Below are 57,671 nucleotides of genomic sequence, written 5' to 3'. Positions count from 1 at the left end.
TTATCTTTTAGAAAAAATGTGAAAGTTGGTCGGGCGTGACTGTGGGAAGGCTATTTTGATGAATTTTTAACTGGCGAGACTGTGGCTTTGCTATTTTCAGGGGTTGTGACTGTGGAAAGGCTATTTTTCAGAGGTCGAGACTGTGAAAAGGCTATTTTAGCAGGAATAGAAAAGAAGGCGATGCAGAATCATCATCTGCACCGCCTCCTATCGTGTTAATCCTCTTTGAAGAATTCGCCTTCCAGCTTCTTTATCCGCTTCCGATCGGAATAGATTGTGTTGCTGGGAAGATCCAGTATTTTATGAATTTCATTCACACTATAACCTTCATCCTCGAGAAGCTTGATTTGAGCCAGTTTTTTCTGATGCTTTGCAAGAAAGTCGATAAGCTCATCGTATAAAATACGCCCCATAGCTTCAGTACTCGTGATGTCCTCTGTGGCAGGTTCCCAGTTGCTGTTCTTCTTCAGGTCTTCGATATAGGATGTCTGATTTGTCTCCATATCCTTCCCAGCATTTGGACAGCCGGTGCAGGATGCCCTGCGGCATATGATTGGTGTTCCATGAGCACCTTCAACACGGCACTTATGGGAACGAAGATTACGCTTATCCTCCGACCAGTCAGGCCGCATCATCGCATTGAACAGTTCCTCAAGGACGGGTACCATGTAGCATTTGTACCGACGACTGCCTTTCCACCACATGCGGATAAGTTCTGGTACAAAGCTGTGTGCCGAGGTGTCAGCAGTCTCAATATCCATCGGATACATCCGGTATCCGTCAGGAGGTACGATTTCAACGCGTCCATCCTCATAGGTCTTAACTTCTACTGTTGCATAAATTCTGCTGTTGTCATAAAAATTTACTCGTTTGACTTTGATTGCCATCTTGGCTTCCTCGTTTCTTTCCGAAACGGGGAGCCGGTGATGACAGATTCAATTTTTCCTTCATTCAGGCCACCTAAGCGGGTTACCCCGTTTCTAATTGGCGGCCAGCTGTGCATGAAGCTGAACCAAATTTGTCTTGCTGCCTGCTCCATCCGGAGATGCACTCGTCTATCCGCGGTAGGGCGCACCGAGTGGAGCAGGGAATTCCCTTGCCTTGGCCTGATCGTTAGCTGGACGATAGGACCGAAGGACTTTCGTATTCAGTTGTCAGTCGTAGTTCTCGATGTAGGCATAAAGCTCAGAGAATACTTCTGCGTAGTCGCCCGGATTCAGGTCGTAGATGCTTCTTGCACCGTGTTCCCTGAGAATGAAGCGAACAACTTCGCTTCCGCAGATACCGGCAACCTCGTCTGCTGTGTTTTCTAGATTGATAATCCATTCTTCGTTTGACATGCTCTTGTCTCCTTTTGTCATGGAGGCTTGCTTACCCTATGAGCAATGTCCTCGTTTGCAGGTGCATCACCAAACGTTCGGGTCAGCCTTGATCGGAGGCTGTTGTGTGGTGATGCTTTACGTACAAAGACGGGATAATGATGAATAAGGTAATCATCCGCGTACGTTGGATTCGCATTAAATTGCGACCGCCATAATCGATTGAACCGCTCTGCGCGCCAAGCGATCGACTATGTGGTGTCTTTCTGAAGACAACCTTATAGTGCCAGAAAAGAGGTGTTAAACCCCGGACACGGCTATGTCCGTTATTGGAGGAAAAATGCCTTGACTGCAATGGCAGAAATCTAATAGGGACTGAAAAATAAACAAAAAAAAACACGGACATATCCATGTCCGGTTCATTTACAGAAATCGCGGAAATATGAATAAATATCATCAAATAGCAAGAAACGATTGAACACTGAAATGATGATAGAGTATAATAAATTTGAATTTTTTGCATATTTGAATGAAGCCGAATTAACACGAGGTGAAGAAATGGAAGAGATAAGCAACGATAAGTGGATCAGCCTTGACGAAGCCGCGGACTATCTGGATATCAAGCCAGTAACACTTCGTGGATGGATTAGAAATGAAAAGAAAGGTCTGCCTGCCCAGAAGATTGGCAAGCAATGGAAATTCAAGAAAACTGAACTAGATGAATGGGTTAAAAGTGGAAAAAGCGCAGATTGATTTAGACAAAAATCAGGGATAGAGGAGCAGACAACTATGGCTGTCAAGAAAACACAACTATATGCATCGCTGTGGGCGAGCTGTGACAAACTTCGCGGAGGCATGGATTCCTCAGAGTATAAGGACTATATCCTGACACTTTTGTTCATGAAGTATGTCACTGATAAATTTAAGAATAAAGGAGCCTATGAAGACATTAAGGTCTTTGATAAGGCACATGATAAAGATCCCGATCCGGAGAAACGGACGGGCTGCTCCTTTGATGACTTTATTGCTCTGAAGGGAAAGAAAAACATCGGCGAAGGTATGGATAAAATCATAGCACGCCTTGCTGACGAGAATACTGACCTGAAGGGTGTTATTGATATTGCTCATTTTAATGATGAGAAGAAGCTGGGAAGCGGTAAGGAAATGGTCGATAAGTTGACCGATCTCATATCCATCTTCCAGCGCCCGGAACTCGACTTCTCCCGGAATAAGGCTGAAGGTGATGATATCATCGGAGACGCCTACGAATATTTGATGCGAAAATTCGCTACAGAAAGCGGAAAGAGCAAGGGACAATTCTATACACCTGCAGAGGTTTCCAGAATCCTTGCCAATGTCGTGGGAATCAGCCGTTGCACGGACACCAGCGCCACGGTATGCGATCCGGCATGTGGAAGTGGCAGCCTATTAATTCGAGCCATTGATGCAGCTCCTATCCCGATCATGGGATATGGCCAAGAAAAGGAAAGCACGACAGCTGGTCTGGCGAAGATGAATGCCGTCTTGCATCGTAAGGCCGAGATTACCATCAAGAGCGGTAACACATTCTCAAATCCGCAGTATCTTGATAAATCCGATAATTCCATACTTGAACGTTTCGATTACATAGTGGCAAATCCGCCCTTCTCTATGAAGAATTGGCGCGATGGTATTGCCGGTAAAGAATATGGTCGCTTCGAGGGCTATGGGGACACGCCACCGGAAAAGAACGGCGACTATGCTTGGCTCATGCATATCCTTAAGACATTGAAGTCAAATGGCAAGGCTGCGGTTATTCTCCCTCATGGTGTTCTGTTCCGTGGAAATGCCGAAGCGACTATTAGAGAAGCAATTATAAAGAAACACTGGATCAAGGGCATTATCAGCCTTCCGGCAAACTTGTTTTACGGCACCGGCATAGCTGCCTGCGTACTCGTGATTGATAAAGAAGGCGCAGCGAACCGTCAGGGCATCTTTATGATTGATGCGAGCCGTGGTTATGTAAAAGATGGAAATAAGAACCGGCTGCGTGAGCAGGACATCTATAAGATCGTCACGACATTCAACAACCAGATTACAACTGATCCGAAGTATGCGCGTTTCGTACCAAACGATGAAATCGAAAAGAAAAACGGGTATAACCTGAACATTACTCGCTATATTGATTCCACAGATCCAGAGGATGTTCAGGATATCTATGCGCATATTCATGGCGGTATTCCGGCGGTTGATATTGACAGTCTGTCTAAATATTGGGATGTGTTCCCTTCGCTAAAGGCTGAGTTGCTGACGGCGATTAGCGAAAAGTATTACAGCTTGAATGTGGAGCATGAGAATATCCGTCAGACGATATATAAAAACGCCGAGTTCTCAGAATACGGTGAGAAACTCGATGAGGCTTTCGCAGCATGGAAGGCCAAGGAATATCCCACTTTATCTTCCCTTGATGAAGATGTATCTGCGAGAGAGTTAATCGTTAGCCTTGCTGAAGATATCCTTGCTGAATTTGAACACCTGACGCTGATTGATAAATACGACGTGTATCAAGTGCTGCTGGCTTATTGGAATGAGGTCATGAACGATGATGTGTCACTTATAATAAGCGAACCGGATGGCTATGCCAATGCCAGAGCGACGGACAATATCGAAGAGGAAATCACGCAGGGCAAGAATAAAGGTGAGATGAAAGTCACTGGATGGGAAGGAAGATTGATTCCAAAGGCCATCGTGATAGATGCCTTCTTCCGTGAGGAAAAGAATGCTATAGAGGAAGCCGAGAACGTTGTCGCAGAAACGGAATCCCTGCTTTCTGATCTGGTTGAGAGCGCCGATGAAGAATCTGCTCTTGCCGATGTGGCTGAGGACGGAAAAGTCAAGGCTAAGGACTTAGAAGCCAAGATTGAGGAACTTACTCAGCATGTAGAGACAGAGGAAACCATAGAGTTGGAACATTTGATGGATCAACTTCCGATGCAGAAGAAGCGCCTTCAGGCATATCTGGTGGGACACCCGCTTTGCGAAAGTGCTGTAACAGAAAAAGGAACTGTTACAAAGTCTTCTATCATGCTGCGCTTATTTAATATTCGTACAGTAGAGAGCGTACCGGAAAGCTTGCAGGATGATGTTAATCAGCTGAAAGCTGCGTTGGAGCTGTGTGGCAAGATTTCAGATTACAACAAGGTTGTCAAAGACCTGAACAAGGCACTGGATGAAAAATGCAGAGCAAGATATGACAGCCTGACACACGAAGAAATTCTGGAGCTGCTGGTAAACAAGAAGTGGTTTGATAGTATCTTCTTTGGTATTGCTGATTTGTACGCCGCGATTTCTCATCACCTGACAAATAGGATAATTGAACTTGCGGATCGTTATGAAGATACACTTCCGGAGCTTGATAAAGAAACAACTGAGTATGAGGCAAAGGTAAAGTCTCATCTGGAAAGGATGGGATTCGAATGGTAAGCAAATATAAAGAAACAGAAATAGGATCTATGCCAGAGGAATGGGAGGTGACCTCACTATCAGACGCTTTTCAAAACCTTGAAGCTGGAGTAAGTGTAAATTCTGATGAAAGGCAAAATGGGGATTTCTTTGTTTTGAAGACATCTGCAATTTCTGATGGTCTTATCAACATAGATGAGGCTAAGCCCGTAGTCAAAAAGGAGTATGCGCGTCTTAAATGTCCGGTAAAAAAAGGAAGCATTATCATAAGCAGGATGAACACTCCACAATTAGTAGGTGCGTGCGGGTATGTAGCTGAAGACGCCAAGGGTTATTTTTTGCCAGACAGGTTATGGCAAGTGGTAAATAGCAAGCCGGAGAAGTATGACTTTCGCTGGCTAAATTACTTATTGAATCAGTATAGGTATAAAAATGCTATACATGCTCTTGCTACAGGTACAAGTAACAGTATGAAAAATATATCAAAGGAGCGTTTGCTGGAAATCCGTATTCCAAGACCGTCCATCGAAGAACAGAAATTAATTGTCGAAGCAATAAGTGATATCGAGACACTCATTTCTGACCTTGAAAAACTCATCTGGAAAAAGAAGGATATCCGTCAGGGCACGATGCAGATGTTGTTGACTGGTAAAACAAGAATGCCGGGATACAATGGAAATTTTGTAAAAGTTTCATTAGGCGAACTTGGAAGCCTTTCTAAGACTTCGATCAATCCAAGTCAAGAGCCAAAAACAATATTTGAGGAATATAGTATGCCAGCATTTGATGCTGGAGAAAAGCCAAATCAAATGTTGGGTGAATTCATGCTAAGTAGTCGAATCAGAATCTCGCCAGACACACTTTTATTCAATAAACTAAATGTGAGGCAAAGAAGAGTGTGGTACATCAGGGATTGCGACGAAAAGGCGGTTTGTTCGTCGGAATTTCTGCCCTATAAATCCGACAAGATTAATTTGTCTTTTTTAAAGCAATTATTACTGACAGATAAAGTGACACAAGATTTTGAAGATATGTCTTCCGGTACTTCAAATAGCCAACAAAGAATTACACCGGCTGACTTTCTGAAGTATGAAATCTCAATTCCCTCTTTGAGAGAACAAGAAGAAATTGCTGTGGTAATTGAAGACATGGATTTAGAAATAAAAAAACTTGAAGCGAAACTCTCCAAGTATCAGAAGGTAAAGCAAGGCATGATGGAAGAACTGCTGACTGGCAAGGTTAGATTGATATAAGGAGGTGCCTGTCGAATGAGTATTGGGGATGCCGAAATTAAAACACAGGAAAGAGTGATCCGCTTCTTTAAAGATCCGGAAATCTTGGGCTACCAATATATCGGTAACCTGTCGGATTATCAGAATAAGAACATCAAGGAAGATCGCCTGCGCCAGTATCTTCGACTGAAGGGATATTCGGAAAAGCTGATTGATGCCGCTGTTATGCAGCTTCAGCAGGAAGCTGGAAATCTTTCTCGTGGGGTCTATGATGCCAATAAGACTGTGTACTCACGGTTGAAGTATGGCATCCCGGTCAGTGAGAGTCCGGAGAAGCCTCCGGTGACGGTTGAACTTATCGACGAGGCCAATCCGCTGAATAATGACTTTGCAATCGCTGAGGAAGTAACTGTTGTTGAGCGGCAGGAGAAGAGGCCGGATCTTGTCATCTATTTGAACGGTATTGCTGTAGCCGTTATCGAATTAAAACGAAGCAGCATCTCTGTGTCCGAAGGCATCCGCCAGAATCTCACAAATCAGAAGGACTCCTTTATTCGGGGCTTCTTTACTACCATGCAGTTCTGTATGGCAGGAAACGAGTCGGAGGGTCTGCGCTATGGCACGCTTCTGACCGGAGAGAAGTTCTATATGGAGTGGAAGGATGACGGCTTCAAAGAACATGAGGAGGAGCGTGATCCAGTAGATGTTCGTATCAGTAAAACCTGTGAAGGCATAGAGAATAAACTCCTGAAGCAGATATATGCCATGTTCGATAAGGAACGTTTTATCGACCTTATCATGAATTTCGTTGTTTTTGATAAAGGCATCAAAAAAGTGTGCAGGTACAATCAGTATTTTGGCATTAAGCGCACGCAGCAGCGGCTTAATAATCTGATACCGGAGCTTCACAATCCGAATAGAGATCCGGATAAAACGCTAGGTGGTATTCTTTGGCATACACAGGGTTCAGGCAAAACGCTGACAATGGTATGGCTTGCAAAGTGGATTCTAACACATTGGGCGGAGCTTAATGCCCGTGTCCTTATCGTGACAGACCGAGATGAGCTTGATGAGCAGATAGAAAAAACATTCACTGGTGTGGATGAGAATATTGTTCGTACCAAGAGCGGTAAAGATTTGCTGAATCGTTTAAATGTATATGATGATTCGCTGATCTGCTCCCTCGTGCATAAGTTTGGCCGTCGTGGCGGTGAAGCGACAGAGAATGACTACGATAAGTATATTGAAGAACTGAAAGCCTCCCTCCCTGCTGATTTCGAGGCAAAGGGAAATCTTGTGGTATTTGTAGACGAATGCCACAGGACGCAGTCCGGTAAGCTCCATACGGCGATGAAGACTATCATGCCGAATGCCATATTTATCGGTTTTACGGGTACTCCGTTGCTAAAAAAGGACAAAAAGAGCAGTATCGAAGTTTTCGGTACATATATCCATACTTATAAATATAACGAAGGTGTGGCCGACGGTGTCGTGCTGGATTTGCGTTATGAATACCGTGATGTTCCGCAGGATTTGTCGTCACAGGATCGTGTTGATCAGTGGTTTGATGTAAAGACCAGAGGCCTCTCTTCTCGCGCTAAGGCAAAGCTCAAAGAGAAGTGGGGCACGATGCAGAAGGTATATAGCTCTCGCTCTCGTCTTGAAAAGGTGGCGTGGGACATCATTCAGGACTTTAATATGAAGCCACGCCTGATGGATGGAAACGGTAATGCGATTCTTGTAGCTGATGGTATTCCTACGGCTTGTAAGTATTACGAAATTTTCCAACAGATGGGCTTTAAGAAATGCGCCATCATATCTTCCTATACACCGAACAAGGGCGAACTGCGCACTGATACCGTCAGCGATGAGGATGATACTGAAACATTCCTCAAATACGAGACGTATTTGAAGATGCTGGGACTCGATCCTTCTGACCTTTCGAATGCGGGATCGGTTCAGGCCAAGGTAGAGGAATTTGAAAAGGAAGCAAAACGGAAGTTTGTAGAGGAGCCTGCAAATATGAAGCTCCTTATTGTCGTGGACAAGCTGCTCACCGGATTTGATGCGCCTCCTTGTACCTACCTCTACATCGACAAGAAGATGCAGGATCATGGCCTGTTTCAGGCGATTTGCCGCGTCAACCGTCTTGATGATGATAGTAAGGATTTCGGCTATATCGTAGATTACAAGCAGTTGTTTGGACAGCTCCAGACTGCAATGAAGGACTATACTTCCGGCGCTTTTGAAGGATATGATCCGGAGGATGTAAAAGGACTTGTTAAGGATCGCCATGATGCTACGGTATCCTATTTTGAGGAAGTGTATGATGCCGTCGAAGAACTTTGCGAAGGCGTCGAGGAACCTCGTGGTGAGATCCAGTACATCCACTATTTCTGTGGTGTTTCTGGTCAGTCGGAGGAGAGCGACGAGATTTACGCACGCCTAAGAGAAAAACTCTATCGTCTGGTGAGCAGTCTTGTCAGAGCTTTCGCGGAAGCAAAGCCATATCTGGTTGATGATATTTCATCTGGCAAACTGAATGAATATGACAAGAAGGTCACTTTCTACATTGAGCTGAAGAAAACCATCGCTACGGCCAGTGGTGATTTCCTCGATTTGAAGGCCTATGAGCCTGATATGAGAAAGATGATCGATAACTATATCACGGCAGCGGATGCTGAGAAGATTGGCGATTTTGATGATCTTACCCTATTGGATTTCGTAGTAAAACAGGGCGAAACGCTTACCGGAGAAGGTGATAGCGGCCACAAGGAAGGTGCAGCAGAGGCCATCGAGAATAACATCCGTAAGAAGGTTATCGAAAAGGTTACCGTCAATCCACGCTATTACGCAAAGATGTCAGAAATCCTTGATAAGCTCATCGAAGAGCGTAAGCAGGGAGTTCTTGACTACGCTGAGATGCTTGAGAAATATATAAAGCTGGCCAAGGATGTCGATTGCCCGGAGGATAACGATAAATATCCGGAAAGCATCCGTAAGAGCAAGGCGCTCATGGCCATTTATGACAACACCGGCGAGGACGAAAAACTTGCTCTTCGAATTCACAATGCCGTGAAAAAGCAAGCACTGTTTGGTTTCAGGGATAATCAGGTGGTTGTCAGGAGAATAAAAAAGGCTCTCTTTGAGATTCTGGGTGATGACTCCGAGGTGGAACGCATCTATAAGATCATTGAGAAGCAGGAGGAGTATTAATGCGCATTGTCATTTCCGGGATTCCGATTGATGTGCAAAAAAAGAATATAAAGAATATGCACCTTCAGGTGAAACCGCCGGATGGACATGTGGTAATTTCTACGCCTTTATCCGTGGACGATAAAGCTATAGAGGCTTATGCCAGAACACAGCTGGGCTTTATCAAGAGGGCTATTGCGCAGTTTCGGGATCAGCCAAGGGCATCGAAGCGGCAGTATGTTTCCGGTGAGACGATGTATATCTGGGGAAAGCAGTACTTCCTTGTCTTTAAGCCGGACAATCAGAAAAATAGCTTCGAGATTCAGAACCAGGATATTATTCTTTCCATGAGTGCCAAAAGCACAGTAAAGCAGCGGGATGCTTATGTCAAAGAGGAATATCGAAAGATTCTGAAAGAAGAGATTGAAAAACGCCTGCCCAAGTGGGAAGCACAGACAGGCCTTAAGTGCGATTCTTGGCAAACAAAATATATGGTCACAAAATGGGGTGCCTGCAGCACGGATAAAAAAAAGCTATGGTTTAATCTGCAGCTCGCTCAGAAGCCCTATGTGTGTCTCGATTATATTATTTTGCATGAACTTACCCACTTGATTACCCGGAAACATGATGCCGTGTTCATCGCAAACATGGACAGGTATATGCCAAATTGGCGAGAGATCAGGAAAGAACTCAATGACAGTAGGTTGGACTACTATGAAGCACAGGATGAAAGCCCGCTTCAAAAACTGATCAATCAGTCCCGCTATGATGATATACGGGATTCTGTTCTCAGCTATTTCAGAAACACAACCGGGAAGGACACTGTTTCTGATGTGGAAATAGAGAATGTCATTCATATCGAACAGGCGGATGCCGGAATTATCTGCTTTGATGTGATTGTCTCCTGTGATATGGAGATGCCTTCTTCCTCAAAGAAAGGATATTTCCTCGAAAAATGGGTGAAGGTGCATTGTCAGGTAACGCTGGGTATTGAGCTGTCCGGGTTCCGTATCTTAAGTATTGGGGACTGTGAGCCGCAAGAGGAATCTGATAATGACCGTCTGTCCGGAGAGCTGGTACCTATTATCTCTCGTGACCAGTTTGAAGACGAGGCTGAGAAGTTCCTAACAAGGTATTGTCCGGAAGCATTGGATAAACCGATGAGGGTTCCAATCGAGACAATAGCCAGCGACATGAAACTACAGGTTATCGAAGATATTCCTCTGTCTGATGATCTTACTTACTTTGGGACTATCATATTTGATAACGGGAATGTTCTCGATAAGCACCGGAAGATTACAATTCGCAATGCCAAACGCGGAACCGTATATCTTGATCCGCGTGTTTCCTATGAGAGATCTGTAGGAACAAAGCGCACTACGCTGGCACATGAATGCTTCCACTGGTACCGTCATCAGCCTTATCATGTGTTGATGAAAATGATAGGTGCCGATGATAATCTGGGAAGAGCAATTCAATGTCAGATAGCCGCTAATTCCATAGATTCAGATAAATGGAAGGCTGTAGACTGGATGGAGTGGCAAGCCAAAGGCGTCGCTCCGAGAATCTTGATGCCTGCTAGACCGACGCGTTTGAAGGCGGATCAGCTCCTTGCAGTTTATGGCGGGGCTGATGATGCGAGCATTGCAGCCTATGAGAATGTCATTGATGAACTTGCGGAGCTGTTCGATGTGTCGAGACAAGCCGCCAAGGTTCGCCTGATGGATCTGGGATATTCCAAAGCCGAGGGCGCATATCCATTTGTGGATGGTCAGTATGTTCGCGGATATTCATTTGAAGCAGGTACCTTGGATAAGAATCAGACGTTCACTATTCCCTATGCCGATTTGTTTAAGGCGTACTGCTTTGATCGTGAGTTTAAGAAGCTAATTGACAGCGGACAGTTTATTTTTGCAGATCGTCATCTCGTTCTCAATAACGAGAAATACATAGCGAGAGATCAGTCTGGGAATGCTACGTTGTCAGAATATGCTCTCTCGCACATGGATGAGTGCTGCGTCGTCTTCTCGAAGGGATATAGCTATCAATCGAAATATCAAGGGGCAAGGTATTACACGCAGTTTATGCGGAATGCCGCACCGGTTGAAAATCAGGTTGAATATTCCTTTGAACTTAATGCGCACAACAAGACACTTCTTGAGCAAATCAAGAACGCAAAGCGCCGGTCAGAGGCCATGCGTAGATATCCCGGTTCCTTTGCTGAGACGCTGGTAGCACTGCAGAAGGAAAGAAAGCTCTCAAATAAGCAGCTGGCTGACCGCTCACTTGTGGGAGAAAAAACCATTCAGCGTTTGAGAAACGATGAAGAGTACCCGACTTCAGTTCAGACAGTTCTTGCCTTATGCGTAGGTCTGAAGCTACCTTTGCCAGAGGCTGAGATGTTTCTCGGTAAAACAGACTTTAAATTAAATTCAATGAAGGGCGAGGGATACGTTTATCAATGCGTATTAGGAGCCTGTGCTGAGAATTCGATTTATGAAATAAATGAAATGCTCAAAGAAAACGGAATTACTCCTCTGGGGAGCGATCCCGATCTTCAGTGAGTCAAGGAGGAGGACTAACCATGGCAGTGCCAAAATACGATGAATTAATGAAGCCTTTACTGGCAGCAGTAAAAGACGGTGAGATCTATAAAATTAAGGACGTTACTGCTATGTTAGCTCAACAGCTAAATTTATCAGCAGAAGACCTCGCAGAAATGCTTCCGAGCGGTAGACAAACCGTGTTTAAAAACAGGGTCGGATGGGCAAAGACCTATCTGAAAAAGGCAGGACTTCTGGACAGTCCCGCTCGTGCGACGATTGTAATCACTGAAGCGGGGAAGAAAGTAGTCGCTGAAAACCCGGAGAAGATAGATGCAAAGTATCTGGAGCGCTTTCCTTCATTCGCTGAGTTCCAATCCACTCCTGTATCAACAGAGGACGGTGGAGGGAATCCGACATCAGAGTCTTCTAAAGACCTGACACCGGATGATCAGTTGGAAGATGCCTACAAGGAGATCAATGAAAGTCTTGCATCTGATCTGCTTACTGAAGTGTTAAAAATACCGCCATATACGTTTGAGAAGTTCGTTGTCGACCTGCTACTTAAGATGGGATATGGGAAGGCAGATTTTGGAAGCCATGCAACAGTGGCATCAGGCGATGATGGAATTGATGGAATCATCATGGAGGATAAGCTTGGCTTTTCTCTCATCTACATGCAGGCAAAGGAGTGGGCGGTTGATAAAGTTGTAGGTCAGCCAGACATTCAGAGTTTTGTAGGAGCGATAGCAGGCAAGAAAGGTGACGGACTTTTTGTTACGACCGCGAGGTTTTCACAGAAAGCAAAGGACTATGCTCATACGCACCATATCATCTTAATTGATGGAGAGCGTCTTGCCAATCTGATGATTGAGTATAACTTCTGCGTATCGACTCGAAAGACTTTTGAAATAAAGGCTGTTGACACAGATGCACTGGCAGAATATCAGGATGATTAAATCTAATGATGCATACGAAAAGGCGACCATCAATTGGCCGCCTTCTTTTAATCCTTCTGATAAAACATGCATTCATATCCGTCGGCGCGAAGCAGCAGCCCCGGCATCCAATCCGGTGTCTTGCCCATGAGATCGCAGATCTCCTGCATGTTGGTATCCTTTGAAACTTCGATGATGAGCTCATCATGGACATGACCGACGATGAAGCGATCTCGGAGGTTCTTCATGGCAAAGCACAGAATGTCCCGGGCTACACCCTGAACGATGTTCTCGACGAACTTCGGACCGTAGCTTTCAATTCTGGACCAATGCTGCTGATAGATTCCCATGTAGGTGACACAGTCATTTCCGAACTGATTCTGGCCGATCCGGGGCTGCACGTAAGAGAGCCGCCTTCCGGACGGTAACTTGATAAACAGCATCCCGGATTGGTAGTAGATATAAATGGAGCCGACCTGGGATGGAAGATGAAGTCTCACTGCCTTCATGACTGCGGCATCAACATTCCACCAGTATTTCACGATGTGTGGATTTGCTTCCCGCCATGCTGTGACGATCGGCTGCAGCTCTTCTTCTTTCAGGCCCATGTCAAGAGCGCCCATTGCTTTAAGAGCACCGACGCTGCCGCCATATCCACAGGCCAGCGTCGCGATCTTACCCTTTTGTCGGAGCTCGCCATTGATGCCATGCTTTACGACCGGCTTATGAAACATGGCGGATGCCGTTGCACAGTACAGGTCTTCGCCCCTGGCAAAGGACTCGATCGTATGTGTCTCCCCGGCAAGGTAGGCAAGGACCCGGGCTTCGATGGAAGAGTAGTCGGAAACGACAAACTTCATACCGGGCTTTGGAATGAAGGCGGTTCGGATCAGCTCGGAGAGAACCTGCGGCACATTGTCATAGAGCATTTCAAGTGCTACATAGTTATTCTGCCGGACAAGATCTCTTGCCTGTTCAAGATCCGGCAGATGGTTCTGGGGGAGGTTTTGCAATTGAACGATCCGCCCGGCAAATCGGCCAGAGCGATTCGCACCATAAAACTGAAACATCCCACGGCAGCGGTGATCAAGGCACATGGCAGTTTGCATCGCCTGATACTTCTTCACGGAGCTTTTTGCCAGCATCTGACGAAGTCCCAGAACGCTTCTGACGTTCTCCGGGAGATCCTTCTGCAATAAAGCCGCCACTTCCTTCTTCCCAAGAGACTCGATTGCCACGTCCTGACGAGCGAGCCAATCTTTCATCTGGGCTACAGAGTTCGGGTTCTCAAGACCGGTCAGCCGCTGGAGCTTTTGCATCAGATCGGCTTTTGTCAGCGCATCGATCTTGATGGCATTTTCCACGACAGCAGTATCACAGAGTATGCCGCGATCATTGATCGTCTGATCAATGTGGTATTCATCCCATACAGAGTCCGGAACCGGATAGTTCCGGAGGCGGTGCTGGATCTGCATTTCTACTTCAACATCACGCTGGTTGTATTTCTTGAAAAGAGCCCATTTGTCAGGTGAATCAGAAGGATAGTTTCTGGTCCTGCCTCCATTTACTTTTGTCGGCTTACAGGGAGAGCAGAAGTAGCGGATCAGGTCTTTGCCTTCCTTCAGCTTCTGCTGTTCAAATCCAAGGACTGTGCCGATCATCTCAAGAGAGAGGGGCAGGCCATTGTAGGCTCCCCAGATCCGGGAGCACTTCCAGCCGGTTGGATCCAGGTATCCCTTGACGGAATCGTCAGGCACTCCGTAGCCTTTGAAGAATCCCGGGTGATGCCTGCGCAGCCAGACAGATAAACAAACGCGCTCAAAAGAAGCATTGTACGCCCACTTTTCCACGCTGTTATCCGTCAGTGCTTCGAGGATCTCATCCGGCGGTTCCTCGTCAGAGGCGATGTCGTAGACCGTTACCGGACTGTCATTTACAGAAACGCCAAACAGCAGGATCGCAAATTCCGGACTTTCCGAATAGCGATATACACCACATTTCTTCAGATCCTCGGGACTGTATGTCTCAAGATCGATCGAGAGTTTTCTTATCTTGTCCATTCTCTATCTCCTGATTCTGAAAGGAGCCCCGGCAAGGTACCGAGGCTCAAACTTGTTTCTAAGACAGTATTGTCAGTCGGTCTTCTTTGATTTCAAGCCTTCGACAAGCTGTCTGCACTTTTTGAAAAGAAAGCGGAATAAGAGGAAGATGCCATAGCCATTGATAACTAAGCAGGCACCATAGATCGTTCCTCGCACCATACTGTTCATCAGATCATAAAACATACTCATATTGTCACCTCCATGTTTGCAGCAGACAGATTGCCTGCTGCAGTTGGTTGTCAATCATTTACTCTTTGTTTGATTTGTCATTAGGACAGGAAGTCATCATCTCCATCATCGTCCAGTCCGGCGAACTCGGTCTCTGCATTGACATGCCCGCCAAGCGGATCACCGTCGCGGAGCTTCTGCAAAGCGTTCAGACCGCAGGCAATTCCCTTGTTGCCATTCGAGTTGAAGGCGTAGAAATTGATGGATGCTCTTCCATAGATCCCGGAGTAGAGCTCTGAAGTATCAAGGATGATATTGTTGTTCGAATCCACAACGCCAGGTTTATTGGAGCTGTTGGCGTTCACAAAGTAGGCATTCGCATAGGCTTCATCATCCGGACGTTCCTTGTCACCGTCACGCAGCGGAATCTTCAGGGTATCAAGAGCCGGTACGGACTTTCCGTTTCCACGGAGCTTTGCCTGACCATCCTCATAGGCTGCCTTGATTGCTGCTTTAATCTTCTGGATGGTGATGGTGTCAGACTTCGGAATGATGAGAGATACCGAGTATTTCGCAGCACCTCCGTTGATTGACTTCGGCTCGTTTACATTGAGATAGCTGAAACGAGTGTTCTTGCCAGTAATGACTTTCATGGGATTCTTCATAGACATAATATTTTTTCCTCCATTTATTCGTTGTCTTTGAAATCATTAATCGCGGTATGGTATTCCGGACGCTTATCACTGTCACAGACCAATACCGGTTTTCCGGGCGGCTTGTAGATCAGACTGCTCAGAAGTTCGTTGAACTTTTTCTTCCCAAGCTCAGAGGTCATCGCTGTGATGCCTTTGAGCTTCTTTTCATAAGGATCGAAGCCAGCAGCCTCCACGACTTCGGCAACCTTGCCTTCATCGCTGTACTTTCTCGTGCTTCGACCCTCCACGACCTTGTATCCGTCGTAGTGTTTTCCTGCCAGCGCCTGCTCCAGTGCGTAGTCCTTCACGTCGCCTGCCCATGAGACGAGATGGTCAGCTTTTGCCAGGATCTCGGCGATCTCTTCATCAGAGAGAAGATCCGGATCGCTGAACTCGAACTTTGCAAGCTCCATGTTGTAGGAAGCACGTTCCCGGCAGGTTGCCTTTACCTTGCAGAACTGACAATGCGGCCCTGCGTGGAAGTCTCCTTCGCCGGTGTAAGCAAGTTTGGCTGCCGGAACCAGCACGGTGTCGGCCCAGGTCAAGAGATCCGAGAGAGACATCTCATAGGTTTCAACGTGCTCACGTCTTGGCTGATAGATGGAGAGCTTCACGGTCTGGATGTCATACAGATCACCGAAGGCATTGTAGGCACCAAGCGCATAGCACATGAGCTGTGTATTCTTCTCCGCGCTCACGATTACGCCGACGCCATACTTGAAATCGCAGATGTGAATCAGGCCATCCGCTACGATGACGCAGTCACCGGTTCCGAAGCCCTCCGGCACCCAGCGGGAGAAGTTGAGCCTCTGCTCGACCGCCACAAAGGGATCCGGGCAGAGCTTCTTGGCTTCTTCCACCTGCTCCATGATGAAATCTCTGTAGCCTTCTGCTGCGGACTGCATCTCTGCATCGTAGAAGGTGAGATCCTCTGTGGGGTCTCGTGTCTTTCTGCCGAGTGCTTTTAATAAGAGGTGCTCACAGAGACTGTGTGCGTCGGTTCCCTGCTCTGCATAGGGACTGGACTCATCCGGCATCCTTGCACAAAGCTCAGCGGAAGGAGTGCAGGCAATCCAGCGTGCACTTGAGGAAGCAGAGAGGTATGCGTGCTTAGCCATCCAACGCCTCCGCTTCCTTTACGACAGCGGCATATTCGCTCTCCGGAAGGGCACTGAGCTTCTCAGCTCCATGCGCCTCGAGGATTGCTTTCACCTTGTCGGTGTATCCCTTGCGGGACTTGTCAGCGAGAATCTTACGGACGTCTGACATCTCATATACTGGTGCAGCCGGTTCTGCAGGAGTTTCTTTCGTAGTAGGAACATCCTGAACCGGTTCCTGCTTCGGAGCTTCCTCTGGGATGGATTCTTTGGTCGTTTCTGCCGAAATAGCAGGTTTAACTTCATCATTAACAGAAGGTTTATCTTCCAGTTCATCCGCGAGAGCAGTGAAGTCGCTGCCGATTCTGCGGAGCCCTTCAATCAGAAGAGCCATGTCTTTTTTCTTTGCCATATGCTTTGTTCCTTTCTTGTCATTTGGTTCAATTCTTACCCGGTGAGCCCGGGCCTCGCTCTTGCTCTGTGCATGCTCACCCTCCTTGTCAGCTTTTGGCTATTTCCTTCAGTCCGATACGGACACGAGCCAGGGCTTTTTGTGTTCAGTTCAGAATTTTTTTTGAAGTTCTAACCACGCTTGCCCTTGCAATCTGTAACGGACACAAGGAAGGCGATTTTGTGTTCAGAAAAGAAAAAAGTTCCGGGTTGCTTTCCACACATGAATAAGGAAGCAATCCGGATTTTTTTTGATTTTTTCTGTTGAGTCACACAAAAAAAGCCTCGTCGTGTCCGTAGAGGGGTAGAGGGCAGAAAGCCTGATTTTGAATGAAGGTGAGGTGGTGAAGTATGAATGAAATGAGAAATGCGGAGGGCTATAAAGACCCGACAGCCGGGGAGGCAATCCGCAGGGCATCAAAGAACAGGTACAGACCGCTGGTCTATATCTGCTCACCGTATTCCGGGGACATCGAGGGCAACACAGAGAGGGCAAGGAGATACAGCCGCTACGCTGTGGACCAAGGGATGATTCCTATTGCTCCGCATCTTTTGCTTCCGCAGTACATGACGGAGGACGAGAGAGATCTTGCGCTGTTCATGGACATTGCGATCCTCTCCAAGTGCGCAGAGCTCTGGGTCTTTGGAGACAGAATCACAGAAGGGATGGAAAAAGAAATCAGCTACGCCCGGTCAAAGGGCATGCAGGCGCGTTATATCGCAGAGGAGAAATTGATATGTACGAAGTAAAGGAAGATATTCTGACAGCAACCAGCAAGAAGACGGATCGCACGCATCTGATTCCGCTCTACAGCAGAGAGGTGATGGACGGTGACTCACTCTATACGGTGTCTGCCGGAACAAGTGGAACGATAGATGGTGAGGACGACGATACGAGAACCATCATTGAACTCTGCAATCCGGTAGGCTACGGACTCTTCCGTCTCCACAAAGACGAGGATGGAGATGGCTATGGCGTCTCGATCACAGCCATTGGTGATGATGATCTGCGCTGCCTCATTAAGGCCCTGAAGTTTGTCACCAAGGTTCTGGAAGAGGAGGCCCTTGAGATCAATGACTAAGATGCATCTTTACACCGCAGCCTGCACGGGCAATGCGAAAAACTGCAGGTATCCCAATGAAGTGGCTGTAAGCTCGGAGGAATCCCTCCGGGCAGCAGTTGCCAAAGATCATGTCTGTGCCAAATACAAGAATAGCTACCGCAGTAATGACAACTTCCTCTTAGCGGACTGTATCGTCATGGACTGCGACAATGATCACTCCGATGATCCGAAGGATTGGATCAAGCCAGAGACGCTGGCTGACGAACTTACAGATGTGGATTTTGGTATCACCGAGAGCCGTCACAACAACCTGCCGAAGGATGAAAAGAGTGCGCGGCCCAGGTTTCACATTTATATACGGACCCGGGAGTACAAAGACCCGCAGGTCTATACCGCATTGAAACATGCTGTGCAGGAACGCTTCCCGTTCTTTGATGACAATGCGCTTGATGCTGGGAGATTTGTTTTTGGATCAGGTTCACCAAAGGTCATCTGGCACGAAGGCGGTAAGACGATTGAGGAATTTCTGGAAGCAGAGGACTCCATAGCAAGAGCGGCTGACGAGATTCCTGCAGGCAAGCGGAATGCGACCATGAGCCGGTTTGCCGGGAAGGTGGTCAAGCGGTACGGCCACAGTGATGCCGCGCACGCGATCTTCTTGGAAGAGGCAGACAAGTGCAATCCTCCGCTTTCTGATGAGGAGCTTGGTAAGATCTGGAACTCTGCAAAGAAGTGGGAGAAGAAGGTGGCAAGTCAGCCGGGATATATCCCTCCGGAGAAGTACAACTCTGCGATCCCGAAAGGCCCAGCAGGAAGCCTTGAACCAGAGGATTACTCGGACATCGGGCAGGCGAAGGTTCTCTCCAATGAGTACGGTGATGTTCTGCGTTTTTGCGAGCAGACAGGATTTCTCTGCTACGACGGAACGGTCTGGGAAACATCGGTTTCTGCTGCGGTTGGAGCCACGGAAGAATTCCTGGACCTTCAGCTTGCCGATGCAGAGCTTTTGATGTTCCAGACAAAGCAGGCGCTTTTGAACGCTGGTGTTTCAGAAGATTTGATCAGTAATACCAAGAAGTCGGCTAAGGACCTGAGTGGAAATCTGCTGGAACTTTTGAATGCCCATATACGTGCACAGAACTACCACGCTTTTGTGATGCAGCGGAGAAACATGCGGTACGTAAACTCTGCCATGCAGGCGGCTCAGCCAATGGTACATGTGAAGTATGAGGACTTGGATCATGATCCCTATCTTCTGAACACACCGGGAGCCACCTATGATCTGCGTCATGGCCTTGCCGGACGCCGCGAACACAAGGCTGGCGATTATCTGACAAAGGTGACGCTGTGCGATCCGGGAGATAAAGGGAAAGATCTCTGGGAGGATACCCTGCAGAAGACCTTTCTCGGTGATCAGGAACTGATCGACTATGTACAGATGGTCATGGGGCTTGCTGCAATCGGACACGTATATATCGAAGCACTCTACATTGCCGTTGGTGGTGGAAAGAATGGAAAAAGTACGTTTTTCAATAGCATCGCGCATGTCCTTGGAAGTTATGCCGGGTCCATCTCGGCAGACACTCTGACCGTTGGCGTACGCCGGAACACGAAGTGGGAGATCACAGAACTGAAAGGCAAGCGTCTGGCAATTGCGGCAGAGCTGGAAGAAGGACAGAGACTTTCTACTTCTATTCTGAAGCAGATCACATCAACCGATCCGATTCAGGGCGAGAAGAAGTTCAAGGACCCGGGAGAGTTTATTCCCTCTCATACAGTGGTTCTTTATACCAATCACCTGCCAAGAGTCGGGGCAACCGATGATGGAACCTGGCGGAGACTCATTGTGCTGCCTTTCCATGCCAAGTTTACGGGCAAGAGTGATGTAAAGAATTATGCCGATGTGCTTGTTAAGAACGCCGGGCCCGCGATTCTTTCCTGGGTAATTGAAGGTGCCGAGAAGGTAATCGCAGCCGGTTTCCACCTGAAGCGACCAGGTGTCGTTCAGAAGGCTATTGATGAATACAAGGCAGAGAACGACTGGATGTCTAATTTCATGGATGAATGCTGTGAACTTGGTGATGCCTTCACAGAAAAATCCGGCGAATTGTATGACACGTATCGGACGTACTGTGACCGCGTCGGAGAGTTCATCCGGAACAAAGCTGAGTTTTATGCAGAGCTGAAGAACCGTGGCATCACGAGTAAGCGCACCAAGAAGGGCGTGCTGGTTCGTGGAATTCGTCTGAAAACGGACTTCATGGACTGAAAAGGGTGTAGGTCGGTGCAGTGCGGTGTAGATTGGCAAAATGACGAGAGGGTCTGGAAATGCCGATAAACACTGGGCTTCTGGCAAAGGGTGTAGATGGTGCAGATACCTAACCCACTATGACGTAATAGCAAAAAAAATAATCGATATTAGAAAAGGGTATATAGGGTATCTTCACAATCTACACCCTCTGATTTTTTTGCCAGACATCATTCGTGATGGATAAGCAGGAGAAGAAATGGAAGGAGAAAAAGTATGACGTTTTACACATACATGATGCGGAAGCATCTTGACGAGGATTCACCAATGGGTGATCTCGCCAAGGATATGAGGGAAGACAGGGATCGGTTTCCAAGAAACAGCACAGTCAAACTGAGAAACTGGCATGATTCGATTCTGAATTATCTCTATGACTGCGGTGCCTGCAGCGGTTGCATTGATGCCTTTGAAGAGGCGTGGAAGGAGTATGCCAAATGGCTGAAAAGCAAATCGAGCAAAGTCTTGTCACAGCCGTAAGAGAAGCGGGCGGATGGTGTCCGAAGTTTATCTCTCCGGGAATCAATGGGATGCCGGATCGGATCGTTCTGATGCCCGGAGGACGCATCGCTTTTGTTGAGGTGAAGGCACCCGGCAAGAAACCGAGAAAGCTGCAGATCCGTAGACATATACGCCTTCGGAATCTTGGCTTTCAGGTTTTCGTTCTGGATGATCCAAAGGAGATACCGGACATCATTACTGCGATACAGGAAGGAGACAGATGATGGAAGAGGCAACGATGGAATTAAAAAGATCCGACTTGCATGACTATCAAGATTACTGTGTGGAGTTTGTTGAGAACCATCCGGAGGCAATGCTGATCCTTCAAATGGGCCTCGGAAAAACGATCATCAGTCTTACTGCCATCTGGGACCTGATGTTTGATTCCTTCGATGTTCATAAAACGCTGGTGATTGCACCTCTTCGCGTTGCCCGGGATGTCTGGCCGGAAGAAAAAGACCTCTGGACCCACACAAAGGATTTACAGATGTCGGTCATCATTGGCAGCTGCAAAGAGCGAGTAAGGGCACTTCAAACAGATGCCGATGTTTATGTGATTAACCGGGAAAATGTGAAATGGCTATCTGACTGGTTAGAACGATACAAGATCCCATGGCCCTTTGACTGTGTCGTGGTGGATGAACTTAGCTCATTCAAGAATTACAAGAGCCAGCGCTATAAGGCACTCCGGAAAGCACGTCCCTTTATCAAACGGATCTGGGGCCTTACCGGAACGCCTGCAAGTAATGGGCTTCTGGATCTCTGGGGAGAGGTTGCCATCATTGATCAGGGCAAGCGACTCGGAAGGTTCATCGGAAGATATCGCGAAGCGTTCTTCCGGCCCGGCGGCATGAATCCTTACACCGGAGTGGTCTATAACTATGTGCCGCTGCCCGGTGCAGAGGAAGCAATTTACAAGAAGATCGTTGATATCTCTGTTTCCATGAAAGCAAAAGATTTCCTGCCAGATCTGCCAAAATGCCTGACAGTTAACTATATGGTTGAGATGAACCCAGAAGAAAAGAAACTCTACGAGGAATTGAAGAAAGAGTTGGTTCTTACGATTGATGGGAATGAAGTGGATGCTGCCAATGCGGCGGTTCTTTCCGGGAGACTTCTCGAGATGGCAAACGGAGCTGTCTACAACGAGAATCATGAGGTGATCCGCATCCATGACCGAAAACTGGAAATGCTGTCGGATCTGATCGAAGAAGCAGTCGGGCAGAACGTTCTGATTGCCTATTGGTATCAGCATGATCGTAGTCGAATCATCGAATACCTGAAGGAGAAGGAGATCACGGTACGAGACCTGAAAACCTCGGAGGATGTCGCCGATTGGAATGCAGGGAAGATTCCGGTCGCTCTGATTTCTCCAGCATCTGCCGGACACGGACTCAACCTCCAGCATGGCGGTCATATCCTGATCTGGTTCTCCCTTTGCTGGTCTTTGGAGATGCGGCAGCAAACAGACGCGAGACTCAATCGCCAAGGCCAGACCGAGGTTGTAACCATTCATAACATCGTGACGAAGGATACGATTGATGAGGACGTGCTTAAAGCACTGGAAGATAAGAACTCCACACAGGAGAACCTGATCCGGGCGGTACAGGCTCGTCTGAAATAAGCCAATCAGAGTCAACAACAGAAAATCAATGACAAACATATGCCAATCCGAGGAACGCATCAATTACCCCTGAAGGAGGCTGCATATGAACAAAAATTTTGGTTCCGATCCGTATCAGAATCTTGCCAATGCCATCGTTGCACAGGCAGCAGAAGACTACCTGTCGGCTCTGAAGAGATTGAAGAAGAATCCAAGAAACAGGACGGCGATGGATGAAGCCATGCAGATGGAGAAGTTCTTCCATTCCGGCTGGTACGAAATTCTGACTGATGTTGATCCAGATTATCTGATCCGTAAGCTGAGAGAGAAGGTGGCAGAATGACACCAAAGGCATACTCAATCAGGCATACCGGTTGGAGCAGCGAATCCGGCTGCATCAGGAAGAACTGGAGAATTTAAGGATGCTGGCTTCTTCTGTTGGAAGTCCCGGATTCGAGGAGCATTACAATCCCAACCGTCCAGACGATGCACCATTCGTAAAAACGCTGGATCGCATCTGGGAGAAGGAGAAGAAAGTGAATGAAGAGCTTTGTCTTCTCCTGCAGCTGAAAGACGAGATCCAGTCTGTGATCGATCAGGTCGACAACATGGATGAGCGGCTGATTCTCACGTACCGGTATCTCAAGAACTATACCTGGATGCGGATCGGCGATGAGCTTGCTGCCGATGAGCGTACCATCCGCAGATGGCACAGCAGAGCACTATCCCATGTGAAGGTACCAAAAAATCCTACGATGATCTAAATGCGCCGAAAATGTCCGCAAATGTCCGGGTGCCGTATGTGATATGGTATAGTCAGCGAAGAAGATAGGATGAAGCCTCGAAGGATCAAACCTCCGGGGCTTTTTACGTGGGAGAAATCAGGAGCGGAGGTGACGGACATGCCATACAAACCGAAGGTTCCCTGCAGACATCCCGGCTGCCCGAACCTCGTGCCAGCCGGACAGAAGTATTGTGAGGAACATAAAGCCTTGCATCCGGAGGAAAAACGATCGGCAGCAGCTCGTGGATACAATGCAAGGTGGAGAAGAGAGAGCAAGAAATTCCTGCAGCTCCATCCTCTTTGTGAGGAGTGCCTGAAGGAAGGAAAAGCTACGCCTGCAACGGTTGTGGATCATATCATTCCGCATCGAGGAGACCCAGAGCTTTTCTGGGACCGATCAAATTGGCAGGCACTCTGTAAGAAATGCCATGACAGAAAGACACGAACAAGGGATGAGACACCGACGTATCGATATGGTATAAAACGGGGAGGAGGCCGATCCGATGGAGCACAGCCCTGAATCGAATCGACCTCTGGTTATGAATATGTGCGAGATCAAACTTCCAGATCGTTCAGCGGGGACTGAACCTTATCGGAAGGTGGCACGTTGTTACAGTACGATGATCTCGACTTTTTCAATGTATCATTTTACAGAGTGTGTGTCATCATATTTTTTTTTGTTAAGGGTGGGGGTGGTCATGATCTCTAAAGCATGAGCCACAGGGGACCGCCGCCCCCTCTTGCGTTGATTTTCGCGAAATTCGCACCCCGGGGTCTGCGGGCAGTCCGCTGGATCCCGAAGAAATTACAATACTTTTTGAAACCGCAGGTAAAGCGTGGAAACAAGCGCTTCTTCTGCGGTTTTTTCGTGCGCGGATCTGCGCGTTTGGCCTCGGAATTCCGCCACGGAATACAAAGCCTTAACCGCTCAGACTTTCGAGTACGTTTGGACTTTCGAGTACGCGAGGAGGGCGTGATGGATGAGAATTTTGAAACCACTGACCTCTCGGAATTCATTGATTCCTGCGCGAAGCAGTTCTGCCCGTGGTGCGGCATGCCGATGGGACGCAACCCGATGGGCAGGCCACGGGTGTTCTGCTCAGATCGATGCCGCTGGGCTTACAACAGCTGGCGGCACAGAAAACGAATGAAGGAGAAAGAGAATGGAAACACCAATCTTAAAGAACATACCGGTGAAGGATCTGAAACCGGCATCATACAACCCGAGAAAGAAACTGAAACCGGGAGATAAGGAATACGAGAAGATCAAGAACTCCATTCAGGAATTTGGCTTTGCGGATCCTTTGGTTGTGAATGCTGACATGACGATCATCGGAGGACATCAGAGACTGACTGTTGCGATGGATCTCGGCTACACCGAGGTTCCCTGCGCAGTCGTCGATATCGATAAAACTAGAGAGAAAGCATTGAATATTGCGCTCAACAAGATCACGGGCGAATGGGATGACAACATGCTCGCTGATCTTCTGAAAGATCTTGAGGCATCGGACTTCAACACGGCGCTCACCGGATTTGAGCCTCCGGAGATGGAGCAGCTTTTCAATAAGGTCTGCGATAAAGAGGTGGAAGAAGATAGCTTTGATGTGGATGAGGAACTCAAGAAGCCGACCATGAGTAAGCCCGGCGATATGTGGTTTCTTGGAAAGCACAAAGTCTTCTGTGGTGATTCCACCAATGAAGAGAACTATGTTGCTTTGATGGATGGTCAGAAGGCAAATCTGGTGTTGACCGATCCTCCGTATAACGTAGACGTCGAAGAAACAGCAGGCAAGATCATGAACGACAACATGGCCGAGGAGGACTTCTACAAGTTCCTGCTTGCTGCCTATACCTGCATGCATGACAACCTCGCCGATGACGGTTCCATCTACGTATTCCATGCAGATACGGAGGGACTGAACTTCCGCAGGGCATTTGTGGATGCAGGTTTCTACCTTTCCGGCTGCTGTATCTGGAAAAAGAACGCACTGGTCCTGGGACGCTCTCCCTACCAGTGGCAGCATGAACCGTGCCTATTTGGCTGGAAGAAGGGTGGAAGGCATGAATGGTACTCGGACCGGAAGCAGACCACCATCTGGGAGTACGACCGTCCGAAAGCTTCCAAGGATCATCCGACGATGAAGCCGGTGCAGCTGATGGCGTATCCGATCCGGAACTCTTCGATGACAAACGGAATCGTTCTGGATCCCTTCCTCGGATCCGGATCCACTCTGATCGCCTGCTGCGAAACAGATCGGATTTGCAGAGGCATCGAGTTGGACCCGAAGTATGTCGATGTTATCGTGAAAAGATATATCGAACACGAAGATGGAAAAACGCAAGATGTATATGTGGTGCGTAATGGCCAGAAGCTCACATTTGAAGAGGCTGCTGCGGATGTTGGACAGGACGAAGCCTGATGAAGACCAAAGATTGCCTGCTGGACTCGTCTGTTTCCTTCAATTTTGAGACCTGATTTTTGTTCAGATTTATCTGTCAAATAGAGTTGCTATTCCAGCCCGTCAGAGTGATGTATGTGTTACCGGAATGAACCGGAGCATCGAAAAGGAGGGCAAGAAAATGCTGAGATTTGAAAAAAGTACATCGGAACGAAAAGAGTTGGTGACGCGTTTAGGAGAGCTGACCGGGGAGAAACCGCATTATACAGCAGCACCGCGGATGGCATATGAAATCGGTGACTGGACGGTCGAGCGGGATGGAACCCTCACGGTGGAGGAAGACAAAGCCGATGAAGCGATTCTTCAGACCCTTGATGCAGAAGGCCTGATCCGGTTGCCGAATACGGAAGACGAACCGGAGCAACTGAAAGTAGAGATCGCCTTGCCACTGAAAGGACACAACGGATGTACGCTTCGAAATTTGATTAATCTCATCTATCAGAGAGCAAGCCTGATCAACAAAGCGACTGGCGGGCACTTCTATGTCGACATTGACCTTGTGAATGCACTTAAAGGAGCGGACGACCTAACGCTGGAGAAGGCGCTCGAGATTCTCTCGGATCATCGGGATGAGATGATTGGTATTAAGGTAGAAGATGAGAAGATTTCCTTTACCGGGTTCCCAGAGCTTGCGGATTCTGACACGATCCATGCATACATAGAACTTTCTTCCTTCATGAATAAACAGGCCTTGGAACAGAAGAGAATTTATCCGAAGTATGTCGATGAAGAGAGTGAAAAATATGCTTTCCGCATTTGGCTCGCCCGTCTTGGGATGAATGGAGCAGAGTTCAAGACGACACGAAAAATATTGATGAAGAACCTTTCCGGATACGCTGCCTTTCCGAATGAGGAGGCGGCCAGAAAGTTTTACCAGAGGCAGAAAGCTAAACGTGAAGTAGAAAAGGAAGCACAGGCCGGATCTTCCGTCGAATCCGAAACGAGCAATCCAGAAGGAAAGGAAGCAGAACATGAGATTTCCAAATGATGAGGTACTAAAAAGACTGCGTGAATGTTATCCTGCAGGATCTCGGGTGGAACTTAAGGAACTGTCTATGGTGTCGATGACACGGGATCCTTGCTCGTCCACTGGGATAACGGTTCAGGACTAAGCGTGATCTATGGCGAGGACATCGTGCGGAAGGTGGTGGACTGATATGGATGAGAAGATCAGGCAACAGATTCTTGCGATTCGAGACAGCGGCCTTACGAACATGTTCGACCTGCCCTACGTGCAGCGCCTCGCCTTCGACCGAAACTACTACGATCTGGTGCTCTTTATTGAGGAGCACCGGGACGAATACGTCCGCTTTATTCTCCATGGAGATGTCAGATAAGCACAGGATTTTCGGTACATCTTTGTGCAGGTTATGAGGCTTATTTCCTTGCTATATATCGCCTGCAGAGTGATATATGTACATGCCAAAGGGAAAGGCAAACAAGCACAAAGCAAGGAGGACAAAGCCATGACGAACATTTTTGAAGAAACCTACAACACCATAGCAGAAGCAAAGAAAGCCTACAAGGCAGCCACCTCAGCAGAGGAGAGGGACGCCGCAAGGGATACGGTGAAGGCAGCCGAGGACAGGATCGACGAGCTAGGCGACATTGCCTGGAAGATCTGGAGAGCCTACGAGAAATCAAGGGACAACGAGAACGAGATCCTCGACTTCGACGACATCATCTGGGACCGGGATGTGGAAGCCCTCACCGCCTGCATGAAGGAGAACGGCATCAAGGCCTTCACCTACTCCTGCAGGGCAACGGATGCAATCGAAACCTTATGGCTTTTTAAAGAGGCAGGCTGCACGATCGGCGAGATGGTTGAGGTCAACCTCCGGAAGGACTTTTTCGGCAAAGGCTATGAGAAAGGCCACGCCTTCAAGATGATCCTGAATTAAGGGAATTGGGAGGGCCCTGAAGAGGGGCCTTCCAATTCTGGAACACGGAAAGGAGACGAAGGCCATGACAAGACAGAAAAAGGAAATCCTGAAGAAGATTGACGAAATCGAAACATTTATTGCCGTCGATGATGAGCTTGGATGCGGAATGGCGCCTCCCGGTGCTTACGATTCTCTGTACGAGGAAGAGAACCGGCTCTGGGAAGAACTAGCGCACTTAAGCCATTACCCGGATGCCATATCGATGCAGATGGATCCGAGAGGCATCGCCGGAGCGGAGGTGCCATTCAAGTAAAAAGAATCGGGAACGGAGCCCTTATGAAAGGTCCTGTTCCTCGTACAAATACACACAATTTCTTCCGCTGATCTTTGTCACATATATGCGTTGGTTCTCCTTGCTTTATATCCGGCGCAGAGTGATATATGTACATGCCAAAGGAAAAGGGCACTTGAAAGAAAACGGAGGAAAAAGACCATGTGGAAAAAAGGAAGCATCAAAATTAAAAGCCAGATATTCACCTACAGCGCGAAGGTCTACGGGCATCCGAGCGAGGACTACGGAATCGATGGCGGCAAGATCAGCAAGCTTGAGATTCGCTTCGGAGGCATCCCGGTTGCAAGATACGACAGAGGCTGGGACATCGAGCCGGAGACAGAAAACGCGCAGCTTGCGCTTCTTATCATCCTGTACGATCTAAACTGACAAGAAGGCGCTGAACAGAAAGCAAGAAAGTCAAATCCGGGAGGAGAGCCAAGCGGCTCTTTCTCTCGTTCATATACACCACATGGGACAGGATCGCTTCGGCGGTCCTTTTTTGATGGACAGAAAGGAGGTGTTCCCTATGGCAACCAGAGGAAGAAAGCCAACTCCAACCGCAATCAAGGAGCTGGAAGGAAATCCCGGGAAAAGAAAACTGAATGAGAATGAGCCAAAGCCAGAGCGGAAAGCACCTGCCTGTCCGAAGTGGCTCGATAAGGATGCCAGAAAGGAATGGCACAGGCTGGCAAAGAAGATGGAAGCCATCGGTGTCCTCACCGAAGTCGATATGGCTGCCTTTGCCGCGTACTGCCAGTCCTATGCGAGATGGAAGGAAGCCGAGGAGTTCATCACCGAGCACGGCACTCTTGTCCGGACACCTTCTGGCTACTGGCAGCAGGTCCCGCAGGTCTCCATCGCGCAGACCTACATGAAGCAGATGGGTAAGTTCGCGACCGAGTTCGGTCTGACTCCGGCATCAAGGTCAAGGTTGATCGCGGATACCGGGAAGACAACGCCGGGAGATGAGATGGAGGAACTCTTGGGAGGTGATCCTTAATGGAGGAGAAACCCAAGGAAATGCCAAAGCTGACCGATTATCAGCCGACAAAGTTTATGCTTCCAACGTCCCACTATGATGCGGCGAAAGCGGACCGGGCGGTGAAGTTCATTGAGATGCTCCGCCATACCAAAGGCAAATGGGCCGGAAAACGTTTCTGGCTTCTGCCTTGGCAGGAGAAAATTATCCGGGATCTCTTTGGAATCGTAAAGCCCGACGGAAACCGGCAGTTCCGGACAGCCTATATCGAGATTGGCAAGAAGAATGGAAAGTCAGAGCTTGCCGCCGCAGTTGCCCTGTACCTGCTGTATGCGGACAACGAACCATCCGCAGAAGTCTATGGCGCTGCCGCGGATCGTCAGCAGGCATCGATCGTTTTTGATGTCGCCCACCAGATGGTGAACATGACACCGGCGCTTTTAAAGCGCTCCAAGATCATGGCGGCCAGCAAGCGAATTGTAAATTACAGTAACGCCGGATTCTACCAGGTGCTTTCTGCAGAGGTGGGAACAAAACATGGACTGAATGTTTCTGGTCTTGTGCTAGACGAGGTTCATGCGCAACCGACACGAAAGTTGTATGACGTTCTAACCCAAGGCTCCGGTGATGCGAGAGAGCAGCCGCTATATTTCCTGATTACTACCGCCGGAACCGATAAGAATTCGATCTGCTACGAGCTGCACCAGAAGGCAAAAGACATCCTCTCTGGGCAGCGTGTGGATCATACGTTTTATCCAGTCGTCTACGGATTGGAAGAAGATGAGGATTGGCACGATGAGAAGAACTGGTACAAAGCAAATCCAAGTCTCGGGCAGACGATTGACATTGAACGTGTCCGGGAGCATTACCACGAGGCAATGGAAAATCCGGCGGAGGAGGCGGTGTTTAAGCAGCTCCGACTGAACATGTGGGTATCTTCAACGACCGCCTTCATTCCGGAGCAGGTTTTTGATCAGGGCAATGAGCCGATTGATCTGGACAGTCTCCGGGGAAGGGAATGTTACGGTGGACTCGATCTTTCGAGCACCGGCGACATCACAGCTCTGGTTCTGATGTTCCCGCCGAGAGATGAAACGGAGAAGTACATCTGCCTGCCATTCTTCTGGGTTCCGGAGGACACCATCCCGATCCGGGTACGAAGGGCTTCGGTTCCCTACGACGTCTGGGTGAAGCAGGGATATATGAAGGCGACGGAAGGAAATGTGATCGACTACAACTTCATCGAGAAGTTCATCCTGGATCTCTACAAGATCTACAACATCAAGGAAATCGCGGTTGACCGATGGAATGCGACTCAGCTCATCATCAATCTTCAGGATGACGGCTTGACGATGGTGCCCTTTGGACAGGGCTTCAAAGATATGTCCGCCCCGACCAAGGAGTTCTACAAGCTGATGATGGAAGGAAAGATCATCCACGGTGGTAATCCGGTCCTTCGGTGGATGGCCCTGAACGTGGTAGTAGATCGGGATGCTGCCGATAACATCAAACCGACGAAGGCGAAATCACCGGAAAAGATCGACGGTATCGTTGCATCGATTATGGCGCTGGATCGCTGTATCCGGCAGGAACAAGCAGAGAGTGTTTACGACAGCCGAGGGCTGATCACATTTTGATGGAGGAAGGATCGATGGGATTTAAGGATTTATTTCATAGAAGGAAGGCAAGAGCGGATCCAAAGGATGCAACATCCGGCAGTGTCTACCGCGCTTACTATGGGCACACCTCATCTGGCAAAACCGTGACAGAGCGAAGCTCCATGCAGGTGACTGCTGTGTATGCCTGTGTCCGGGTGCTGGCAGAGGCCGTGGCAAGCCTGCCCTTACACCTCTACAAAGAGGAGGATGGCAGCAAGGTAAAGGCAACGGATCATCCGTTGTACTTTCTTCTTCACAGTGAGCCGAATGAGGAGATGACGGCCTATACCTTCTGGGAGACGCTCCTCACACACCTTCTCCTGTGGGGTAATGCTTATGTACAGATTATCCGGAATGGAAAGGGCGAGATCACCGCGCTGTATCCTCTGATGCCAAACCGCATGACGGTGGACCGGGATGAGAACGGACACATCTATTATCAGTACCTCTGGTCCAAGGGATCCGATGCACCGACGATGAAAGAGACGATCGTCAAGCTCTCTCCCCATGAGGTGATGCAGATCCCGGGCCTTGGCTTTGACGGCCTTGTGGGTTACAGCCCGATTGCGATGGCAAAGAACAGCATTGGTCTTTCGATGGCCTGTGAGGAATATGGCTCTAAGTTCTTTGAGAACGGTGCAGCGCCATCCGGCGTCCTCGAGCATCCGGGTGTCCTGAAGGATCCGGAGAAGGTACGGGATAGCTGGCAGGCAGCCTTTGGCGGCAGCCAGAATGCCGGGAAGGTGGCAGTCCTCGAAGAGGGCATGAAGTATTCGCCGATCTCCATCAATCCGCAGGAGGCGCAGTTTCTGGATACCCGAAAGTTCCAGATCGATGAGATTGCCAGGATCTTCCGGGTGCCGCCGCACATGATTGGAGATCTTGAACATGCGACTTTTTCTAACATTGAGGAACAGTCGCTGGAATTCGTGACGTACAGTCTGCAGCCGTGGCTTGCCAGAATCGAGTCTGCGATCTCAAGGTCGCTTCTTACCCCGGAGGAGAAGAAGATCTACTATGCGCGTTTCAACGTGGATGGTCTTCTTCGCGGCAACTATGAGAGCCGCATGCAGGGATACGCGACTGGCATCAGTAACGGCTTTTTGTGTGTGAACGATGTCCGGCGCTTAGAGAACATGGACCTCGTGCCCGACGAAGAGGGCGGGAACCTGTTTCTTGTAAACGGAACCATGACGCCTCTTCGGAGTGCTGGCGCAGCCTACCAGAGCGGTTCTGGAGGCAGTGATCCTCCGGAGCAGGATGAGCCCGATGAAGAACCTGAGGAAGATACCGAAAACAAAAAGCCCCTAAGAAGGGGAAGGAGGAACGTATGAACAAGTTTTGGAAGTGGGTGCGGAACAAGGCACCGGATGGAGAAGATCCGGATCTTGCCGCACGCACGCTGTTTTTAAACGGAACCATTGCTTCGGAGAGTTGGTTTGACGATGACGTCACGCCAGCTCTTTTTAAGTCTGACCTTGATTCCGGGAAAGGACCGATCACGGTCTGGATCAACTCTCCGGGCGGTGATGTCTGGGCGGCGGCACAGATCTACAACATGCTCTTATCTTATTCCGGGAAGGTCACCGTGAAGATCGACGGCCTTGCAGCATCAGCGGCATCGGTCATTGCGATGGCAGGAGATGAGGTTCTTGTCTCTCCGGTCTCCATGCTGATGATCCACAATCCGTCCACGATGGCAATGGGGGATAAGGATGATCTTGCGCAGGCCATCTCGATGCTCGATTCCGTGAAGGATTCGATCCTGAATGCCTACGTCAAGAAGACCGGGCTCTCCAAGAACAAGCTCAGTAAGCTTATGGACGATGAGACCTGGATGGATGCGAACAAGGCAGTGGAGCTTCATTTTGCAGACCGTGTGATGGAGCGTCCGGATCTCTATCGCAGGGAGCAGGAAGAGAAACCGGAAGAGGACGATCCAGCCAAGGAGAATCCGGAGGAATCTGAAGAGAAAACCGAGCAAGCACCAGATGGTCCCAAGAAGAACAAAGATCTGCTTGCCGCAGGCTTTCTTTATTCCAGTCGTCAAATGGCGGCTGCCTTCACCAACAAGGTGAAGGAACACTACAAAGTTAGAAACAAGGCATCGGAAGCACCGATCGCTAAGGATACTGCAGACAAGGGCCGGAGCGTGGATGCTCTGATGGATCGCCTGAATCTGCTGCACAAAGTGATGTGAGGAGGAGAACACAATGAACGTACAGGATTTGATTGCAAAGAGAGCAAGAGCGTGGGAGGCAGCAAAAGCCTTCCTCGAAGCACACAGGGGAGAGAACGGCGTCCTTTCTGCCGCAGATGGAGAAACGTATGACCGTATGGAAAAGGAGATCACGGATCTCACCAAGGAGATCGATCGCCTGAACCGTCAGGCTGCCATCGAGGCACAGCTGAGTCAGCCGACTTCTTCTCCTCTTTCCAACATGCCTTCCGCAGGCAGTGATAAGCCGAAGAAGCAGGGACGCGCTTCCGATCAGTATGCCAAGGATATGCTGACCGCCATGCGCACGAACTTCCATCAGGTTTCCGACATCCTGCAGGAGGGTGTGGATGCCGATGGCGGATACCTCGTTCCGGAGGAGTGGGACAACCGCCTCATCGATGTCCTGAATGAAGAGAACATCATGCGGGGCCTTGCAACCCACATCACCACTTCCGGCGAGCATAAGATCAACATCGCGGGAGCCAAGCCGACCGCGGCATGGATCGAAGAGGGTGGCGCGCTTCAGTTCACAGACGCGAAGTTTGGACAGAAGATTATGGACGCCCATAAGCTCCATGTGGCGGTGAAGGTTACCGAGGAGCTTCTGTATGACTCCATGTTTGACCTTGCAAGCTACATCACCACTCAGTTTGGAATCGCCATTGCCAATGCCGAGGAGGATGCTTTCCTGAACGGCGATGGGAAGGGGAAGCCCACCGGTCTCTTTGATGAGACCAATGGCGGCACGGTCGCAAAGACCCTCACCGGCACCAAGCTTGGCACCGATGATGTGCTGGATCTGGTCTACGCCCTGAAGCGTCCGTACCGGAAGAAGGCATCGTTCATCATGAACGACCAGACCCTTGCAGCTCTCCGGAAGCTTAAGGACAACAACGGCGCCTACATCTGGCAGCCGTCCTATCAGGCAGGGGAGCCGGACAGACTTCTTGGCTATGCGGTTCACACCAGCGCCTTTGCACCGGAGCTTGCTGCCGGGAAGCCTGTGATGGCCTTTGGTGACTACAGCTACTACAACATCGGCGATCGCGGCAGTCGTTCCATGCAGGAGCTTCGTGAGCTCTTTGCGGGAAACGGCATGATCGGGTATGTTGCCAAGGAGCGTGTCGATGGCCTTCTGGTTCTTCCGGAGGCCGTGCAGATCATGAAGGCTGGCGGTACGGATGCGAAGCCTTGATAAAAGGAGGTTGTAAGTCATGCTGACACTGGATGAGGTGAAACAGTATTTAAGGGTGGATAGCTCCGAAGAGGACGCGCTGATTGAGGGTCTCATAAAGACCGCTGACTCACTCGTCCGGGATGTCGGCAGGATGAGTCAGCCTGACATTCCGGATGCTTCAAAACCTGTGATGATGGCTGCGGAGCTTTATACGGTTGCTTATCTTTACGAGCACAGGGAGGAGGCAGACCATCACGGTCTGATCCTCACCCTCCGTGCTCTTTTGTTTGGAATCAGGGAGGAGAGGTTCTGATGCGGATTGCAGACTTAAATCTCCGGATTACTTTCCAGAAGCTTTCTGTGATAACGGATAAATACGGCAACCACACGAATGCCTACAAGGATTACTTTTCCTGCTATGCGACAGCATCCGGCTCCGGAAATGAGGTCACGGAGGCTGGCGTTACCACACCGAAGGAGACGATCGACTTTACCGTTCGTTGGTGCAGGGTACTGGATCCGGTCACATCGGACGGATGGAGGATCACGGCAGGAAACAAGACCTACAACATCCTCTACGTAAACCTGATGGGAAACCACAGGAAGTGCATGAAATTCCACTGTGAAAGGATGCGCAAATGAATGAGAAGATCAAGCCGGAGCAGCTCTCTGATGCCATCATGGAAGGACTCGAGGAATATAAAAACCTCTCTACAGATTCCATGAAGGAGGCTGTGGAGAAGACGGCAAAAGATGTAAAGAAAGAGATCCAGAGCAAAGCCCCTGTGAGAACCGGAAAGTATAAGAAGTCCTGGAAGGTGACAAAGACCGATGAGAACGCCGAGAAGCTCGTGATGACTGTCCATGCCGGGAGGTATCAGCTGACCCATCTTCTGGAACATGGCCATGCCAAGCGTGGCGGAGGCAGAGTCGCGGCAATCCCGCACATCTCTGTTGCGGAAGCGGACGGGGTAAAAGAACTCGAGGATGAGATCACAGACGCTTTAGAGAAGGGAGGAGGTTCATGACCTACGATGAGATCGTAACGATGCTTGAGGAAGCAAATCTTCCTCTCGCTTATGACCACTTTGCCGAGGGCGAGTCTCCCGATCCGCCTTTTCTTATTTTCTTAAGTCCATCGGAGGAGATATTTGGCGCGGATAACATTTCCTATGCCGCTTTCCCGGAGATCAATGTCGAGCTTTACACCGACAAAAAAGATCCGGAGTTAGAAGGACGGATTGAGGATATCTTCAGACGGCATGATGTCTATTACTTGAAGTCCGGGAACTGGATCGAATCCGAGAGATTTTTTGAAACACTTTATCAGATCACACCTTAAGGAGGCATATCTATGGGTAACAGAAACAAGGTGAGGTACGGCCTGAAAAACGTCCACTACGCCCTGCTTTCTTCCTCGGAAGACGGGACGGTTAGTTACGGCAAGCCTAAGGCATGGCCCGGTGCCGTGTCGATCAAGTTCTCGGCACAGGGAAGCCAGGAACCGTTCTACGCAGATGACATCAAGTATTACGTGACAAGTTCCAACACCGGCTACAACGGCGATCTGGAAACAGCCCTTGTCCCGGAGGATTTCAAGACAGATGTCCTCGGCGAGATCAAGGACGCAAACGGCGTGTTCGTGGAGAATGCGGACGCACAGCCTGTTCCCTTCGCCCTGCTCTTTGAGTTTGTCGGCGATGCCAGAGCCATCCGCCATGTGCTTTATAACTGCACGGCAAGCCGTCCGGATATCGAAGCGCAGACCAAGGAGGATAAGATATCCGTCAAGACCGAGAGCCTTACGATCGACGCATCCTCGATCTACAACAAGGACCTCGACGCAAACATCGTAAAGGCTGACACATCCTCCGAGACGGACGAAGCCACCTACAAGAGCTGGTATGATTCCGTCCACCTCCCGGCGAAGAAGGCTGCAAGCGGCTCTACTGCTTCAGGAGGGACGAGTAGCACTTCCAGCACTTCAACATCAGGAAAGTAAGGGGTAAACCATGAGAAAAGAAATCGAAATGACTCTGGAGGACGGCAGCATAAAGCCGTTCTCCTTTGAAGCAAACGGTGCGACCGCTATTCTCTACCGGATGGTATTCCATGAGGATCTGATGGTTACGATGAACAATCTCTCTAGTGCAAACCTTGATACCTTAGTCGGTGCGAAGCTCGCCTACATCATGCATGCGCAGGCAGAAAGCACGCCCACCTCTCAGCTTTCTCTCGATGACTTCATCCACTGGGCGGCAGGCTTCGACGGCATGAGCCTGATCGAGGAACTTGATTCCTTCGTGGCAGTCTACCTCGGAAACCGCATGGCTACGACAGAACCAAAAAAAGAGGACGCCCAACTGACCGGGAAGTAAACACAGCGGTCTATCTACTCCGCTGTAAGCAGTTGGGCTTTACCATCTCAGAACTTTCTCTGATCGAGGAAGGCATGGTATTTGATGTACTTTCTGAATCTGATAACGATGAGAACGGCGACTACTGCGAGGTGGCGACACAGGAGGATATGGATAACTGGTAAATAGCGTCGCGAACTGCTGTTCCGATTGTTACTAAACCTTTTTTCTGTTAGCATAAAAGAAAACAACAATAGCGATGACCACCATAATGTTGATAAATCACAAGAGAATCCTTCGTAGTGTTTGGCAAAGAAGTTTCTACCTCAGATGGATCTGGCTTTAGCTTGAAGAAATGACTTTTTGTTCAGGACGTGGTCGAAAGCTTGATTTTCTATAAGGAGGAAACATGATAAAAAGACTTAAAAATCTCGCAATAGTAATGCTTTCAGCAATGCTAATGATCGGATTGGTTGCTTGTGGAGAAAAAAAGGAAGCCGTTGATTATGGAAATGCAAAGTGTTTTGAAACGGCGTTAAATAATGGTGAGGATCTGACTGGTAAAATTGTACAGTTTAAGGTTTCGGAAGTAGAACCAAATTCTGCATTTGGTTATAACATAATGGCTGGAGAACATTTGAATTTTATTTCCAGCAAAAATCCCAATGTCAAAGCTGGTAATACTACAACAGTAAAAGTCAGTAAAATACAGAGTACACTTGGCTCTTGGCTTATTTCATATAAATTTGTAAATGCGGAAATTACTAAAAAGACTATAACTTCTGTAGAAGCGAAAAAAGATAAAGACACAGATACAGAAGATAAAGAAAAAAACGATGGGAAAACAACGGATAAAGAAAAAACGGAAGACAAATCTGCTTCGACGGACTTCGTTGCCGATTATGCGGATGCCGCTAGTTTCGAAGCTGAATTAAATAATGGAGCAGATTTAACAGGAAAGACAGTTTCAATAAAAGTAGATAAATTGGATCCTTCTTCTGCGTATGGATATGATATTTGGGCTGGAGAACATTTGAATTTTGTATCAAGCACAAATCCCAATGTTTCAGAGGGTGATGTTATTAATGTCAAAGCAACATCCATTAAGAACATTGCTGATTCATGGATTATTCAATACCAAATGGTTCAATAAGTTGTGCTTACAACCTAATCAAGCCTTAGGTGGAGAGCAACTTCTTCGATCTATCTATTAAATAATGCTACCATATTAGCGATTGATTATTTTACATGCATCTGAAGCAGGCACCCGTTTTTTGATCCGTAGTTTATGATTTTTATAACTATGGTTTAGGTCAGTTTACAAGGAACTACACGCAGACCGTGAAACGGGCTGCTGACAACAAACGGCGCTATGCTCCCGGCTGGGTGCATAGCACCTGTTTGTTGCGGGGGTTTCCAAAGGGGGCAGCGCCCCATTTGGCACACGACTTTGCGGAGCAAAGTGTAGTGTGTTATACGCTCTGTCGGCGTTGCCCTGAAAATACCGTTGCCGCCGGGGAGGGCAAGGGCATTTGACGCGGCAGGAAAGCAGGGCTTTGTTTGGGGCTGGTAAGCCGGAAACAAAGGGCTGATTTCAGCAGCAGACAGGGCGTATTATGAAAGCCCCCGTCCCTCGTCCTCCGCCCCCGGCCTATGGGACAAAAAGTCCCAAAGCTCTGGACACCGTGACCAGATGTGTGGCCACACTCCGGGAAAAGTAGCAGGACGGCAGGAAACCGTCAAGGCTGAAATGAATGGGCTGACGCCCGGCCTTGACCGTTCCCCGCCGCCCCGCTGGATGGGTGGACAAGGTGGCCAATCCCTAAAAGTGTTTGGCCGCACTCGTTCATTTTGGGGCCTTTCTTCTCCCAAAATTGAAATGGGCGGGAAAGCCCTAAAATGGCTTTCCCGCCTTGATTACCCATTAGCAAAGACGGGCGAGACTGTCAACGGCGGCGCTGAAAGCGCCGTTCATCTTGACCGTTGACTGGCTCGCCTGGCTTTGCTACTGCCCGTAAGAGATGGAAAAACAAGATGGAAAACAAGGTTAAAAATGGTTGACAAGTCTATCGGATGTGTGTTATACTGTGCGACAATTTGAGATTGGAAGGAGGCTTACGTGTGTTAATTTGTGTACGCTAATAAGCAATAAAAAGTAGAAGTACCTTTCCACATGATGGTGGGCTTTTTTTGCGTGCGTATGCAAAGGAACACGTAGGTTTGACACGAGCAGTCTTTGAACTGTATCGTGGTGTTTTTTCGTGCTTTGTTGTTATGCAGGCGTCTGCCCTCTCTGTGGGACAACGCCTGCTTTTTATTGCAGAAACAAAGGAACAATGCAATAAAAAAGGAGGTTCGCATTATGACCCAAAACAACAATTCATGGAGAAAAACTTATTTTACACTTCTTGCCGGACAAGCAATATCCTTTATTAGCAGCGGTATTTTGCAAATGGCCATTATCTTTTATTTGGTTGCGAAAACTAATTCTGCAATCATATTGACGGCGGCAACACTGATTGGATTTTTGCCGCAAGCCTGTTTAGGCCCGTTTGCAGGTGCTTTTGTTGACCGGCACAGCCGTAAAAGCGTAATGATTGGTGCGGATTTGATAATTGCCGCCGCTGGCGGTATTCTGGCGCTGGTGGCGTTTTACATGGAATTGCCCGTATGGTCTATTATGGTTGTCCTGTTAATCCGAAGTGCGGGAACTGCTTTTCATTCTCCAGCATTCAGCGCAGCAACACCTATGATTGTGCCAAAAGAGGAACTTACAAAATGCGCTGGTTACACGCAGACCATGCAAGCAGTAAGTGCGATTATCAGTCCAGCTGCCGCAGCGTTTTTATATGCTGTTTGGCCTCTTAATGCAATTATATTGTTAGATATTGTGGGTGCAATCCTTGCCTGTGTGACTGTTGCGATTTCGTCCATACCAACGCCTGAACTATGTCCAGAAACGAAAAGACAACAGTTTTTACAGGATATGAAAGAGGGGTATGTGGTATTAAAGCAAAACAGGGGCCTCTTTGCTCTGCTCTGGATTGGTGTAATTTATATGTTCTTTTATATGCCAATCAGTACGCTTTTTCCTCTCATCTGTATGTCATACTTCAAAGGAACACCGGCCCATGCCTCTGCCGCTGAAATTGCTTTTGCGGTTGGTATGCTGCTTGGCGGAGTCATTCTGAGCATTTGGGGCGGTTTTAAGAAACGGCGGTACACCATCGGTCTTTCCGTTCTCCTGATGGGCGTTAGCAATATGCTCTCCGGGCTTTTGCCGCCAGACGCATTTCTTGTCTTTGTTGTGTGCTGTACTGTTATGGGAATTTCCGCTCCATTTTACGGTGTGCAAAATGCGATTTTTCAAGAAACGGTCAAACCAGAATATCTGGGGAGAGTTTTTTCTCTACTGACAAGCGCCGCTTCCCTCGCCATGCCGTTTGGCCTTGTCATTTCCGGGCCTCTGGCGGAGCGGCTGGGAGTTGAGAAATGGTTTGTCATTTGCGGAATTGGCATTATCATCGTTGCGCTTGCCGTATTTTTACTACCCGGTTTGAGAGAGATTGACAATACGCAATAATCAACTGCACCTTTTTCTATTACTAAACAAAATGCCTGGATGGTGGTTCTGAAAAACCAGAACCGCCGTTCAGGCATTTTTTATCTTCGTCCTCTCTGCGGTTTTGGATTCTTCAGCAAGTCGGATTTTTCCGCAATCTTTTTCAGCCACTTCCGTTCTTCTACTGACAGCTTCCTAAAATTCAGCTTGAGCCGTTTGCAGATAAACGCCAAGTACGCTTGTTCCGTGTCGCTGTCCTGGCTGACGATTTCACCAGCAGTTTCCAGCATTTCTTTTAGCGGGTTATCCTCTGGGACGCTGAAAAAATCGTCCTTGTGTGTTTCCCGCAGAGCAAGGGCAATCCCGTTTATGTCCCGTTGTATCACATAGCGGCAAAACTCGTCCTCATCAATATGGGCGGTGATAAGCTGTCTTAACTGCGTATCACTCATGCCAGGATTATGCTTTTTTATAACAGTTGCGCTCATCGTGTCCACTATGGCGTTTGCACCCTGCGCCTGTTTCAGTGCCGTTCCGTTCACATAGATTTCAAGGTCAGCCATCAGCCGGGGGAAATCCGGGTGCGCCGCCAGCTCACACAGCAGGGTATTGTCTATCCTCCCGCTTTTCAGCAGGTCAATCATTTCATCACTCAAACGCAGGTCTGCAAGATCGGCGTTTGGGTGATTTTTCATTTCAGACAGCCCCAGCAGATAATCAGCGGTCACACCGTAAAACTTCGCCAGCCGGATAAGGGCATAGTGGCTGATGTCCTTGAAGTCTTCCGTTTCGTAACTGCCCAGCGCAGACTTGGAAAGCCCGGTCTGCTCCGCAAGCTGCCCCAGCGTCAAGCCACGCTCCACACGTAGGTCTTTTAATCGCTCTTGTATGGATAAAGACATATTCACCCTCCTTGCCAGCTCAACGAAAGAGAAGCCGTTATGCTATGTACTATGCTCATAGCATAACGGCATAGGCATTTACAGTTTTATTTTACCATTTGCAGATAGTGTAACAATAAAAAGCGCAAAATGATCTAGCATAAATTTTAGGTGCAAAACCATGCGCCTATGAATTCAAATTCGTATAAACATAGCGGTTCTATCACCGGAACACTACCCCATCGTAGTGCTCCGGTTTTTTGATGCCATTTTTCAGAAAGGAGGACAGCGATGGCTGACCGTATAAAAGGAATCACAGTAGAGATCGGCGGCGATACAACAAAGCTGTCCGATGCCTTAAAGAATGTAAACAAGTCCATCCGCCAGACGCAGGATCAGCTTAGGGATGTAAACAAGCTCTTAAAGCTTGATCCCGGCAACGCTGACCTTCTCGTCCAGAAGCAGAAGTATCTCTCTGAAGCGATCTCCGACACAAAAGAGAAACTCAAGGAAGAACAGGATGCCTTAAAACAGCTGCAGCAAGGGCCGCAGGCTGAGGAGACCATCAAGCAGCAAGAAGCCCTGACCCGTGAGATCGAGAACACCAAGCAGTCTCTTGAGAAGCTGAAATCTGAGTTCAAGGATGTCGGATCTGTGGCAGGTGTCCAGCTCCAGCAGGCCGGGCAAAAGATGAAGGACGTCGGTGACAAGATCACAGGTGTCGGCACTTCACTTTCCACCCATGTGACCGCTCCGATTGCCGCTGTCGGCGCGGCCTCTCTTGCCGCTTTTAAGGAAGTGGATGAGGGAGCTGATATCGTAACGCAAAAGACCGGAGCAAGCGGCAAGGCATTAAAGGAAATGCAGGATGCGGCAAACGATATCGCGACATCCATTCCTACCGACTTTGCTACGGCAGGTTCCGCGATCGGCGAAGTAAATACCAGATTCGGCCTTACCGGGGAGAAACTTAAGAATCTCTCCCAGCAGTTTGTAGAGTTTGCTTCTTTAAATGACACGGACGTATCGACCTCCATCGATAACGTCTCCTCGGTACTTAACGCCTTCGGAATGGATGCCTCCGAGGCGGGCGGTATGCTTGATGTCTTAAACTCTGTCGGTCAGGCTACCGGTCTTTCGATGGATACTCTCTCGCAGGATCTCTCGCAGAACGCCGCACAACTCCAGTCAATGGGGCTTAACGCCACTCAGTCTGCCCAGTTTCTCGGGAATGTCGAGATGTCCGGACTGGATGTAGGAGTCGCGATGGCAGGTATGAAGAAAGCCATGAAGGAAGCCGCGGGGAACGGGCAGACCCTTGACCAGGCCTTAAAAGACTTCTCGAATACCATGCACTCGAACAAGAGCGATACAGAGAAGCTTCAGGCCGCCTACGATCTGTTCGGATCCAAGGCCGGCGCTTCCATCTACAACGCCATGCAAACCGGAAAGCTCTCCCTTGACGGTTTCTCCTCCGATATGAGTTCCTTCTCCGAAAACGTATCAAAGACATTCGATGATACCCTAGACCCGATTGATAAGTTCCAGACCACGCTTAATCAGCTTAAAATTACGGGAGCTGAGATCGGAAACTCCCTCTCCGCTGTCCTTGCTCCGATGCTTCAGCAGGCGGCAGCCGCCTTAAAGCAGTTCGCAGGCTTCTGGGAAAAGCTGCCTGCGCCAATGCAGCAGTTTATCATAAAGGCAGCCCTTGTTGCTGCAGCCGTAGGGCCTGTCCTGGTAGGCATTGGCAAAGTGACAAGCTCGATCGGCACGATTACCTCAGGCATTGGTAAGGTCATGACGCATCTCGGAGGACTCTCCGGCGCAATGACAGCATTCAGCTCTGTGGGCTTACTTCCGATGATCGGCATCATCGCCGCCGTAGTTGCTGCCGTGGTGGCTGTCATTGCGATCATAAAGAACTGGGGAGCAATATCCAACTGGTTTAAGGGAGTCTGGGAAGGCGTCTGTAACGGCGTAAAGGCGGTAGGAACAGACCTCGGAAACTTCTTCACCGGGCTCTGGAATGGAATAAAGACTGTGACAACCACAGCGTGGAACGGAATAAAGACCGGCGTATCGACTGTCTGGAACGGCATGAAAACAGGCGCATCCAGCGTATTCAACGGGATAAAGACAAATATCTCGAATGCATGGAATACTGTAAAGACCAATACTACTACGGCATGGAGCGCGATAAAGTCAAGCGTTGCCCAGCACGGAGGCGGCATCAAGGGTGTGATCAGCACGGCGATGGAAGGCTACAAGTCCATCTGGAAAGCGGGCTTTGATGTAATGAATCAGGTAACCGGAGGAAGGCTGGGCATTATTCTCTCCGCTATTCAGGGCAAGATGTCAGGAGTAAAATCTGCTTTTTCAGGGGCTATGGATCACGCAAAGTCCGTGGTAAGCGGAGGACTTGATCGGATCAAGAACTTCTTTGCCGGATGCCATCTGAGTTTTCCGAAGATCAAGCTCCCGCATTTTTCCATCAGCGGACAGCTCTCACTTAAGCCGCCTTCCGTTCCCCATCTCTCTGTCAGCTGGTATAAAAAAGCTATGGACGAGCCTTATATCCTCCAAAGTCCTACAATCTTCGGAGCAGCCGGAGGAAGTCTCTTAGGCGGCGGTGAAGCCGGTGAGGAAGCAATCGTGGGAACGGACCGTCTCTCGTCCCTTGTGACGAACGCTGTCCTCGCTGCTGGCGGAGGCAGCGCTCAGACCATCGTAATCCCCGTCTATATCGGGCAGGAACGCATTGACGAGCTGGTGGTGAAGGCCACCCAAAGGACAAACTACAGGTCGGGGGGCAGATGATGTTAAAGAAGGATTTTCCAATCTACTTTGATGATACGAAGCTCTTCTGGCCAGTGAAATGGGACGAGAGCTACGAGGTCGTGGAAAGCAAGAATACCACAGAGGCGGGAACGGATCAGATCATCGTGACAAGATACGATAAGCTGACTGTCTCTGCCTCTTTTCAGTGTTCTGACAAGTGGGCGGCTGCCTTTGCCGCCTTTCGCGATAAAGATAGCATCGCGGTAAGGCTCTATGACTTAAAGACACAGGACTACAAAACAAGGACGATGCGGATTAGAAACTTTAAGACCGGACCGGAAAAAAACAGTGAAAAGCTGTCCGTGACGAACGGACTCTATACCGTGAGTTTTGACCTGCTGGAATTTTAAGGAAGGAGGCGCTTCATGTACGCCGTAAGTGAACAATACAAGGCTGCCATGAAGCAGCCGGTGCAGAGATTCCGGATGACCGGAAAAGTCGGGAGGGTGTCCTTTACGGATGACAACATCCTATCCGGATCCTTCTCCATCACGAACCAGTGCTCGGATGATTCCTCCGTCCAGATCGGACAGGTCTACATTGGGGAACTGGATGTGACGCTCATGAACCTGAAGATCCCTCGGTACAGTTGGAAGGACCAGGAAATCGCACCGGTTTTCGGAATGCGGCTTGCAGACGGAAGCTTCGAGGATGTGCCGCTTGGCGTGTTCACCATAGACTCTGCAAAGCATACCGCTTCCGGTGTGGTGATCAAGGCATATGATCACATGGCAAAGTTCGATCAAAACTGCTCCGTCACGTCCATCAACGGTACCGCCTACAACCTGATGCTGACAGCTTGTACAGCCTGCGGGCTTTCCCTTGGAACTTCCAGTGAAGCGTTCGCAGCAATGGCAAACGGCTCTGATGAGCTTTCCCTTTACAGCGAATCCGATATCGAAACCTGGCGGGACTTTGTTTCGTGGGTTGCTGCATCGATAGCTGCGAATGTTTACGCCGGACGGGATGGGAAGATCTATGTCAAATCTTATGGTCAGACTGTGGTTGATGAGATCGACACCGAACATCGTTTTACCGGATGTGAGTTCTCCGATTTCTCAACCAGATACACCGGCCTCTCCGTTGTGAATATCGATGCGAAGAGCACATCCTACTATGCCCTCGATACGGATGACGGCCTTACCTACAACATCGGCTCGGATCCCTTCCTCCAGTATGGTGTGGAGGAGAAAAAGGACGCACAGAGAAGGGCAATCCTCACCGCACTTTCGAAGGTTGACTACGTGCCGTTTAAGGCGGAGCTGATCGGGAATCCCGCCTATGATCTCATGGACGTGTTTCGCTTTACCGACGGCCTTGCCGACAAGGACAAGCTCTTCTGCATGACGAAGTACGCGTTCAACTACAACAAGTCCTTCACGATGCAGGGCGTGGGGCAGGACCCGGCGCTGGCATCGGCAAAGTCCAAGACGGACAAGAACCTGCAGGGCATCTTGTCCTCCAATGAGAATCAGGACTATATTCGCTACTACGATTACCAGAACGCCGCTGATTACGACATCGCGGATACAGCAAAAGCCAAGATCATTGATATCCGCTATGTCACGGTGAAGGATACCCACATCGACTTCCACGCGGAGATCAAGCTGACGCTCGACACGACAGAGACAGAAGCGGAAGAAATAATATCGGATACCGATGCGGTGATGGTCGTTACGTACTACCTGAACGGGGAGGAGGTCAAGGATTATGTCCCGGTGGAAATGTTGCCAGATGGGACGCACCTCCTGCATCTTCTTTTTACATGGAACAGTACAGCAAATCTTACCGGGAACTTTGAAGTTTGGCTCTCAATGGCCGGTGGCAGCTGCCACATCGCACGTGGAGATGCAAGAGCTTACATGGCAGGACAGGGACTCGCAGGAAGCGGTGCGTGGGATGGCACCATTTCCGTTTACGATACGGTTCCGGAGATGAACCTATTTCCGGTGTATCGCAGTTTTGATGCCTCAGTAACCGTTGGCCTGCTCTCGCCTGAAACCGCAGGTTATTCCGACATCGTTCCATCCATGCAGTTATCCAGTGTGCTGCAGCCGATCGCTGGGGCCATCGGTACGGTGAAGTTCCTGCACCGGTTTGATACGGAGCATCTCGATACCGTCACCTACAGCAACGATGAGATTGAGGTGAAGGATGGCGCATGGAAGTTAAAAGATGGTGTGACCATAGCGGAACTTGTGACAAAGGCTTGTGAAGCAGATCAGATCCTTTCCATTACTTCGAACTGTGACAGCAATAATGTGAACTTCCTCGCCTCCTTCGATCACGGCAGTACTTGGTGGGAATACGCCAATGGCTGGATCACGCCGGACACCACAAAGGAATCCTATGGCATGTTTGCTCCGGCGATGAAGGAGATCACCAAAAAGCAGTGGGCAGAAAAACTCAATGGTTCCATTCAGCTGAAGGCAATCATCCACGAGAAAGGAACACTTACGGACATCCAGATCTTTACGAAAGAGGTGAAAGAATGATCAAAGGACATACCAAAATCGAGCTTTTTAATGCGGATACCGGAGAGCGCGAATTTCAATATGAGAAGGACAATCTTGTCACCAATGCCGTGCAGGAGCTGATTGCCTTCCAGACCATGATGGGCAGACCGATGAATAATAACGTCTTTCCCATCGCAAAGAATGCGCTCGGTGGCATCCTGCTTTTTGATGGAAAACTCGCTGAGGACGTGAACAATACGAACTTCCCGACGGATGCAAAGCTTGTGGGTTACGCTTCCCGGGATACCAACACGGATGATGCGATGCGGGGATCTCTAAATGCGATCGAGACACATAAAACGGATACCGGCTATGTTTCCGTCTGGGACTTTGGCACCGCACAGGCAAACGGAACCATCCAGTCGGTTGCCCTGACGAGTGCCTACGCCGGGGTGAATCCCTTCCAGAGACAGGTCTGCGGGGACTTCTACTGTGACATGGATACCATCGAGAACAAAGAGCATAACGGAAGACCCTTCCTCGTAAAGGATGGGTTTGTGTACTGGCTGAATTCGGATGGTGTGACGGTGCAGCGCGGAAGATTTGATCCCTATGCGGTGAAGGTCGCAGACCAGACCTATGGTTCCTTTACTCTCCCGTATGAAACGGTGACGACGCTTAAGCTTCCGGATTACCAGAACTTTAGCAATATCGGCCCGGCAAAATACTGGATGCCCGGCACGGACGGCTACCTTTACCTCATCACGCAGAACAACCGGATCAGCAGCTACACCTCTTACGGGAACACCTACTACAACTATTATTACGATGAGGGAAACGAGAAGGACGATGCGAAGCTGTATCTCACGAAGTACAAGATGTCCGATCTTTCTTTTGAGAAACAGCCGGAGGAAGTGATCACATTAGCCGGAGTACATCTGGCTTCACGAAGTGATTATTCGATTGTGGTCAACAAGGGATATCTCTATGCCAAATCTTATGACGAGCACAGTATCTACATCGTGAACCTGTCCAATCCGGTGGACATCAAGATCTTTACCTTTGATAACAGCGGAACCTTCGATAGAATGGCGCCGATGCTCTATAACGGAGGCGTTCAGTACCAGTATCGATACCAGAAGGACGGGAACAGCTGCTACAAGACTGGTTTTCTTTACCCGGATGCTTCTCACTCTGAGGAGGCGGTTGACGGAGCTGCAATCGAGATTCCACCGATCCTTCATTCTGATGGGAAACTCCTCGCAACCTATCACTACGACGGGTATTACGACAACGATCGGATCCGCACCGCACTCCGATGCGCCTATCTTGGCACGATCAACAACCTGTCGTCTCCAATCACAAAGAACGCCTCGCAGACCATGAAAATCACGTACACGCTGACCGATAAGGAGGACGCATGAAGAAGCAGTATGAACTCCCTTACAACTTTTCCTATGACTTTATTCCGAAGCTCTCGCGAAAACGGGAGCTTTTTTCGTACATTCGCTGCATTTACCTTCCGGCATGGAAGGAGGATGCCGTGAGCACGAGACAGGACATCGAGACCAGAGAGGAGTATCCCAAAACTTATGAGGAGTATGTCCTTCGCCTGAAATGCCTGCAGCAGTTGGGGCTTCCACTCTGCGTGCTGATGCAAAGAGATGCGACACTGGACGCTCTGGAGAAGTATTACAACCATGGCATTCGGATCTTCACGATCAGCGAGGATGCGCTGGCGATTGCCGCAAAGAGCCGACATCCGGAGATCTCGGTCACACTTTCGATCACAAGCACTCTTACAGCGGCAGACATCCAGAGCCGGGATCTCTCCATGTACGACCACATCGTGCTGTTCTACTGGTTCTCCCGCCACCTCGATGCGATGAGGAATCTGCCAAAGAAGTACCGCTATATCCTGATTCCGAACACGGACTGCTACTGGAACTGCAAATGGCATGATGCACACTGGTTTGCCACAAGCCGGGAAGAAGAGAGGGCAGCCACGAGGCTGTGCCGGAAGTGCATTCATGACATGCAGGATACCTCGTTTATCGAGCCGGAGAATCTTTCCTACTTTGATCCGTATATCGACAGTTACAAACTGGTGGACCGCCTCAATACAACGGATCAGATTCTCACCGATCTCGAGCGGTATGTCTCGCGGAACACCGGCGCGCAGAAGCGGGAGGAGGCGTACTTCAATGTCGATTAAGAAGATCAAGTATGGTGGAGCACACAAGGTGATCAAGCGGCTCTGCGAGGCAGGGAACCAGCTGATTGATGAGGTGAGACAAGTAGCGGAGTTTGATAAAGACGGAGACGGAGTTGTGGACAATGCCGCAAAGGTGAACGGACACACGGTGGCCTGTGACGTACCTGAGAATGCGGTCTTTACGGATACCGCCTATGACGACTCTGAGGTTAAGGCTGCGGTGAAGGCAAATACAGAAGCCCTCGGCGGGCATACCGTAAAATCCGATGTCCCGGAAGGAGCCGTCTTTACGGATACGACCTACACCTTTGAGCTAAGTGACGGAAAACTCACCATCCGCTCCTCGGAAGGAACCAAACAGGTGCTGACTCTTCCGGCATCCGGATCTGGAGGATCTTCCAGTGACGTCACGGAGGTAAGCAAGCCCTCCTTCGATCACATCAAGAACGTCGCTGCTGTGACAAAGCTTGCGCTGGATGTGGATGACGGGAGGGGATTCATTACCTATCCCGCAAACAGCGCTGTGCATTTGAAGAGATCCTCAATCATGAAGAGTGATCCGGATATCCGCCTGAAAGTCGTGGAAGTACAGCTTTCGGACGGAACCCTGTCAACGGACATGGATACCTATAACGGATTCCGGTTCTATGCCACAACAGGAAAGTGCATCATAGATAGCGAAGATAACGGAACAAGAAGCTATCCAGATGCGGATCAGATCGGGCATTTCAAGTTTGCCGATGGTGTTGCTAACGATGAGACAACTCTGATGGCTTATAACCAGGCAACGCTCAAGTACAAGTACCTCATGGTGTATGTGGAAGATTAAAGAAGGGAGGTGATTCCATTGATCGATTTTATTTTGCACTACTGGATTCAGGAGCTGTTCGCGCTGATCATTGCCGTCATCACATGGCTGTGGCGGACGTTGCTTCGGAGAAAGCAGGAGAATGACGAAATCAAAGAAGGAATGATGGCATTGCTGCATGACCGTATTTATCAGGCCTGCAGCTTTTTTATTACCCGGGGATGGTGCTCTCCGGAGGACCGGAGCAACCTCGAGTACCTGTACAAGCCATACAAGGCGCTCGGCGGGAATGGTACGGGGGAGTCCCTGTACAAGAAATGTCTGGAACTGCCGCTTACGGCAGACAGAAATAAAAAGAAGGAGGAATGACTTATGGACTTTGGAATTGCAAGTGTGGCAGCGATCACGGTAATCGCGTATCTGGTCGGTATTGGCTGTAAGGCAGCTGGCTCCATAAAGGACGAGCTGATCCCTGTGATCTGTGGATGCGTCGGTGCGGTGCTTGGTATTGCAGGACTTTACCTGATGCCAGACTTCCCGGCAAAGGATGTCATCAATGCCCTTGCTGTCGGCATCGTGTCCGGTCTTGCAGCGACTGGTGTAAACCAGATCTACAAGCAGCTCACAAAGACAGATGCGTGAGAGGAGGTGATCCTCGTATCTCGGCTGCTCCATCCGTTAATGGAGCACTGTAATTCACGGCTCTTCGGGTTTCAAAACCCGGAGGGCTTTTCTTGTTGGAATGAAGGAGGAGAAACACATGAGTGAATTCAGAGGAATTGACGTCAGCCACTGGCAGGGAGACATTGACTGGGCAAAGGTAAAAGCGGCGGGCATCCAGTTTGCGATCATCAAGGCGGGCGGATCGGACGCTGGCTTTTATACGGACCCCAGATGGGAGGAGAACTACCGGGAAGCAAAAGCAAATGGAATTGCTGTCGGGGCATACTACTTTGTAGGACCTGCCTGCACATCGGCAGAGGATGGTGAAGCTGACGCCCAGAGGTTTCTTGCGCAGCTTAAGGGCAAGCAGCTTGAATATCCAGTCTTCATGGATAACGAAGCACAGCCTGTATCTGCAAAAGCAGGAATTACAGAGGCAACGATCGCATTCTGTCGGGCACTTGAGGCGGCAGGATACTTTGCTGGCATCTATGGATCTACCTATTCCGGATTCCGCGACAGGATGGATGATTCCAGACTCACGTCTTTCACGCACTGGGTAGCCCAGTATGCTTCAAAGTGCACCTATGGCGGAGCATACGGAATCTGGCAGTATTCATCTTCCGGCAGAATTTCCGGTATTAATGGCAATGTGGATCTGGATATTTCCTATCAGGATTATCCTTCCGTCATCACTGCCGGAGGCTTCAATGGTTATGGCAAGGGAAGTAAACCGGTGCAGATTACACCAGCATCTTCTCCTGCACCATCACAGCCAGTAAGTTCCGGATTTGCCGTTGGCGATGTTGTTCAGGTTACCAATGCAGTGACCTATGATGGAGTACCTTTCAAACTTTGGTACAACGAATACTCCGTGATGGAAGTGTCAGGTGACCGGGTTGTGATTGGCATCGGCGGTCAGGTGACAGCGGCAGTTAATGCAGCTAACCTTACCAAAGTATCTGGTGGAGGGAATGCTCCTTTCGCTGGTGATAATCTTTCTGTCGGTGACCAGGTAAAAGTTATTCATCCTGTGACCTATGATGGCAGACGCTTCACTGTCTGGTATGACACCTATACGGTGATGGAAATCACTGGTAATCGGGTAGTCATTGGTGTCAACGGGACAGTCACGGCGGCAGTCAAACGGAGCAGCATCAAGAAGGTTTAAATCGGACAACTGTGTAAAATGAAAAGCACCCGGTAAGGATGCTTAAATGAAATTGTGCAATTCTTCTTTTTCAGCATATCAGGAGTCCACTTGATATCTTTTTATTCTTTGAGCTTTTTTCTAGAATGTTTATTCTTCTTCATGTGCTTTATTAATTGTAGAATAAACTTTCTGAAACCTGAATTAACTGTTTTTTTATAAGGTCATAAGATTAATGCCTGTGCTTTATGCATAGGCATTTTTTTTTATTTGATTTCCAGCTTTTTCAGCTAATTTTCCCCGCCTCTGAACACAAAAATGCTGCCTTTGTGTCCGTATACGATTGCAGGAATAGTCCTGCCATAGTTACGAGGAGGACAGAGGCAGTATGGATAATGAAAAGAATAATGTTGTTGAGCTTGGATGCGGACACCTCCCGATTGATATGACACCGCCAGAGAGAACACTCGATGACTACCGCAATGATTATTGTTACCATCTTGCGGTCAAACTTCTTGATGAACTCAGAGACAATGGAGATATTACCGACAAGGAATATGCCAAATGTGAGCATCACTTTCGTGCAAAATATATCCCGATTTATGCCGCTTTATTGCCGGATCTTCGTTGATATCACCGCCTATCAGAGCCAATATGTCACGTACAGAAAGGAGGCCGAGACAGTGGCAACGATAATTACGATCGATCCTTCGAAGAAGGACAATAAGAAAAAACTGAAGGTGGCTGCTTACTGCAGAGTTTCAACAGGCTCCGCTGAACAGGAAGAAAGCTTGACGGCACAAAGGGAACACTACGAGGACTATATCAAAAGCAACCCCGCGTGGGAGTTCGCCGGACTTTATTACGACGAAGCAGTCAGCGGCACCTCGACTGAGAGAAGAGAGGCGCTGACAAAGATGCTTGAAGATGCACGGCAGGGCAAGATCGATTTTATTCTGACAAAAAGCATCTCAAGATTCAGTCGGAACAAGATCGACTGTCTGAATATGACACGGGAGCTTTCAGCCTGCGGTGTAGGAATCTACTTTGAAAAGGAGAACATCAACACACAGACGATGGGCAGCGAGTTCCTGCTGGCAGTTATGAGCAGCCTTGCAGAGAGCGAGTCGAGGAGCATTTCCACAAACGAAAAATGGGGAATCAGAGTCCGAATGAAGAGTGGCACCTATAAACAGGGGACCCCTCCTTACGGGTACGACATCGATGACGGGAAGTTGGTCGTCAATAAGGAGCAGGCAGAGATAGTAAGGATGGTCTTTTGCATGGCTCTCGACGGCATGGGATCCTATAAAATTGCCAAGAAGCTGAATGAACTCGGAATCAAGACCCCTAGAAATGGGAAAATGTGGAACGCATCTAACATACGAGGCATGCTTCATAATGAGCGGTATATCGGAGACACGCTCTACATGAAGACCTTCACGGATGAAGAATACAATCATCATTACAATCACGGTGAGGTAGAACAATACTATCTGAAGAATACGCATGAGCCGATCATCACCCGGGAGAATTTTGAAAAAGTACAGCACCTGATTGGGCAAAGGAAGAAGGAGAGAAAAATTCAGGATAGAACCGGCTTCTATCAATCTAATCATCTTTTTACTGGAAAAATGATATGCCTGCATTGTGGAGCTCACCTGAAGCATGTTGTGCGCAGCGGCAGAAAGAGTGGACTTTATGATGCATGGGCTTGTCCTACTCACATTCGAGATAAAGATAAGTGCCCGCTCAAGGTGCTAGAAGACAGTAAGATCCGAGCAGCGTTTACGACGATGATGAATAAGCTCATCTTTGCACGACGTCAGGTGCTGGAGCCCTACATTAAAAATCTTGAAAACCTCGATACAGAGAACGCGGATAAAGAAATCGCTGAGATCGATGCTGCGTATTCGGCTCTCCTTAAGCAGCAGGCCGCCATTATGCAGCTTGCAGCTGATGGAGTTCTCGACACTTCAACCTGCCAGAAAGAGCTCGCCGACTTGAATGATAAAAAGAATGACCTCGGATCGAAAAAGACTTCGCTGACGCTGGCCGTTTCCAATAATTACAAATACATTACCGAGGCGGGACGACTTCTCAAATACTTGAGAGAACACAACATCACAAAAGAGATGGACGAGAATGCATTCTTGGAGTTTGTTGACGAGATCGCTGTGTACTCGAGAAATATGATCGGGTTCCGGCTAAGCTGCGGACTCGAGCTGAAGGAGGAATTGCAATGAGATCAGTACTTTATGGTTATCGGATTGAAAATGGGGAGGCAGTTATTGAGCCCCGAGAGGCAGAGCGGGTGAGGGCTGCTTTTGATTCATTCAGAAAGCACGGTAATTTAACGCAGGCGCTCAGAGATTCCGGGATTCAGAAGAACCATCCTTTCATGTCTCTTATGCTCGCGAATCCAAAATACAAAGGTGATGAGTTCTATCCGGAAATCATTGATGACAATACGTTCGAAGAGGTTCAGACAAAGCGACAGAAGAAAAAGAGGCCTGCCAGCAAGAACACAGATATAAAGCCTGGAACAAGGTTCCGCTTTTTGGATTACAAGGACGAAGAACTTCCAACGGATCCAGTTGCGAGGGCGACCTATGTATATGAAAGAATTGAGGTGAAAGAATAATGGCAAGCACTCCAGAGGTTATTATCATCCCTGCCAGAAAGAAGATCGGGAATCAGGTGGTAAGGAACAATGAGAAAAAAATCCACGTAGCGGCATATTGCAGGGTTTCCACAGATTCCGACGAACAGGAGGAAAGCTACGATGCCCAACTGAAACATTTTGAGGAGGAACTGCAGAAGAATCCGGCATGGGTGTCAGCTGGGATTTATGCAGACGACGGTATTAGTGCCACCAACACCAAGAAGCGTGAACAATTTAATCAGATGATTGATGACGCGCTGGCCGGTAAGATCGATATGATTCGCACGAAGTCGATCAGCCGATTCGCCAGAAACACGGTTGATTGCCTGCAGACAGTACGAAAGCTCAGGGCAAAGAACATTGGTATTTATTTTGAGAAGGAAGGCATCAACACGCTCGACGCGAATGGTGAGGTCCTTTTGACCATCCTTTCATCGCTGGCACAGCAGGAAAGTGAATCCTTATCACAGAATGTTAAACTGGGCTATCAGTACAGATTCCAAAAGGGAAAAGTAAATGTAAACTACAATCGCTTCCTTGGATACACCAAGGGAGAGGATGGAAAGCTGGAAATTGTACCAGAAGAGGCAGAGATCGTAAAACGCATCTATCGGGAGTATCTTGAAGGAGGAAGCACGATCAGCATTGCAAAGGGCCTTGGCCGGGATGGTATCAGAAATGGTGCAGGAAATACAAAATGGCAGGGGACGAATATCCAACAGATCCTGTCAAATGAGAAATATATAGGTGATGCCCTGCTACAGAAGACGGTAACGATTGATACGCTCCAAAAGAAAAGAGTAAAGAACGTTGACCATATGCCACAGTACTATGTGCGAGACGACCATCCTGCAATAATACCGAGAGAGCTGTTCTATGAGGTTCAGGCGGAAATGACACGGCGTGCTGAACTTCGACGAGAGGGAAGACTCAATCAGAAATATTGCAGCCATATCGCCATGAGCGGCAAGGTGATCTGCGGCGAATGTGGTGCGCCATTTCAGCGAACGCAGTGGATCCTGAAAGGGGAGAAAGTGATTGTTTGGAGATGCAGATCACGCCTGCAGAAGGGCAAAAAAAGCGGCTGTCATTCCAGAACGGTAAGAGAAGCCGATCTTCAGAAAGCTGTCGTCAAAGCGGTACAGGATCTGATCCTTGATGAGGACAGAATATACAACGACATATGCTCAGATGCGCAGGAATTGACCACAGGAAACACGGATATGGAGCTTGCCGACATCAATTTCAAACTTGCTGAGCTTCAGCAGCAAGTTCTTTCCAGGGTCAAGGCTGGAAAAGATACATCCGAGCTTGCTGAGGAGATCCAGCAGCTCAGAGACAGAAAAAATAAGATTGAGACCGAAAAGTCGGAACGGAAGCGTGACGAAGATCGGGTTGCTGCTTTGCGAGAATCCGTCGAAAAGGCAAAAGATAAAGTGCTCACCTATGATGAGCAGCTGGTAAGGAACTTTATCGAGGAGATCAGAGTCTTTCCAGACAAGCTCACCATCACGGTGAAGGGCGGAGCAAAGGAGGACATCATAATTTAAGGATGAAAATATTTCATGCCGTCTCGGGATTCCGGGGCGGCTTTTCTGTTGGCAAGATAATGCTACCATATTAAACTAACATTGGGTCTAAATGAGCCTATAGAAAATATCAGATGGTTATATTTGATAAACTTCCACACAAAGAGGTGGGTCGGTAGTGAAAATCAGAATTTTACGGTCAGTAAGGAATGCGTAAAGTTATATGATTGTATTATAAGCGATTTGTTAAATTTTTATAACCACTTGTATTTGCCTGCGATTTATGGTATAATATTTTGAAATTTAGAAAGAGGTGGGAAGATGATTAACTTTTCTTGCAAATAAAATCAAAATATGCGGTAGTGCTATACTTTGGCATTATTGTGTCTATTGCAAGAAAGTTATATGTCTATCTTACTCAATATAGTGCTGTTGCCACTTTTGCTTAGTGGTGTTATTTTATGCTATGACGAGCTGCAAGGATAAACTTTCTTGTGGCTCTTATTTTGTTTTGGAGGTGCTTTATGAATAGTGCAGAACAGATAGTTACACATGATTCACTCCGTATAGTGTCGGTTCCTTTTGGTGAAATCTATACGTAGTAAACATTCACCGAACCGACTTTGTATCGTATGACATGCAAAGGAGGATAATATTTATGTCAATGATTAAAATTGAAAACCTTACGTTTTCATATCCGACAAGTTATGATAATGTTTTTGAAAATGTCAGTTTCCAGGTTGATACCGATTGGAAGCTTGGTTTTGTGGGCAGAAACGGACGAGGTAAAACAACCTTTCTGAATCTTCTGCTTGGGAAATATGAGTATAGTGGAAAAATCCTATCATCCGTACAGTTTGATTATTTTCCTTATCCCGTTTCAGATAAGAATCGTATTACAGAGGATATATTGCAGGAGATTTGCCCACTTGCGGAAGAATGGGAACTTATGCGAGAACTTTCTTATCTTGATGTTGATGTCGATGTGCTTTGGCGACCTTTTGAAACACTTTCCAACGGAGAGCAGACAAAGGTTTTGATTGCCGCTCTTTTTCTTAATGAAGGGCATTTCCTACTGATTGATGAACCTACCAACCATTTGGATGCCAAAGCGAGAAAAAGTGTGGCGGCATATCTGAAAAAGAAAAAGGGATTCATCTTAGTTTCTCACGATCGTCGCTTTCTTGACGATTGTGTTGACTATATTCTATCGATTAACCGAGCGAATATCGAAGTGCAAAGAGGAAACTTTTCATCATGGATGTCAAATTTTGAGCGACAGCAAGAATTTGAACTGGCTCAGAACGAACGTTTGCAAAAGGACATCAGACGATTACAGCAGTCGGCAAAACGCGCTGCAGTATGGTCTGAACGTGTAGAAGCTTCCAAAATTGGGGCAGCAGATAAAGGTTATGTCGGTCATAAAGCCGCCAAAATGATGAAGCGTTCAAAATCTATAGAAGCGAGACAACAACAGACAATCGAACAAAAATCAGCATTGCTGAAAAATATGGAAACCGCAGAAGCCCTCAAGATACAACCGCTTAATTACCATACAGATTTGCTTGCATCATTATCGAATGTAGTAGTTTATTATGATGGCATTTCAGTTTGTGAACCCGTTTCGTTTGAAATAAGACAGGGAGAACGCATTGTGCTTGATGGAAAGAACGGCAGTGGCAAAAGTAGCCTGTTAAAGTTGGTAGTCGGGCAGTCCATAGATTATACGGGTACAGTAACACTTGGCTCTGGGCTTGTAATTTCTTATGTGCCACAGGATACATCGTATTTATGTGGAACCCTTTCCGAGTTTGCAGAAGAAAACAACCTTGATGAAAGTTTGTTCAAGGCAATTCTTAGGAAAATGGACTTTGAGCGTGTACAGTTTGAAAAGGATATTAAAGACTTTTCTGGCGGGCAAAAGAAGAAAGTCCTAATTGCGAAAAGCCTTTGTGAAAAGGCACACTTGTATGTATGGGATGAACCGCTCAACTTTATTGATGTGTACTCACGTATGCAGATTGAACAACTCATAACGGAGTTTGCCCCGACCATGCTCCTGGTAGAACATGACAGTGTTTTTCGAGATACTGTGGCAAGTAAAATTGTGAATATCTAAATTGGTTCTTCCGCAATTTTACGTTTTTCGCTTTAATAAAAATGGAGAATGCTGATTTACACTGGCATTCCAGTATTGAAAAATTACAAAATACGGATAATTGCGTAAGAACCTCTAAATTAAAATAATTGTATGGGTTAATTCCAGCTTTACAGAGACTCAAATTCCAGTTTGTTGCCTTGATTCCTTTAGATATGTTTCCTCATTTGATGCCTGAGTTTTAGATATATTTCCGCAAACAGTGGCAAATTTTCGATATGTTTCCACAAACAGTCGG

Annotated in this window: 59 protein-coding genes; 51 read left to right on the top strand and 8 right to left on the bottom strand. The window is 48.3% G+C overall.

Features of this window, described 5'->3' with window-relative positions:
• Positions 1-215: 215 nt before the first annotated feature.
• Together ACTQ3A_RS09915 and ACTQ3A_RS09910 are read right to left on the bottom strand one after the other, a co-directional pair.
• Positions 216-887, bottom strand: a complete 672-nt coding sequence (locus ACTQ3A_RS09915) for a hypothetical protein (RefSeq protein ID WP_441494739.1) — start codon at positions 885-887, stop codon at positions 216-218.
• A 267-nt stretch (positions 888-1,154) separates the two neighbouring features.
• On the bottom strand, positions 1,155-1,340 hold the full coding sequence (locus ACTQ3A_RS09910; RefSeq protein WP_441494738.1) for a hypothetical protein: 186 nt from the start codon (positions 1,338-1,340) through the stop codon (positions 1,155-1,157).
• Positions 1,341-1,793: 453 nt separating this feature from the next.
• Here ACTQ3A_RS09910 and ACTQ3A_RS09905 point away from each other — a divergent pair, with 453 nt between their 5' ends.
• Genes ACTQ3A_RS09905 through ACTQ3A_RS09880 form a run of 6 tightly spaced genes read left to right on the top strand, consistent with a single transcriptional unit; the run spans position 1,794 to position 12,689 of the window.
• The gene (locus ACTQ3A_RS09905) at positions 1,794-2,072 is read left to right on the top strand and encodes a helix-turn-helix domain-containing protein (protein WP_441494737.1); all 279 of its coding nucleotides are present in this window, start codon (positions 1,794-1,796) and stop codon (positions 2,070-2,072) included.
• A 36-nt stretch (positions 2,073-2,108) separates the two neighbouring features.
• Positions 2,109-4,781 carry an N-6 DNA methylase gene (locus tag ACTQ3A_RS09900; RefSeq protein ID WP_441494736.1) on the top strand — a complete coding sequence of 891 codons (2,673 nt, stop codon included), beginning with the start codon at positions 2,109-2,111 and terminating at the stop codon, positions 4,779-4,781.
• Positions 4,775-6,013, top strand: a complete 1,239-nt coding sequence (locus ACTQ3A_RS09895) for a restriction endonuclease subunit S (RefSeq protein WP_441494735.1) — start codon at positions 4,775-4,777, stop codon at positions 6,011-6,013. The genes ACTQ3A_RS09900 and ACTQ3A_RS09895 overlap by 7 nt, the downstream gene beginning before the upstream one ends.
• Before the next feature lie 15 nt (positions 6,014-6,028).
• Positions 6,029-9,208, top strand: a complete 3,180-nt coding sequence (locus ACTQ3A_RS09890; protein ID WP_441494734.1) for a type I restriction endonuclease subunit R — start codon at positions 6,029-6,031, stop codon at positions 9,206-9,208.
• A complete protein-coding gene (locus ACTQ3A_RS09885) occupies positions 9,208-11,751 on the top strand; it encodes a YgjP-like metallopeptidase domain-containing protein (RefSeq protein WP_441494733.1) in 2,544 nt (847 codons plus the stop codon). Before ACTQ3A_RS09890 ends, ACTQ3A_RS09885 begins: the two co-directional genes overlap by 1 nt.
• 20 nt (positions 11,752-11,771) lie before the next feature.
• Positions 11,772-12,689, top strand: a complete 918-nt coding sequence (locus ACTQ3A_RS09880; protein ID WP_441494732.1) for a winged helix-turn-helix domain-containing protein — start codon at positions 11,772-11,774, stop codon at positions 12,687-12,689.
• Positions 12,690-12,736: 47 nt separating this feature from the next.
• Here the strand turns inward: ACTQ3A_RS09880 and ACTQ3A_RS09875 are convergent, their stop codons facing one another.
• The 5 genes from ACTQ3A_RS09875 to ACTQ3A_RS09855 form a co-directional block, all read right to left on the bottom strand.
• Positions 12,737-14,728: a DNA polymerase gene (locus tag ACTQ3A_RS09875; RefSeq protein ID WP_441494731.1), complete on the bottom strand. Its 1,992-nt coding sequence runs from the start codon at positions 14,726-14,728 to the stop codon at positions 12,737-12,739.
• Between the two features lie 72 nt (positions 14,729-14,800).
• Positions 14,801-14,959 carry a hypothetical protein gene (locus tag ACTQ3A_RS09870; protein WP_441494730.1) on the bottom strand — a complete coding sequence of 53 codons (159 nt, stop codon included), beginning with the start codon at positions 14,957-14,959 and terminating at the stop codon, positions 14,801-14,803.
• An 80-nt stretch (positions 14,960-15,039) separates the two neighbouring features.
• Positions 15,040-15,609, bottom strand: coding sequence for a DUF2815 family protein (locus ACTQ3A_RS09865; RefSeq protein WP_277674698.1), 570 nt, complete (start codon positions 15,607-15,609; stop codon positions 15,040-15,042).
• Positions 15,610-15,626: 17 nt separating this feature from the next.
• The gene (locus ACTQ3A_RS09860; RefSeq protein WP_441494729.1) at positions 15,627-16,751 is read right to left on the bottom strand and encodes a DUF2800 domain-containing protein; all 1,125 of its coding nucleotides are present in this window, start codon (positions 16,749-16,751) and stop codon (positions 15,627-15,629) included.
• On the bottom strand, positions 16,744-17,142 hold the full coding sequence (locus ACTQ3A_RS09855) for a hypothetical protein (RefSeq protein WP_441494728.1): 399 nt from the start codon (positions 17,140-17,142) through the stop codon (positions 16,744-16,746). The genes ACTQ3A_RS09860 and ACTQ3A_RS09855 overlap by 8 nt, the downstream gene beginning before the upstream one ends.
• Before the next feature lie 389 nt (positions 17,143-17,531).
• On the opposite strand from ACTQ3A_RS09855, the gene ACTQ3A_RS09850 reads away from it, so the two are divergent.
• From ACTQ3A_RS09850 to ACTQ3A_RS09700, 31 genes are all read left to right on the top strand, one after another.
• Entirely contained in the window at positions 17,532-17,930 is a 399-nt protein-coding gene (locus ACTQ3A_RS09850) for a DUF7768 domain-containing protein (RefSeq protein ID WP_441494727.1), read from the top strand.
• Complete coding sequence (locus tag ACTQ3A_RS09845; RefSeq protein ID WP_441494726.1) at positions 17,918-18,262, top strand: hypothetical protein; 345 nt, start codon at positions 17,918-17,920, stop codon at positions 18,260-18,262. Before ACTQ3A_RS09850 ends, ACTQ3A_RS09845 begins: the two co-directional genes overlap by 13 nt.
• Positions 18,255-20,513, top strand: a complete 2,259-nt coding sequence (locus ACTQ3A_RS09840) for a phage/plasmid primase, P4 family (RefSeq protein WP_441494725.1) — start codon at positions 18,255-18,257, stop codon at positions 20,511-20,513. Before ACTQ3A_RS09845 ends, ACTQ3A_RS09840 begins: the two co-directional genes overlap by 8 nt.
• Positions 20,514-20,768: 255 nt before the next feature.
• Positions 20,769-21,029: a sterile alpha motif-like domain-containing protein gene (locus ACTQ3A_RS09835; protein WP_423784428.1), complete on the top strand. Its 261-nt coding sequence runs from the start codon at positions 20,769-20,771 to the stop codon at positions 21,027-21,029.
• Positions 20,987-21,274: a VRR-NUC domain-containing protein gene (locus ACTQ3A_RS09830; protein WP_277674704.1), complete on the top strand. Its 288-nt coding sequence runs from the start codon at positions 20,987-20,989 to the stop codon at positions 21,272-21,274. The genes ACTQ3A_RS09835 and ACTQ3A_RS09830 overlap by 43 nt, the downstream gene beginning before the upstream one ends.
• A 14-nt stretch (positions 21,275-21,288) precedes the next feature.
• Complete coding sequence (locus tag ACTQ3A_RS09825; RefSeq protein ID WP_441494724.1) at positions 21,289-22,674, top strand: SNF2-related protein; 1,386 nt, start codon at positions 21,289-21,291, stop codon at positions 22,672-22,674.
• An 85-nt stretch (positions 22,675-22,759) separates the two neighbouring features.
• On the top strand, positions 22,760-22,996 hold the full coding sequence (locus tag ACTQ3A_RS09820) for a hypothetical protein (protein ID WP_441494723.1): 237 nt from the start codon (positions 22,760-22,762) through the stop codon (positions 22,994-22,996).
• 31 nt (positions 22,997-23,027) lie between these two features.
• Entirely contained in the window at positions 23,028-23,417 is a 390-nt protein-coding gene (locus ACTQ3A_RS09815) for a sigma factor-like helix-turn-helix DNA-binding protein (RefSeq protein WP_441494722.1), read from the top strand.
• A 138-nt stretch (positions 23,418-23,555) separates the two neighbouring features.
• A complete protein-coding gene (locus ACTQ3A_RS09810; RefSeq protein WP_441494721.1) occupies positions 23,556-23,957 on the top strand; it encodes an HNH endonuclease in 402 nt (133 codons plus the stop codon).
• A 297-nt stretch (positions 23,958-24,254) separates the two neighbouring features.
• Positions 24,255-24,689 carry a hypothetical protein gene (locus ACTQ3A_RS09805; RefSeq protein WP_441495307.1) on the top strand — a complete coding sequence of 145 codons (435 nt, stop codon included), beginning with the start codon at positions 24,255-24,257 and terminating at the stop codon, positions 24,687-24,689.
• A complete protein-coding gene (locus ACTQ3A_RS09800) occupies positions 24,601-25,857 on the top strand; it encodes a site-specific DNA-methyltransferase (RefSeq protein WP_441494719.1) in 1,257 nt (418 codons plus the stop codon). Before ACTQ3A_RS09805 ends, ACTQ3A_RS09800 begins: the two co-directional genes overlap by 89 nt.
• Positions 25,858-26,017: 160 nt before the next feature.
• Positions 26,018-26,884: a hypothetical protein gene (locus ACTQ3A_RS09795; protein WP_441494718.1), complete on the top strand. Its 867-nt coding sequence runs from the start codon at positions 26,018-26,020 to the stop codon at positions 26,882-26,884.
• 90 nt (positions 26,885-26,974) lie between these two features.
• Positions 26,975-27,052 (top strand): DUF4314 domain-containing protein, encoded by a 78-nt coding sequence (locus tag ACTQ3A_RS09790; protein ID WP_441494744.1) that lies wholly within the window; start codon positions 26,975-26,977, stop codon positions 27,050-27,052.
• A gap of 1 nt (position 27,053) precedes the next feature.
• Positions 27,054-27,233: a DUF5049 domain-containing protein gene (locus ACTQ3A_RS09785; RefSeq protein ID WP_441494717.1), complete on the top strand. Its 180-nt coding sequence runs from the start codon at positions 27,054-27,056 to the stop codon at positions 27,231-27,233.
• 129 nt (positions 27,234-27,362) lie between these two features.
• Positions 27,363-27,797, top strand: coding sequence for a DUF7698 family protein (locus ACTQ3A_RS09780; protein ID WP_441494716.1), 435 nt, complete (start codon positions 27,363-27,365; stop codon positions 27,795-27,797).
• 64 nt (positions 27,798-27,861) lie between these two features.
• Complete coding sequence (locus tag ACTQ3A_RS09775; RefSeq protein ID WP_441100587.1) at positions 27,862-28,092, top strand: hypothetical protein; 231 nt, start codon at positions 27,862-27,864, stop codon at positions 28,090-28,092.
• A 180-nt stretch (positions 28,093-28,272) separates the two neighbouring features.
• The gene (locus ACTQ3A_RS09770; protein WP_441100588.1) at positions 28,273-28,500 is read left to right on the top strand and encodes a DUF7678 domain-containing protein; all 228 of its coding nucleotides are present in this window, start codon (positions 28,273-28,275) and stop codon (positions 28,498-28,500) included.
• A gap of 139 nt (positions 28,501-28,639) precedes the next feature.
• Positions 28,640-29,113: a phage terminase small subunit P27 family gene (locus tag ACTQ3A_RS09765; protein ID WP_441494715.1), complete on the top strand. Its 474-nt coding sequence runs from the start codon at positions 28,640-28,642 to the stop codon at positions 29,111-29,113.
• Positions 29,114-29,133: 20 nt separating this feature from the next.
• Positions 29,134-30,729, top strand: a complete 1,596-nt coding sequence (locus ACTQ3A_RS09760) for a terminase large subunit (protein ID WP_441494743.1) — start codon at positions 29,134-29,136, stop codon at positions 30,727-30,729.
• A gap of 14 nt (positions 30,730-30,743) precedes the next feature.
• Entirely contained in the window at positions 30,744-32,084 is a 1,341-nt protein-coding gene (locus ACTQ3A_RS09755; protein ID WP_441494714.1) for a phage portal protein, read from the top strand.
• Positions 32,081-32,950: a head maturation protease, ClpP-related gene (locus ACTQ3A_RS09750; protein ID WP_441494713.1), complete on the top strand. Its 870-nt coding sequence runs from the start codon at positions 32,081-32,083 to the stop codon at positions 32,948-32,950. Before ACTQ3A_RS09755 ends, ACTQ3A_RS09750 begins: the two co-directional genes overlap by 4 nt.
• Before the next feature lie 13 nt (positions 32,951-32,963).
• On the top strand, positions 32,964-34,166 hold the full coding sequence (locus tag ACTQ3A_RS09745) for a phage major capsid protein (protein ID WP_441494712.1): 1,203 nt from the start codon (positions 32,964-32,966) through the stop codon (positions 34,164-34,166).
• 19 nt (positions 34,167-34,185) lie between these two features.
• A complete protein-coding gene (locus ACTQ3A_RS09740; protein ID WP_441474585.1) occupies positions 34,186-34,461 on the top strand; it encodes a head-tail connector protein in 276 nt (91 codons plus the stop codon).
• Complete coding sequence (locus ACTQ3A_RS09735; RefSeq protein WP_441494711.1) at positions 34,461-34,790, top strand: phage head closure protein; 330 nt, start codon at positions 34,461-34,463, stop codon at positions 34,788-34,790. The genes ACTQ3A_RS09740 and ACTQ3A_RS09735 overlap by 1 nt, the downstream gene beginning before the upstream one ends.
• Positions 34,787-35,176 (top strand): HK97 gp10 family phage protein, encoded by a 390-nt coding sequence (locus ACTQ3A_RS09730; RefSeq protein ID WP_441494710.1) that lies wholly within the window; start codon positions 34,787-34,789, stop codon positions 35,174-35,176. The genes ACTQ3A_RS09735 and ACTQ3A_RS09730 overlap by 4 nt, the downstream gene beginning before the upstream one ends.
• Positions 35,173-35,490, top strand: coding sequence for a hypothetical protein (locus ACTQ3A_RS09725; RefSeq protein ID WP_441494709.1), 318 nt, complete (start codon positions 35,173-35,175; stop codon positions 35,488-35,490). Before ACTQ3A_RS09730 ends, ACTQ3A_RS09725 begins: the two co-directional genes overlap by 4 nt.
• 12 nt (positions 35,491-35,502) lie before the next feature.
• Positions 35,503-36,150, top strand: coding sequence for a major tail protein (locus ACTQ3A_RS09720; RefSeq protein WP_441494708.1), 648 nt, complete (start codon positions 35,503-35,505; stop codon positions 36,148-36,150).
• Between the two features lie 10 nt (positions 36,151-36,160).
• Positions 36,161-36,526, top strand: a complete 366-nt coding sequence (locus tag ACTQ3A_RS09715) for a hypothetical protein (protein WP_441494707.1) — start codon at positions 36,161-36,163, stop codon at positions 36,524-36,526.
• Between the two features lie 32 nt (positions 36,527-36,558).
• On the top strand, positions 36,559-36,690 hold the full coding sequence (locus ACTQ3A_RS09710; RefSeq protein WP_441495306.1) for a hypothetical protein: 132 nt from the start codon (positions 36,559-36,561) through the stop codon (positions 36,688-36,690).
• A gap of 224 nt (positions 36,691-36,914) precedes the next feature.
• On the top strand, positions 36,915-37,658 hold the full coding sequence (locus ACTQ3A_RS09705) for a hypothetical protein (RefSeq protein WP_441494706.1): 744 nt from the start codon (positions 36,915-36,917) through the stop codon (positions 37,656-37,658).
• A 1,209-nt stretch (positions 37,659-38,867) separates the two neighbouring features.
• Positions 38,868-40,088: an MFS transporter gene (locus ACTQ3A_RS09700; protein ID WP_002584949.1), complete on the top strand. Its 1,221-nt coding sequence runs from the start codon at positions 38,868-38,870 to the stop codon at positions 40,086-40,088.
• Positions 40,089-40,168: 80 nt separating this feature from the next.
• Here the strand turns inward: ACTQ3A_RS09700 and ACTQ3A_RS09695 are convergent, their stop codons facing one another.
• Entirely contained in the window at positions 40,169-40,969 is an 801-nt protein-coding gene (locus tag ACTQ3A_RS09695; RefSeq protein ID WP_002575858.1) for a helix-turn-helix domain-containing protein, read from the bottom strand.
• Positions 40,970-41,239: 270 nt separating this feature from the next.
• On the opposite strand from ACTQ3A_RS09695, the gene ACTQ3A_RS09690 reads away from it, so the two are divergent.
• The 14 genes from ACTQ3A_RS09690 to ACTQ3A_RS09625 all read left to right on the top strand — a co-directional run bounded on the left by ACTQ3A_RS09690 (position 41,240) and on the right by ACTQ3A_RS09625 (position 57,394).
• On the top strand, positions 41,240-43,768 hold the full coding sequence (locus ACTQ3A_RS09690; RefSeq protein WP_441494705.1) for a phage tail tape measure protein: 2,529 nt from the start codon (positions 41,240-41,242) through the stop codon (positions 43,766-43,768).
• Positions 43,768-44,139 carry a hypothetical protein gene (locus ACTQ3A_RS09685; protein WP_441495305.1) on the top strand — a complete coding sequence of 124 codons (372 nt, stop codon included), beginning with the start codon at positions 43,768-43,770 and terminating at the stop codon, positions 44,137-44,139. The genes ACTQ3A_RS09690 and ACTQ3A_RS09685 overlap by 1 nt, the downstream gene beginning before the upstream one ends.
• 15 nt (positions 44,140-44,154) lie before the next feature.
• Positions 44,155-46,284, top strand: coding sequence for a hypothetical protein (locus ACTQ3A_RS09680; protein ID WP_441494704.1), 2,130 nt, complete (start codon positions 44,155-44,157; stop codon positions 46,282-46,284).
• Positions 46,281-47,669, top strand: coding sequence for a hypothetical protein (locus ACTQ3A_RS09675; RefSeq protein WP_441494703.1), 1,389 nt, complete (start codon positions 46,281-46,283; stop codon positions 47,667-47,669). The genes ACTQ3A_RS09680 and ACTQ3A_RS09675 overlap by 4 nt, the downstream gene beginning before the upstream one ends.
• Positions 47,666-48,460, top strand: a complete 795-nt coding sequence (locus tag ACTQ3A_RS09670) for a hypothetical protein (protein WP_441494702.1) — start codon at positions 47,666-47,668, stop codon at positions 48,458-48,460. Before ACTQ3A_RS09675 ends, ACTQ3A_RS09670 begins: the two co-directional genes overlap by 4 nt.
• On the top strand, positions 48,450-49,289 hold the full coding sequence (locus ACTQ3A_RS09665) for a hypothetical protein (RefSeq protein WP_441494701.1): 840 nt from the start codon (positions 48,450-48,452) through the stop codon (positions 49,287-49,289). Before ACTQ3A_RS09670 ends, ACTQ3A_RS09665 begins: the two co-directional genes overlap by 11 nt.
• Before the next feature lie 18 nt (positions 49,290-49,307).
• Positions 49,308-49,637 (top strand): hypothetical protein, encoded by a 330-nt coding sequence (locus tag ACTQ3A_RS09660; RefSeq protein WP_441494700.1) that lies wholly within the window; start codon positions 49,308-49,310, stop codon positions 49,635-49,637.
• Between the two features lie 3 nt (positions 49,638-49,640).
• Entirely contained in the window at positions 49,641-49,910 is a 270-nt protein-coding gene (locus ACTQ3A_RS09655) for a phage holin family protein (RefSeq protein WP_441494699.1), read from the top strand.
• A 118-nt stretch (positions 49,911-50,028) separates the two neighbouring features.
• Positions 50,029-51,102: a glycoside hydrolase family 25 protein gene (locus ACTQ3A_RS09650; RefSeq protein WP_441494698.1), complete on the top strand. Its 1,074-nt coding sequence runs from the start codon at positions 50,029-50,031 to the stop codon at positions 51,100-51,102.
• A 367-nt stretch (positions 51,103-51,469) separates the two neighbouring features.
• On the top strand, positions 51,470-51,712 hold the full coding sequence (locus ACTQ3A_RS09645; RefSeq protein ID WP_441494697.1) for an SHOCT domain-containing protein: 243 nt from the start codon (positions 51,470-51,472) through the stop codon (positions 51,710-51,712).
• A 52-nt stretch (positions 51,713-51,764) separates the two neighbouring features.
• Positions 51,765-53,327, top strand: coding sequence for a recombinase family protein (locus ACTQ3A_RS09640; RefSeq protein ID WP_441494696.1), 1,563 nt, complete (start codon positions 51,765-51,767; stop codon positions 53,325-53,327).
• Positions 53,324-53,725 (top strand): hypothetical protein, encoded by a 402-nt coding sequence (locus ACTQ3A_RS09635; protein WP_441494695.1) that lies wholly within the window; start codon positions 53,324-53,326, stop codon positions 53,723-53,725. Before ACTQ3A_RS09640 ends, ACTQ3A_RS09635 begins: the two co-directional genes overlap by 4 nt.
• On the top strand, positions 53,725-55,296 hold the full coding sequence (locus tag ACTQ3A_RS09630) for a recombinase family protein (protein WP_441494694.1): 1,572 nt from the start codon (positions 53,725-53,727) through the stop codon (positions 55,294-55,296). The genes ACTQ3A_RS09635 and ACTQ3A_RS09630 overlap by 1 nt, the downstream gene beginning before the upstream one ends.
• Before the next feature lie 637 nt (positions 55,297-55,933).
• Positions 55,934-57,394 (top strand): Lsa family ABC-F type ribosomal protection protein, encoded by a 1,461-nt coding sequence (locus ACTQ3A_RS09625; RefSeq protein WP_002584327.1) that lies wholly within the window; start codon positions 55,934-55,936, stop codon positions 57,392-57,394.
• Positions 57,395-57,671 lie beyond the last annotated feature (277 nt).

This window comes from Bilifractor sp. LCP21S3_F8 (assembly GCF_052117805.1).
Lineage (GTDB): Bacteria > Bacillota > Clostridia > Lachnospirales > Lachnospiraceae > Bilifractor.
The sequence above is the reverse complement of the archived record's forward strand: the minus strand, read 5'-3'. Positions and strand labels throughout refer to the sequence as shown.

Coding starts and splice junctions, on each gene's coding strand:
- ACTQ3A_RS09885 (WP_441494733.1), top strand. CDS start 9,208: ATGCGCATTGTCATTTCCGGGATTCCGATTGATGTGCAAAAAAAGAAT.
- ACTQ3A_RS09870 (WP_441494730.1), bottom strand. CDS start 14,959: ATGAGTATGTTTTATGATCTGATGAACAGTATGGTGCGAGGAACGATC.
- ACTQ3A_RS09845 (WP_441494726.1), top strand. CDS start 17,918: ATGTACGAAGTAAAGGAAGATATTCTGACAGCAACCAGCAAGAAGACG.
- ACTQ3A_RS09855 (WP_441494728.1), bottom strand. CDS start 17,142: ATGGCAAAGAAAAAAGACATGGCTCTTCTGATTGAAGGGCTCCGCAGA.
- ACTQ3A_RS09780 (WP_441494716.1), top strand. CDS start 27,363: ATGACGAACATTTTTGAAGAAACCTACAACACCATAGCAGAAGCAAAG.
- ACTQ3A_RS09765 (WP_441494715.1), top strand. CDS start 28,640: ATGGCAACCAGAGGAAGAAAGCCAACTCCAACCGCAATCAAGGAGCTG.
- ACTQ3A_RS09630 (WP_441494694.1), top strand. CDS start 53,725: ATGGCAAGCACTCCAGAGGTTATTATCATCCCTGCCAGAAAGAAGATC.
- ACTQ3A_RS09670 (WP_441494702.1), top strand. CDS start 47,666: ATGAAGAAGCAGTATGAACTCCCTTACAACTTTTCCTATGACTTTATT.
- ACTQ3A_RS09645 (WP_441494697.1), top strand. CDS start 51,470: ATGGATAATGAAAAGAATAATGTTGTTGAGCTTGGATGCGGACACCTC.
- ACTQ3A_RS09725 (WP_441494709.1), top strand. CDS start 35,173: ATGACCTACGATGAGATCGTAACGATGCTTGAGGAAGCAAATCTTCCT.
- ACTQ3A_RS09900 (WP_441494736.1), top strand. CDS start 2,109: ATGGCTGTCAAGAAAACACAACTATATGCATCGCTGTGGGCGAGCTGT.
- ACTQ3A_RS09740 (WP_441474585.1), top strand. CDS start 34,186: ATGCTGACACTGGATGAGGTGAAACAGTATTTAAGGGTGGATAGCTCC.
- ACTQ3A_RS09860 (WP_441494729.1), bottom strand. CDS start 16,751: ATGGCTAAGCACGCATACCTCTCTGCTTCCTCAAGTGCACGCTGGATT.
- ACTQ3A_RS09770 (WP_441100588.1), top strand. CDS start 28,273: ATGTGGAAAAAAGGAAGCATCAAAATTAAAAGCCAGATATTCACCTAC.
- ACTQ3A_RS09635 (WP_441494695.1), top strand. CDS start 53,324: ATGAGATCAGTACTTTATGGTTATCGGATTGAAAATGGGGAGGCAGTT.
- ACTQ3A_RS09695 (WP_002575858.1), bottom strand. CDS start 40,969: ATGTCTTTATCCATACAAGAGCGATTAAAAGACCTACGTGTGGAGCGT.
- ACTQ3A_RS09785 (WP_441494717.1), top strand. CDS start 27,054: ATGGATGAGAAGATCAGGCAACAGATTCTTGCGATTCGAGACAGCGGC.
- ACTQ3A_RS09735 (WP_441494711.1), top strand. CDS start 34,461: ATGCGGATTGCAGACTTAAATCTCCGGATTACTTTCCAGAAGCTTTCT.
- ACTQ3A_RS09820 (WP_441494723.1), top strand. CDS start 22,760: ATGAACAAAAATTTTGGTTCCGATCCGTATCAGAATCTTGCCAATGCC.
- ACTQ3A_RS09910 (WP_441494738.1), bottom strand. CDS start 1,340: ATGTCAAACGAAGAATGGATTATCAATCTAGAAAACACAGCAGACGAG.
- ACTQ3A_RS09895 (WP_441494735.1), top strand. CDS start 4,775: ATGGTAAGCAAATATAAAGAAACAGAAATAGGATCTATGCCAGAGGAA.
- ACTQ3A_RS09915 (WP_441494739.1), bottom strand. CDS start 887: ATGGCAATCAAAGTCAAACGAGTAAATTTTTATGACAACAGCAGAATT.
- ACTQ3A_RS09680 (WP_441494704.1), top strand. CDS start 44,155: ATGTACGCCGTAAGTGAACAATACAAGGCTGCCATGAAGCAGCCGGTG.
- ACTQ3A_RS09865 (WP_277674698.1), bottom strand. CDS start 15,609: ATGTCTATGAAGAATCCCATGAAAGTCATTACTGGCAAGAACACTCGT.
- ACTQ3A_RS09715 (WP_441494707.1), top strand. CDS start 36,161: ATGAGAAAAGAAATCGAAATGACTCTGGAGGACGGCAGCATAAAGCCG.
- ACTQ3A_RS09650 (WP_441494698.1), top strand. CDS start 50,029: ATGAGTGAATTCAGAGGAATTGACGTCAGCCACTGGCAGGGAGACATT.
- ACTQ3A_RS09840 (WP_441494725.1), top strand. CDS start 18,255: ATGACTAAGATGCATCTTTACACCGCAGCCTGCACGGGCAATGCGAAA.
- ACTQ3A_RS09755 (WP_441494714.1), top strand. CDS start 30,744: ATGGGATTTAAGGATTTATTTCATAGAAGGAAGGCAAGAGCGGATCCA.
- ACTQ3A_RS09810 (WP_441494721.1), top strand. CDS start 23,556: ATGCCATACAAACCGAAGGTTCCCTGCAGACATCCCGGCTGCCCGAAC.
- ACTQ3A_RS09830 (WP_277674704.1), top strand. CDS start 20,987: ATGGCTGAAAAGCAAATCGAGCAAAGTCTTGTCACAGCCGTAAGAGAA.
- ACTQ3A_RS09690 (WP_441494705.1), top strand. CDS start 41,240: ATGGCTGACCGTATAAAAGGAATCACAGTAGAGATCGGCGGCGATACA.
- ACTQ3A_RS09675 (WP_441494703.1), top strand. CDS start 46,281: ATGATCAAAGGACATACCAAAATCGAGCTTTTTAATGCGGATACCGGA.
- ACTQ3A_RS09750 (WP_441494713.1), top strand. CDS start 32,081: ATGAACAAGTTTTGGAAGTGGGTGCGGAACAAGGCACCGGATGGAGAA.
- ACTQ3A_RS09720 (WP_441494708.1), top strand. CDS start 35,503: ATGGGTAACAGAAACAAGGTGAGGTACGGCCTGAAAAACGTCCACTAC.
- ACTQ3A_RS09850 (WP_441494727.1), top strand. CDS start 17,532: ATGAATGAAATGAGAAATGCGGAGGGCTATAAAGACCCGACAGCCGGG.
- ACTQ3A_RS09795 (WP_441494718.1), top strand. CDS start 26,018: ATGCTGAGATTTGAAAAAAGTACATCGGAACGAAAAGAGTTGGTGACG.
- ACTQ3A_RS09880 (WP_441494732.1), top strand. CDS start 11,772: ATGGCAGTGCCAAAATACGATGAATTAATGAAGCCTTTACTGGCAGCA.
- ACTQ3A_RS09655 (WP_441494699.1), top strand. CDS start 49,641: ATGGACTTTGGAATTGCAAGTGTGGCAGCGATCACGGTAATCGCGTAT.
- ACTQ3A_RS09745 (WP_441494712.1), top strand. CDS start 32,964: ATGAACGTACAGGATTTGATTGCAAAGAGAGCAAGAGCGTGGGAGGCA.
- ACTQ3A_RS09825 (WP_441494724.1), top strand. CDS start 21,289: ATGGAATTAAAAAGATCCGACTTGCATGACTATCAAGATTACTGTGTG.
- ACTQ3A_RS09685 (WP_441495305.1), top strand. CDS start 43,768: ATGTTAAAGAAGGATTTTCCAATCTACTTTGATGATACGAAGCTCTTC.
- ACTQ3A_RS09665 (WP_441494701.1), top strand. CDS start 48,450: ATGTCGATTAAGAAGATCAAGTATGGTGGAGCACACAAGGTGATCAAG.
- ACTQ3A_RS09890 (WP_441494734.1), top strand. CDS start 6,029: ATGAGTATTGGGGATGCCGAAATTAAAACACAGGAAAGAGTGATCCGC.
- ACTQ3A_RS09700 (WP_002584949.1), top strand. CDS start 38,868: ATGACCCAAAACAACAATTCATGGAGAAAAACTTATTTTACACTTCTT.
- ACTQ3A_RS09730 (WP_441494710.1), top strand. CDS start 34,787: ATGAATGAGAAGATCAAGCCGGAGCAGCTCTCTGATGCCATCATGGAA.
- ACTQ3A_RS09625 (WP_002584327.1), top strand. CDS start 55,934: ATGTCAATGATTAAAATTGAAAACCTTACGTTTTCATATCCGACAAGT.
- ACTQ3A_RS09800 (WP_441494719.1), top strand. CDS start 24,601: ATGGAAACACCAATCTTAAAGAACATACCGGTGAAGGATCTGAAACCG.
- ACTQ3A_RS09875 (WP_441494731.1), bottom strand. CDS start 14,728: ATGGACAAGATAAGAAAACTCTCGATCGATCTTGAGACATACAGTCCC.
- ACTQ3A_RS09705 (WP_441494706.1), top strand. CDS start 36,915: ATGATAAAAAGACTTAAAAATCTCGCAATAGTAATGCTTTCAGCAATG.
- ACTQ3A_RS09835 (WP_423784428.1), top strand. CDS start 20,769: ATGACGTTTTACACATACATGATGCGGAAGCATCTTGACGAGGATTCA.
- ACTQ3A_RS09760 (WP_441494743.1), top strand. CDS start 29,134: ATGCCAAAGCTGACCGATTATCAGCCGACAAAGTTTATGCTTCCAACG.
- ACTQ3A_RS09775 (WP_441100587.1), top strand. CDS start 27,862: ATGACAAGACAGAAAAAGGAAATCCTGAAGAAGATTGACGAAATCGAA.